The following is a 57326-nucleotide window of genomic DNA, read 5'->3' on the forward strand; positions in this document are numbered from 1 at the left end:
CTGCAATTGGCGCGCATCTCGATGGAGCCGGCCGAGCTGACCGAGATCGATCTGGTCACGCTGGCGCGTCGCGTCACGGCGGAGCACGTGCCGATGGCGCTGAAGGCCGGCCTGGAGATCGGCTTCGCCGGGCCCGACGCTCCGGTCTGGATCCAGGGCTCGGAGCCGGCCGTCGCCGCGGCAATCTCCAACCTGATCAGAAACGCCGTCACGCATGCCGCCGCGGGCGGACCGATTCTCGTCGACGTCGACGCAACGGCGCGCTTGAGCGTGATCGATTCCGGGCCGGGATTGCCGTCGGATCAGCCCGAACGCCTGCTGCAGCCGTTCGCGCGCGGATCCGCCCGCGGCGAAGGCATGGGACTCGGGCTTTCCATCGTGTCGCAGGTCATGCTGACGCACCATGGCCGCGTCGCGCTGCACGAGACGCCCGGTGGAGGCGCCACGGTGGAGCTGAGCTTCGCACGCGCCTCGACCCCGCGAGGCGGAGCATCGATCGCCGCCGACGAGGCCTCGCCGCCCCGGCGGCGCGCCGCAGGGAAGGCCGGGTTGCAGCCGCACTCGGGCTGAGCTTCACCTCTCGAAATCTCAGCGCGTCTCCTTGCTCCGCTGCCACTTCAGGAAATCGCTGTAGAGCCGCGCCGCCTCGTCCGAGGACATCCGCGCCTGCGCCTTGCGCTCGTCGAGGAATTTGCGGAATTCGGCGGGGTTGCCGTCCGTCGTTGGCGACTGCATCGCCCGCGCGCCCTCGAGCCATTCCTGCGCCGCCTTGAAGCGGATCAGACCCTGCACCGGCGCCGACAGCACGGTGTCGCGCCATTTCGGATGCCGCGGCGGCGACTGCAGCACCTGGATCTTGCCGAACAGCGCATCGACGAACCGCGCGGTGCGGCGATAGCGCTCGCTGTTCTCGGGCCAGTTGTACACCATCAGCACGGTGGAGGCCGCGACCGCGTCGATCCTGGCGCCCGGCGGCACCAGGTTCGGATATTCTTCCGACGAGAACGCGGTCGGCAGATAGATGTCCTGCAGCGCGCGGTCGTAGGGCACGGCGAGCAGGTGCAGCCGGCCGCCCTCGTTCTTGATGCCCTTGATGATCGGCGCGTCCTTCGATACCGACGCGATCCAGGCATCGCCCTGGCCGTCGATCAGCTTCTGCAGTCCGCCGGTCGGATCGGTCTGCGAGTCGATGTCGGCCTGGATGCCGAGCCGCCGGAAGATCGTGCGCGCGGCAGGCAGGCCAATCGAGCGTTCGGCAAACACGCGCTTGCCGTTGAGATCCTGCAACGAGCGGATCTCGCGCCGCGCGACGATGTGGACGTCGTTGTGAAACAGCTGCGCGATGTAGCGCACGCGCTGGGCGATGTCCGGGATGTTGTATTCCGTCTTCACGAACTCCATCGCGTCGGTGGCGACGAAGCCCATATCGATGTTCTTCAGCATGATGATGTCGACGAGGTTCTGCGCCGAGCCCTTGCCGAGGATCGGCAGCACGCGCAGGCTCTCGCCTTCGTCGAGCACCGCGGCCATGTCCGAGCCCATCACCGACATCGGTCCGCCGATCGGTGCGGTGATGACGGTGACCGTGCCCGAGTTCAGCGATTCACGATCCGGCAGGGTGCCGACATGGGCCGCGCCGACGTGGGCCGCGCCGGCCGGGGCGCGCTGCTGCTGCTGCGCCCGCGCGCTGCCGCCGGGCCCGCAGGCCGTTGCCAGGATGATCGCCGAAATGATTGCGCAAACATCGACACGCGCCACACCTGCCCCCAACGCTTCCTTGAAGTCATTCTAATTTGGCAGTGCACTTAGCAATTCGATCCGGGCCGAATTTTGTCCTCGTCGTGGTGGTGCGCAAGAAGCTGCAAAGTAGCCCAATCAATTCCATGCTGCGGCTGGAATCGCAGTGGGGCGGCCGCTTCCGTGCCCGGCTCACGGCGCGCCGTCGGCGCGATGCGTCAACTGGTCGCGCCGTGCTCCGGATGCGTACTAACAACTCAAGCGCTGGCCTGATCGAGCCGCGCAACCTGTTCGGGAGTCAGCGCGAGCTGCGTCGCCGCCACCAGCGTGTCGACATGCTCCGGCTTCGTGGCGCTGGCGATCGGCGCGGTGACGGACGGTTTGGCCAGCAGCCAGGCCAGCGCGATCGCGGCCGGCTGCGCGCCGGTCTCGCGGGCGACCGCGTCGAGGCCGGCGAGAATGCGCATGCCGCGCTCGTTCATGTATTTGGGAATCGCGCGCGTGCCGCGCGGGCTCTGGCCGAGATCGGCCTCCGAGCGGTATTTGCCGGTGAGGAAGCCGGCAGCGAGCGAGAAGAAGGTGATGACGCCGACGCCGTTGTCCTCGCAGACACGCTGCAGCGCGCCCTCATAGGAGGTGCGCTCCGCGAGGCTGTATTCCGGCTGCAGGCTCTCATAGCGCGGCAGGCCGTTCGCCTTGGAGATGTCGAGCGCGGCCTGCAGCCGCTCCGCCGAGAAGTTCGAGGCGCCGATGACGCGCACCTTGCCGGCCTTGATGAGCCTGTCATAGGCCGCAAGCGTCTCCTCCTGCGGCGTGGTCTCGTCGTCCTTGTGCGACTGGTACAGATCGATCACGTCGGTCTGCAGCCGGCGCAAGCTGTCCTCCACGGCGCGGGCGATGTAGTCGGCCTTCAGCCCGACCTTGCCGTCGCCCATGTCCATGCCGACCTTGGTGGCGAGGATGATCTTGTCGCGGTTGCCGCGCAGCTTCATCCATTTGCCGATGATGGTCTCGGACTCGCCGCCGCTGTGGCCCGGCACCCAGCGCGAATAGACGTCGGCGGTGTCGAGGAAGCTGATGCCGGACTCCAGCACCTTGTCGAGCAGGCGGAACGAGGCGGCTTCGTCGACCGTCCAGCCGAACACGTTGCAGCCGAAGCAGAGGGGCGGAACGTTGAGGCCGGAACGGCCGAGCGGACGGTGTTTCATGACGATCTCTCGATTCGAGGGGACTTATAAAATGTGTGGCTGGATGTGTGGCGAGCGCCTGCGACAGATTGCCTCCGTTCGTCGCGCATGACCAGCGCGGCAGCAGCATGGCGGGCCCGCGTGATGCATCCAAACCATGGCGCCGCTGCCCCGAAGAGGTTCCGACGACGTCAGACTTTCCACTTAGTTGCCGATGATGGTCCGCCCATTGCGACCGCCTTGCAGATGAGGATGCGAGGCGCTGGTTGAGGAGTCCGTCCAATGAACACGCTGACCTATGACCAGCTCGGATTGAGCTCCGACGCCCTGATGGTGCAGGACACGGCCGCGGCGAACAACACGACGACCACGACGGCTGCCGCCGCGACGCCCTTCGTGCTGCCGCCGGATGCGGTCTCGGATCCGGTCGTCCATGCCGACGGCTCGGAGACCGTGTCGGTTCACACCGGCGGCCTCACCTTCAACCTGACCTTCGACGCGGCGGGCGCTGCCGCTCCGGAAAGCTTCCGGGCCGGCGTCGAGCAGGCCGCCGCGATCCTGTCGTCGGCGATCACCGACGAGGCCACGATCAACCTGTCGATCGAATATGCCGGCACCGGCGGCGGCGCCGGCGCCAATGTCAGCGACGGCGTGTTCGCCAACTACGCGTCGTTGCGGACCGATCTGCAGGACCACGCGGCGGCAGGCGACACCGTGTTCGACAATCTGCCGAACACGCGGGCGGTGCAGGGCCACTCCCAGGTGTTTGTCGCCAATGCGCAGGCCAAGGTGCTCGGCCTGATCGATCCGAACGATACGACGACCGAGGACGGTTTCGCCATCTTCAACACCGACATCCCGACGCAGTCGCTGGTCGGCGTCGCGCTGCACGAGCTGTCGCATGCGCTCGGGCGGGTGCCCTCGCCGGGCAATCTCGACATCTTTGATCTGTTCGACTTCACCAAGCCCGGCCAGAACCTGATCAACAATAGCATCAGCTCGGCACCGCCGGCCTATTTCTCGCTCGACGGTGGCGTCACCAAGATTGCCGATTACGGCCAGAACTCCGATCCGGCCGACTTCCTCAACACCGGCATCCAGGGCGCCAACGATCCTTTGAACGAGTTCTACAATCCGACCACGTCGCAGACGCTGTCACCGATCGACCTCGTGGTGCTGGAGACGCTCGGCTACAACATCACGACGCCGGACACCGCGGCGCTGCTCGCCGAGCTGCCGCAGGCGCGCGGCGTCGCCGCTCCCCTGCAGACCGTGCAGCAGGCCGCGGCCATCAACTCCGCCGTCGCGGCCGAGACCGCCGCCAGCCTGATCAAGCTCGGCGACGCGGTCGGCGCCGCCCAGGTGCTCGCCAACGCCGAGGCCGATGCGGCCGCAGCCAATGGCACGACCGCGACCAACGCGAACGGCATGACGCACGAGGCGGCCCTCCACGACCCCTATGCCGGCAACGCCCACTACGATTCCATGATGGCCATGCACCTGCACAACATCACCGCGAACTGAGCTCGACGTCACCGGCACGGCGCCTGCCGGCAAGGCGCGCCGTGACGGAAACCCCAAGCCGCTTCGGATCGTCGAGCCGCGATGCGGCACGATGCGCGGGGCTTCCCGCGACGCCGCGCCCGCATCCGCCAGCCCGACCGCGCCATCCGTACGATGTGCGCGAGACATTATGGCCGCGCAACAATCTCAGTGTCGTCCCGGGCGGAGACCCGGGACCCATAACCACCGGCCGACATGTGAGGCACGCGAGCAGGCGGCGCATGCCCGCCGCTCGCGGAGCCCGGCAGCGCGAGCGGCAAGTCGATTGGTTTTCTGCACGCCACTGCTAATTCCTAGCGGCACTCGTCGATTGGATATTGCTGGGCGCTGCCGGGGCTGTCGAAGACGTCGACGAAGACCTTGATGCCGGTCTTGCAACGGGCGATGCAGGCGTTGGTCTCGGCGTTGCATCGGTTGATGTATGTGTCGAAATATCGCGCAGAAACCCTGGTCCTCGCCGAGGAGCGACATTCCTCGCCCTGCCGGGAGCACGACTTGGCATCAGCAGCGCGCGGCAGCATCGCCGCAGCGATCATGATGGCCGTCGTCAGGGCTGCGGACTTGAAGCGCCGCGACCCCGCCGACGTCAACCAGTTGGTAACAGATCTCACCCGTGAGCCCTCCGCCTGACGAGGGCACCATGAGAGCGAAAGATGTATTGAAATTTTATCAACCGTGGCGAGTGGCGATGCTCTGGACGGTGCTCGTCTCGCGATGTCCGCGCGCGCACACCGCAGCATTGCTCAAGTACATGGTTGGATTCGGAGCAACGCAATTGCCGGCGACGGTCTTCGCTTTATTACGGGCCCGGTACTCGATTTCGCCGTCATGCCCGACGGGCAATCTCCGCATCGCCCTCATGCACCAACTGCCCGTCGAGCCAGTTTGTCGCACGCTCGTCGCCTTGTGTCGTCGGGCAAATCAGATCGATGCTCTCGGCCATCCCGTTCGCGATGAAGAGGGACGTTTCGGCCGATCGTCACGGAGCATAGCGAGCGGGGAGCGGTGGACGTGTCGGGCTCGGGGCTTTCGCGCAAGCGGGCCGGCGTGCTGACGGGGCGACAGTCTGGCCGCAGCCTGGAGCAGATCATCGAGAAGCTGTCGCTGTACCTGAGGGATGGCGCGGCTACCTCGGGTTCTGCGAGACGCCGTCGGTGTTGCGCAAGCGGGATGAGTGGATCAGGCGCGGTTGCGCGCCGTCGTCCGGACCCGATGGAAGCGTGGTCCTAATCGCTTTGATGAGCTGCGACGCCGCGGCGTCGACCGGGAGACGGCGCTCAAAACCGCCGGCAACCCACGTGTTCCCTGGCGGCCCGCCAACAGCGCCGCGCTGGCCAGAGCTCTGCCAAAATCCTTCTTCGCCTCACGCGGCCTGCCTTACCTCGAGGTCCGCAGAACCGCTTAATCTGCCGAACCGCCGTATACGTGATCCGTACGTACGGTGGTGTGGGAGGGGGGAGTCGCGAGACCCCCCTATCCCGATTCAGCCGAGGCCCGGCCTTCCCTGCACCCTCCGTTCCGATGGAGGGGACGAGTTCCGCAACACTTGGACGCCGATGCGCCGCGAGACGGCGATGTCATGTGCGAAGCTTGTACGACATATTCCGCCGTCGACCCGGCGAACGCCGGGACCCATAACCACAGGACGTCGAATGAGGCACGTCTGCCGCGACATCCGCGGTCGCCAAACGCTCCTGTGGCTATGGATCCCGGGTCGCGCTTCGCTTGCCCGGGACGACGCGGGAGAGTGTAGTTGGCTGCTCAGCAAGCAAAGCTGAGCGGTCGGCAACCCGTCTCACCCCACCATCCGGCCGCGCCCTTCCCAATACCGCGCGCGCAGCACCTTCTTGTCGATCTTGCCGACGCCGGTCACCGGCAGCTCCGTGACGAACTCGATGCGCTTGGGCGCATGCGCCGAGCCCTTGCGTGCCTTCACCAGCTCGATCAGCTCCGTCGCATCCGGCTGCGCACCCGCGCGCGGCACCACGATCGCGGTGACGGCCTCGCCCCATTTGTCGTCGGGCACGCCGACCACGGCGCATATCGCGACATCGGCATGCTGGGTCAGCACATCCTCGATCTCGCGCGGGAAGATGTTGAAGCCGCCGGAGACGATCATGTCCTTCTTGCGGTCAAGGATGTACATGTAGCCGCGCTCGTCGCGCCGGGCGATGTCGCCGGTGTGCAGCCAGCCGTTCTTCAAGGTCTCGGCGGTGATATCGGGCCGCTTCCAGTATTCCGTCATCACATGCGGCGCGCGCACACAGATCTCGCCGGCCTCGCCCTGCGCCACCTCCTGATCATTGTCGTCGAGGATCTTGACCTCGCAGGCCGCGATCGGGAAGCCGCACGACAGGAACAGCTCCGGCTGTTTCGGATCGTGATCGGCCTTGCGCAGCACCGAGACCGGATAGCATTCGGTCTGGCCATAGAGCTGCGAGAACACCGGGCCGATGCGCTCGATGCCCTCGACCAGCCGCGTCGGCGACATCGCGGACGCGCCATACAATACGAGCTCGAGCGAGGACAGATCGGTCCGGCTCAGCGCCGGATGATCGAGCAGCACGTAGATCATGGTCGGCACGAACAGCGTGAAGTTGATGCGCTCCCGCTCGATCGTCTTCAGCATGGCGTCGGGGTCGAAGCCCTTGAGCATGTGCACGGTGCCGCCGCGCATCAGGGTCGGCAGCACCTTGGTGCCGGCGACGTGGCTGATCGGCGCCACCGTCAGATAGCGGGCACGGTCGGGGATCTCGAAATCGGCCAGGATCGCGGTGGCGAAGCCGCCATATTCGCGGTGGTGACGCAGCGCGCCCTTCGACTTGCCGGTCGTGCCGCCCGTGTAGTTCAAGGTCGCGACATCGTCGGGTGTCGCGAAATTGCGCGCAGTGGCATGGCCGGCCTGCTCGAGGGCGGCGAGCAGGTCTGCGCCGTACCCGGCTTGTCCGAGAGTGTACACGTGACGCAGGCCGTCGGCACGCGACGCCAGCTCGCCGCCGCGATCGCGGAACGCCGCGGCATCGATCACCAGCACCTGCGATTCCGAATCCGCCAGCTGGAACAGCTGATCCTCCAGCGATCCCAGCGGATGCAGCCAGGTGATCGCGAGCCGGGACAGCTGCGCCGCCATGCCGGCGCACCAGCTGTCGGCGCGGTTCGCGGTGAGGAACGCAACGCGCGTTCCGGCCGGCAGGTCGAGCCGCATGAACACGCTTTGCATGCGTCCGATCAGGTCGACGGCGCCCTGATACGTCAACGATCCGCCGGGCCAACTGAATGCCGTGCGCGTTGGATGGCGCGACAGTGTCAGCAGGGTCTGCTCACAAACGACCGGGAACGCGTGGAGCCGATGGGTCATGCGATGGTCCTCCCGACGTGTCCCGCTGGTTGTTGCGTCGCAGGGCTTGGCGACAGGGGCTTGGCGAGAAGGCTAACAGAATGTCGCTTGCGCTCAAGCCGCATCATGACGCCGGTCGGAACATCGCTGCGCGCGCCGCGTTGCCCGGCCGAACAATAGCGGAGCAAGGCCATGCGCACCTCGACAGCTTTTTTTGCAGGAGCCGGAACGGTCGCCATCGCCGTCGCGGCCGGCCTCGGCGGCGGGCTCATGATTGCCGAGGGCATGAATCCGAAATCGGCGCCGGTCGAGACGGCCAAGCTCGAGCGTTCCGCGCCGTCGCCCAGTCCGGCCGCGACCTCATACCTTGCCGCCACGCAGGCGGCTGCGACGACTCCGATCAAGGTGACGCCTGTCGCGACACAGGCCGCTGCGATGCCTGCGCAGGCCAATGCCTCGCCGCCGCCGCAAGCGGCTGCTGCAGATGCGACCGCGACGACGGTGGCTGCGTCGGCGGCCTCCGATCCACAGGCGGGCGCGTCGCAGGCTGGTACGCCGGACGACGCACAGGCGAAGCTCGTGGACAAGGGGCAGGACAAGGCCGCCGAGAAGGTGCAGGATCCCGATCCCAAGCCACGCGAGGCCGAGCGCAAGCGTGCCGCGGAGCAGCGCCGCGCCGAGCGGCATCGGCAATATGTCGAGCGTCGCCGGCAGCGCCGCGAGCAGGATCTGCGTGCCGTCGAACAGGCGGTGCGGGAGGATACGACGCCGCGGGCCTATGCCGCCCAGCCGGTCGACATGCAGGGCCCGCGCTACAGCTTCTTCGGCGACGATTGATCGCGCACGCCGGCGTCGCTATCCCTGAGTCAAGCAAAGGCTCTGGGAGGCGCGCGGTGCAAGGACGTCCAATGACCAGCCTGCGAGCGCGGCTGCGTCTGCCGCTGATCGCAGCACCGATGTTCCTGGTATCGGGAATCGATCTCGTCAGCGCAGCCTGTGCGAACGGCGTGATCGGTTCGTTTCCCACGGTGAATTGCCGCACGGCCGGCGAGCTCGAAGCTTGGCTGGGCGAGATCGCAACCAGGCTCGCTCGTGCCAGCGATGCGAGCGGTGAGGCCGCCGCGCCGGTGTGCCCGAACCTGATCGTGCACCGCTCCAATGTCCGGCTCCAGGACGATCTCGCCGTGCTGCTGCGGCACCGGCCGGAACTCGTGATCACCTCGGTCGGCTCCCCGGCACCGGTGATCGCGCCGTTGCATGATGCGGGGACGCTGGTGTTCGCCGATGTCGCCTCGATCCGTCACGCCGAGCGTGCCGCGGAGGCTGGTGCGGACGGGCTCGTGCTGCTCACGGCCGGTGCCGGTGGCCAGACCGGCTGGCTCAATCCGTTTGCCTTCGTGCGTGCCGTCAGGGCGTTCTTCGCCGGTCCGGTCGTGCTCGCCGGCGGCATCAGCGATGGCGTGGCGCTGCGCGCCGCCGAGGTGTTGGGCTGCGATCTCGCTTATATGGGCACCAGGTTCATCGCCACGCAGGAGAGCATGGCAGATGGCCGCTACAAGGCGATGCTGGTCGAAAGCTCCGCCGACGACGTGTTGCTGACTTCCGCCTTCACCGGCCTGCCGACCAGCATGCTCAGGCCATCGATCATCGCCGCCGGTCTCGACCCGGAGGCGCTGCCGGCACGCGGGGCGATCGAGATCGGCACGGACATAGATGTCGGTGCGCGCGAGAACAGGCCGAAGCGCTGGCGGGATATCTGGAGTGCAGGCCATGCCACGTCGGGCGTGTCGGACGTTCCGTCCGTCGCGGACTTGGTTGCGCGAACCGCCGATGAGTATGACCGCGCGGGTGCCGTGCGCGGTGCCTTGGTATGATGAGAGAAACACCGGGTGTGTCCTTAAGGCACCATTAACCATCCCGTCCCACAATCCGCCCGAGTTCGAACTTGGCGGAATTGCGCGATGGGCATCGAGTGGGGGCAGGGCAAGGAGCGCGCGACGCTCGAGGAGATCCGGATCCGGGTCGGACATGCCCTGCAGCGGCATCCGCTCTGCCGCAACGTCCAGTTCGACATCATGAGCGTGCCGCGCACCGCACGTGGTGGGAACTGGACCATCAGCCTGCATTCGGTGGAACCGGCAGCGCTATGGGAGGCCTCCGACATCGTCGCGGACATCCAGGCCGCCTACGACCTGCAGATACCTGCTGAGCTCTGTTCCGCGGCGTGAGAAAAAATTATCCGTCATGTTCACAGGGCGGAATGGTGGCCCACGTGTTTCTGTGGCATTGTAAAGCCTTAATTAACTCCCACTTTTCGGCAAAGTGCGGTGTTTCCGCCGGGATACGGAGATTTGCGTGACGAAGTCGATCGCTTTTGCCGCTTTGCTTGGCGTCTTGATCGCAGGTGCCGCCGTGACCAGCATCCTGATGCGGGACAGCGTGCCGTCGGCTGGTGCGATGATGCCGCCCGTTGTTGCAAAGAGCCCGACCTCCAATCGTGATGCCAAGGGTGACCGCCTTGCCATGGTCACACTTGCTGCTCCCGAGGTGCAGCAGCAGGGTTCCGCAACCAAGACGACGCTGCGCCAGGCCTATGCCTATGCGCCCTCCGAAGCGGAGATGGCCAAGGCGTCGGCCGCTGCGGTCGTTGCTGCCGAGCCGGCGGTGCCGAAGTCCAAGATCCTCGCCCGTAGCGAGCCCGCTCCGGCACCGTTGAAGCCTGAGGTGCAGAAGGCCTATTCGCTGCTCTCGGACACCCAGATCGCCGGCATCAAGGAGCGGCTGCGGCTGTCGTCGAGCCAGGAATATTACTGGCCGGCGGTCGAGAGCGCGCTGCGCGCCGTGGCCCGTAAGATTCATACGGCCCGCCAGGGCGCTGCCAAGCCCGGCGCGGTGACGATCGATCCGGATTCGGACGAAGTGCAGCAGCTGAAATCGGCTGCCATGCCGCTGCTCTGGCAGTTGCGCGACGACCAGAAGGACGAAGTCCGGCGGCTTGCCCGCACCATCGGCCTCGACAAGGTCGCAGCCGCGATCTGAACTGGGCGATCCGTATCAGCGAATAGTCCGCATCAGCGAATAGAGAGAAAAGGCCGCGCATTGCGCGGCCTTCGTGCTTTCCAGGGAGGCGCTCTTTATCGGGCTGGTGGATTGACCTCCGGATGGCCGCCGCTCTCGGGGCCGGCACCGGTGGGCGACGATGCCGGGGCGGATCGCAGGTCCGGACCGGGCCGCGCCGGCTGGGTCATGGTCGGCGCCTCCGGCGGAGTGATCGCCGCGCCTGCGCCCACCGTCGTACCGCGGTCGGTGTTGGTCGGCGCAGATGGCATCGGCGTCGGCTTGTCGCCACCAGCGAAGCGGGTGGCGCCGCCGCTCTGATAACCGGCCACCAGAAGGCCGCTGACGATCAAGGCGAGCACGAACAGGCCGCCGAGCTCCGGCAGCGCGCCGGAGGGCGCCATGGCTCGGCCGCGGCCATCGCCCTCGAGCGCGACCGCCGCGATCTCACGGTTGTGCCGCGAGCGCAGGAACGCCAGGAACGCGCCTGCGGCAATGATGATCGCCGCGGCGAGCGTGAAGAACATGAGCCAGCTGATGGGTTGATCGCCTTGCATGTCGAACATCCTTTGCGTGAGGGGTGCACGACGTGCAGTCGCGTCAAACCCGCATGACAATCTCTGTTCGTGGCAATCGCCGATGGTGCGAAAGGTTTCGTGGCGTCCTTCAAAATCTCAGCCGCTGCCGCCGTCGGAGCTCAGCGCCGCGCCCGTCATGTAGGTCAGTTCGGGAGAGGCCATGGCGACTGTGAATTCGGCGATCTCCTTGGGCGAGGCCATGCGCTTGAGGCCGGGCATCTTGGCGCGGGCCCATTCCGTCGCCGCGATCTGCCACATCGCATCGGGCATGCCTTCGGTGCCGGCGACGCGGCGGACCAGCGCGGTGTCGGTGGTCCCCGGCAGGATGGCGTTGATGCGGATATTGTCATCGGCGTAGTCGAGGGCCGCCGACCTGATCAGCCCGATCAATCCCGCTTTGGTCGCCGTATAGATGCTCCGGCGCGCAGCCGTGCGATGTGCGACCGAGGACGACATGACGAGGATCGTGCCGCCGCCGCGTGCCTGCATTTCCGCGATCTCGTGCTTCATCGCGAAGAACACGCCACGCAGGTTGGTGTCGACGATGTCGTTCCAGTCGGACGCGTCGTATTCGTGCAGCGGCTTCTCGATGGTGATTCCGGCATTGTTCAGCGCGATGTCGAGGCTGCCGAAGCTCGCGATTGTCTGCGCCACCAGGTCACGCATCTCGGCTTCGACGCGCACGTCGGCCCGGACATAGCGCGCGCGGCCGCCCTGGGCCGTGAGCTCGGCTTCGAGCTCGCGTCCCAGCGCCTCGCGCCGTCCGCAGAACACGACGGCCGCGCCCTGGCGCGCGAAGGCGACGGCAGCGGCGCGGCCGATGCCTGACGTGGCGCCTGTGATCAGCAGGGTCTTGCCGGCGAATCGCTTCGGAGCTGCGATGATGGTCGGCGCAGGACGTTGGCTTGCCTGTGCCACCGCGGCAGCGCCGGCGATCGCGCCCAGCGCGAGCCCGCCGGCGGCGCCGGCTAGGGCCCGCCGTCGTGAAGTCATGGGAGACGCCATGGGAGACGTCGTCGCTTCCGTCATGATGCAGGCTCCATAGCTTTGGTCTGGACAGGTCAGGCTTCGTCTGGATATGAGCAGTGTTAACATCATCAGGCTGAATATGATCACTGTCAACATTGATTTTCGATGACCGAGCCCCCTGCCGAAATCCCGCCTGCGAAGCCGCCGCGGCAGCCGCAGCGCCGGTCCTATCACCACGGCGATTTGAAGCGGGCGCTGATTGCGGCCGCGACCGACCTGCTCGAGCAGGAGGGAGCGGAGGCGCTCTCGTTCCGGGCGGTGGCGCGAGCGGCCGGGGTGTCGCAGTCTGCGCCCTACAATCATTTCGCCGGCAAGGAGGATCTGCTCGCCACCATCGCGGAGGCGGGCTTTGCTGCGCTGGCCGCGGCGCAGAACGAGGCGGCGGCACGCGGGCCGGCCGGCGAGGACCGGGTGACCGCTCTCGGCCTCGACTACATCCGTTTCGCCGTCACCCAGCCGCAGCTGTACCGGCTGATGTTCGGCGTCGGCGTGAACGATTGGCACGCCCATCCCGACGTCTCCGCAGCGAAGCAGGCGACCTTCGCGCCTCTGCGTCTGGCTCTCGGAGAGTTCCTTGGTGCCGATATCCCAGCCGCGACGCTCGAGCAGGCTGCGGTGGCGGCCTGGGGACTTGCGCATGGGCTCGCCATGCTCCGGATCGACGGCTCACTGACGGGGCGTGATCGCGCCGGCGAGGCCGGACCCGAGGAGGGCGCGTTGCGGCTATTCGGGCGCGGGCTGCGCGCGGCCTGCGGATCCGTCCCCTGAACCGGGGTCGCCGCTCAGCTCCGCCCTTCGCCCGCCGCCCACAGTGCGTCGAGCCCGGCACGATAGGTGGGGTAGGCGAACACGAGGCCGAGGTCCTGCTTGGCCCTGGTGTTTCGGATGCGCCGGTTGCTGGCGTAGAAGCTCTTCGCCATCGGCGACAGCTCCACACGATCGAACGGCTGCTCCGGCGGCGGAGCGATGCCCATCAGGCCGGCGGCATAGGCGACGACGTCCTGGGGCGGCGCCGGCTCGTCGTCGACGATGTTCCAGGCACCGCCGGCTTCGCGCCGGATCGCGCCCATGATGGCGCCGGCGATGTCGTCGACATGGATACGGTTGAACACCTGGCCCGGCTTGACGATGCGCCGGGCGCGGCCCGCGCGCAGCTCGACCAGCGCGTTGCGGCCGGGACCGTAGATGCCGCCGAGCCGGAGCACCGCCAGCCGGTCGCCGATCCGGCCCCGCCAGTCCTCTTCGACGCGGACACGCGCCTGCACCCGATCATGCTCCGGCGCCAGCGGCGTGTCCTCGTCGATCCAGGCGCCCTGGTGGTCGCCGTAGACGCCGACCGTGGAGAGATAGACCACGCGTCTTGCGCGACCATGGGTGACGGCATCACCGAACCGCGTCAACGCCGGATCGTCACCAGGCCCCGGCGGCGCCGAAATCAGCACGACATCCGCTTCGGCCGCCGCCGCCAGTGCCGCGACCGTGGGCGCCGTGCCGTCGAACAGGTCTAGCTCGTAGCGCGCGAGCTGCGCGCGTTTGTCGGCGCCGCGCACCGTACCGGTGACGCGGGCGAAGCCGCTGCCGTAGAGATCGACGAAGCGCTGGGCGGAGTAGCCGAAGCCGATGACCAACAGGTTCATGTGTTTGCTCGAATGGCGGAGCCCGACTTATCCGGCATCGGGCGGCCGGCGCAAATCAAATGCCTGGTGTCCGCAAGGTGGCCCAGCCTGCAGGATCGGTGGTACTGACCTGCCGCGCTTGTCATGGCTCCCGTCATGGAACATGTCGTATGGTGAGACGACAGGAGATGGACTGCCCCGATGAATTTCCATTCGATCTACCGCCATGGCTTTGCCCGCGTCGCCGCCTGCGTCACGGCCTCCAGCGTCGCCAATCCGACAGCCAATGCGGCGGCGATCCTGGCCGCGGCGCGCGCCTGTCACGACCAGAACGCCGCGGTCGCGGTGTTTCCGGAGCTGTGTTTGTCCGGGTACGCGATCGAGGACCTCGTCAAGCAGGATCCGCTGCTCGATGCCGTCCAGCGCGGGCTGCTCACCTTAGTCGAAGCCTCGCATGACCTGATGCCGGTGCTGATCGTCGGCGCGCCGCTGCGCTTCGGGCATCGCATCTACAATTGCGCCGTCGTGATCCATCGCGGCGAGGTGCTCGGCGTCATTCCGAAGAGCTATCTGCCGACCTATCGCGAGTTCTACGAAGGCCGCCACTTCGCCTCCGGTGCCGGCATCCGTGGCGAGATGATCGAAGTGGCCGAGACCATGGCGCCGTTCGGCACCGATCTGCTGTTCGCCGCCGCCGACGTCGCCGGTCTCGTGATCGGCGTCGAGATCTGCGAGGACATGTGGATCCCCGTCACGCCGGCCTCCGAGCTCGCGCTCGCCGGCGCCACCGTGCTCGCCAATCTCTCGGGCAGCCCGATCACCGTCGGCCGCGCGGAATCCCGTTCGCTGCTGTGCCGGTCGACCTCGGCGCGCTGCCTCGCCGCCTATGTCTACGCCGCCGCCGGTGTCGGCGAATCCACCACCGATCTGTCCTGGGACGGCCAGACCTCGATTTTCGAGAACGGCGTGCTGCTCGCCGAGAGCGAGCGCTTCCGCCAGACCGGCCAGACCATCTTCGCCGACGTTGATCTCGATCGGCTGCGCCAGGAGCGCGCGCTGATGGGCACGTTCGACGACAATGCGCGCGCGCAAGACACAGGCGTGCATTGGCGCCGCATCGGCTTCGAGCTGCAGCCGGCCGAGGGCGACATCGGCTTCATGCGCAGCATCGAGCGCTTCCCGTTCGTGCCGAGCGATCCTGCGCGGCTCGATCAGGACTGCTACGAGGCCTACAACATCCAGGTCGCCGGCCTGACGCAGCGGCTGCGCGCCACCGGCACCAAGCGCATCGTGATCGGTGTCTCCGGCGGGCTCGATTCGACGCATGCGCTGATCGTCGCCGCCAAGGCGATGGACCTGCTCGGCCTGCCCCGCACCAACATTCTCGCCTACACGATGCCCGGCTTTGCCACGGGCGCGCAGAGCAAGTCCTATGCGCATGCGCTGATGTCGTCGCTCGAGGTCAGCGCCGCCGAGCTCGACATCCGCCCCGCGGCCACGCAGATGCTGAAGGACATCGGCCATCCCTTCGGGCGCGGCGAGCAGGTCTACGACGTCACCTTCGAGAACGTGCAGGCCGGTCTGCGCACCGACTATCTGTTCCGCCTCGCCAACGATCGCGGCGGCCTCGTGCTCGGCACCGGCGATCTCTCGGAGCTGGCGCTCGGATGGTGCACCTATGGCGTCGGCGATCAGATGGCGCACTACAACGTCAACGCCGGCGTGCCGAAGACCTTGATCCAGCATCTCATCCGCTGGGTCATCGCCTCGCATCAGTTCTCGGCCGATGTCGATCGCACCCTCGAGGCGGTGCTGTCGGCGGAGATTTCGCCGGAGCTGGTGCCGGTAAAGGAGGGCGAGACGCCGCAGAGCACGCAGGCCGCGATCGGCCCCTATGAGCTGCAGGACTTCAATCTGTTCTACACGCTGCGCTACGGCATGCGCCCGGCGAAGATCGCCTTCATGGCGCATCACGCCTGGAAGGATGCCGGCGTCGGCGCCTGGCCGCCGCATTTCCCCGATGACAAGCGCAACGCCTACACGCTCGGTGAGATCAGGAAATGGCTGGAAGTCTTTCTCAAGCGCTTCTTCGCCTTCAGCCAGTTCAAGCGCTCGGCGATGCCCAACGGCCCCAAGGTGGTCGCCGGCGGCGCGCTCTCCCCCCGCGGCGACTGGCGCGCGCCCTCGGACGGCAATGCCGTGGCGTGGCTGGAGGATCTCGAGCACAACGTCCCGAAATGAGCGCAAGGAGCAGATTGATCCCGGCCTGTGCCAAGCGCGCGGTCGTTGCCAATCCGATCGGGCACGCCGTCACGGCTTGAAGTACACGTCCACCTTCATGCCGACCGCGAACGGGCCGGGCTCTGCGAGATCGACCAGCACCTCGACGACGTCGACATCGGTCATGTTGCGCTGGCTGAGCGCGGCGGCGCGGCTGCTTTCGACCAGCGGCGCGACCGCCGCGACCTTGCCAGCGACGTCGCGGCCGCGAAAGGCGTCGGAGCGGACCACGGCCTGCTGGCCGGGCTTGATCTTGTCGAGATCGCGCTGATCGAGCTCGGCGCGGACCCGCAGCGAGGACATGTCGCCGAGCAGCACCAGCGGCGGCGTCGATTGCGGCGAGGCGATCTCGCCGGCGCGCGCATTCACCTGCAGAACGGTGCCGTCGAGCGGCGCGCGGAGGGTGAGCTTCTCCAAGCCGGCGCGTGCCGCCTGCAGCTCGCTGCGCGCGACGTTGAGCTGGCCCTCGGCGCTGATCGGCAGCGGCGCATCGGCGGTGACCTTGCGCAGCTCCTCGGTCTGCTGATCCAGCTTGGCCTGCGCAGTCGTCAGCTGCGTGCGCGCGCTCTCGACCTCGGCATCGGCGCCGCGCCCGGCGCGCCGCTCGGCCACCGCCTTGTCGAGTGCAACGCGGGCATCGAACAAAGCTGCCTGCGCATCGGCCACGCCATCCTCGGCGCGGCGCCGCGGGCCGGCTCCCGACGGCGTCGTTTCCTTGTTGCGCACGCGCTTGCGCATCGCAGCCTGCGCCTCGGCGCTGGCGAGCTGCGCGCGCGCCTCGGCATCAGCGAGCCGCACCAGCGCCTGGCCGGCGAACACGGTATCACCGGGTTTCACCAGCACCTCCTGGATCGCGCCGACCACGGGGGCGCCGAGCTTGATCAGGCCGGAGGCCGGCTCGACGCGGCCGGGAGCGACCGCGAGCCAGCGTTCCTCCTGGGCGTTCGCGGCGCGCGCCTCCAGCGTGATCCAGCGCGGCGCGACCGCGAACGCCGTGGATGCCGCCAGCAGCAGCGCGACAGCCTGATGAGCTCGGCCGGGCTTGTTCATGCGTTCGAGACCTTCTTCATCGATTCTGTCACAGCCTCCTCGCTGATGATGCGGCCGTCCTCGATATGAACGACGCGGCTGGCGAAAGGCAGGATGCGCGGATCGTGCGTCACCACCAGCACCGCGCGCGATGGATCCTTGGCGATATCGGCGAGCAGCGTCATGATCGCCTGGCCGTTGGCGGTGTCGAGCGCGCCGGTGGGCTCGTCGGCGAGAATGACCTGGGTCTTGCCGACAATGGCGCGGGCGATCGCGACGCGCTGCTGCTCACCGCCGGACATCTCGCGCGGCAGCGATTTGCGCTTGTGGCCGAGACCGACGGTGGCCAGCACCTCGCGCGACGCCTGCTTCGCGACCCGCGCGCGCTCGCCGCGCACGTCGAGCGCGAGGCGGACATTGTCCTCGGCGTTGAGCGTCGGGAACAAATGATAGGACTGGAAGATGAAGCCGATGCGCTCGCGCCGGAGTTTTGCCAGCGCCTCCGCATCGAGCCCGGCGACGGCCTGGCCGCCGACATGCACCGTGCCGGCGTCCGGCGTCATCAGGCAGCCCAGGATCGACAGCAGCGTGGTCTTGCCGCTGCCGGACGGCCCCATCAGCAGCACCAGCTCGCCGCCCTTCAACGCCAGGCTCACGCCCTTCAGCGCCTGCACCCGGCCGGCGCCCTGGCCGAGGTGATGCACAAGATCGGTGGCCGCGAGCACGACGTCGGTCATCGCGAGAACACCATGGCCGGATCGATGCGCATCACCTTGACGATCGCAGCAATCGCCGAGCCGACGCACATCGTCACCGTCAGCAGGAACAGCGCCACGGTCAGCAACGGCGTCATGATTACCGGCAGGGCTGATTCCGCCGTCGCCGCCGCGACGATCTTGCCGATGCCGGCGGCCCCCGCGAAGCCGACGATGGCGCTGAGCAGCGCCTGCCAGATGATGACCGTGTAGATGTAGCGGCTCGACGAGCCGATCGCGCGCAGCGTAGCGAATTCGTTGATGTGGTCCTTGGTGCTGGAATAGAGCGTCTGCGCCACGATCACGGTGCCGACGATCACGCCTAACAGCGCGCCGGCGAACAACGCCGCGCCTGCGCCAGTGCCGAACAGCCAGAACGAACGGCTGCGGTTGCGAAACTCGGCTGCGGTCAACACCTCGACATTGCCGAGACTGTCGCGCAGCGCCTGCTGGGTCTTCCAGAGATCGGCATCGGGCGCCAGCCGCACCAGCAGATAGGACGCCTTGCTCGGCGTCGTGCCCGTGTAGCTGCGCGCGCGCTCGACATCGGTGAACACGTAAGGCGTGGTCGTGAACGAGCGGATGCCCTTGCTCACCGCCATCACCTGCACCTTGCGGTCGCGCAGCTCCGCGGTCTGCTCCACGCCGGAGATGCCGAGACGTTCGAAATAGGTCTGATCGACCGCGACCGCGCCGGGCACCGAGAGGTCGTCGAGCCGGCCCTCGACCACGTTCCAGGGATGCAGGCCGAGCCCGCGCAGCTCCGAGCCGACCACGAAGACGGGCGTCGTCGTGCCCTGCGGCAGCCGCCATTGTGCATAGCCGATGACCAGCGGCGTCGCCTCGGCGACGCCGGGAACCGCGAGCGCCCGGAACCGCTGCCGCTCGTCGAGCAGCGAGGGATCCTCGAAGCATTTGGTGCCGACCGGCATGATCCACAGCTGCGCCGGGGCATGGTCGATCATCGTCGTCACCATGCGGCGAAAGCCGACATAGAGGCCCATCTGCACGGTCACCAGCACGATCGAGAAGATGATGCCGATGACGGTCGCGACGAAGCGCAGCCTGTCATGGAACAGGTTTCGCGACGCAAGCCTGAACTGCAACGACATGAACCAAAACCACCCGGCGCCCCCGGGGCATTTCAGCCGGTTATAGCGGCGATGTCCACGCCGGATCGGGGGCGATCAGCTGTGGCGCTTTGTCATTCGAGGCGGTCGTGGCGCCGGGGACACGGGGGGCATTGCCGAACGGCAAGTAAGCCGACCAAGGTGCGTCACAACCGGTGTCGTCCCGGCGAACGCCGGGACCCATAACCACAGGGAGCAATGATGCACTCGGTATCCGCCACCGCGCGCTACCGATACATCACGCGGTATGGGTCCCGGCGTTCGCCGGGACGACGGTGGTGGGTGACGCGGGACTGTGGGCTACTTCGCGCCCACCGCCTTCTTGCGCCACGCCAGGTGAACCGCGCAGGTGCAGCCGACGGGATGGCTGGCCAGCTCGGCAGGGGCCGCATCGTTGGCGGGGGCGGGCGAGGCGACCGGGCGGGGCGTCTCGGTCGGCTGTCCACCTCGCGCCGGGATGTAGTTCAGGATCGGCGCCAGCCAGCGCTCGACCTCGGCCACCGTCATGCCCTTGCGTGCGGCGTAGTCCTCGACCTGGTCGCGCTCGATCTTGCCGACGCCGAAATAGAAGCTCTCCGGCGAGGCGAAGTAGAGGCCCGAGACCGACGAGCCCGGCCACATCGCAAAGCTCTCGGTGAGCCGGACGCCGGCGTTTGTCTCGGCATCCAGCAGCTCGAACAAGGTCGCCTTCTCGGTGTGATCGGGCTGTGCCGGATAGCCTGGCGCGGGGCGGATGCCCTGGTACTTCTCCAGGATCAGATCGTCGGGGGAGACCGTCTCGTCCGGGGCGTAGGCCCAGAACTCGCGGCGCACGCGGGCGTGCAGGCGTTCGGCAAAGGCTTCGGCGAGGCGGTCGGCCAGCGCCTTGACCAGGATCGAGGAATAGTCGTCATTGGCGTTCTTGAAGCGATCGGCGACCGCATCCTCGCCGAGCCCCGTCGTCACGACGAAGCCGCCGACATAGTCCGGCACGCCGGAGCCCGCGGGCGCGACGAAGTCGGACAGCGCGGTGTTGAAGCGGCCCTCGCGCTTTTCGAGCTGCTGGCGCAGCGTGTGCAGCGTCGCGATCGCCTTGCTGCGGTTGTCATCGGCATACAGCACGATGTCGTCGCCGACAGCGTTCGCCGGCCAGAAGCCGATCGCGGCGCGCGCCGAAAACCACTTCTCGTCGACGATCTGCTTCAGCATCTTCTGCGCGTCGTCGTACAGCGCCCGCGCGGCCTCGCCGACCTTGGCATCGTCGAGGATCGCCGGGAAGCGGCCGGCCAGCTCCCAGGTCTGGAAGAACGGCGTCCAGTCGATATAGGGCACGAGCTCGGCGAGGTCGTAGTCCACAAAAGTCTTGGTGCCGAGGAAGGTCGGCTTCACCGGCTTGGCCTTGGCGAAATCGATCTTCGGCGCGTTCGCGCGGGCGTCCTTGAGCGACAGCCGCTTCTTGTCGGCCTGGCCGCGCAGATGCGCTGCCGCGATCTTCTGATACTCGGTGCGGATCTCGGCCGCATAGGCGTCCTTGCGCTCCGCCGACAGCAGCGAGGAGGCCACGCCGACGGCGCGGCTGGCGTCGTTGACATGCACCACCGGGCCGCCCTGGTAGTTCGGGTCGATCTTCACGGCGGTATGGACGCGGCTGGTGGTGGCACCGCCGATCAGCAGCGGCACGTTCAGGCCCTGGCGCTCCATCTCCGACGCCAGATACGCCATCTCGTCGAGCGATGGCGTGATCAGGCCGGACAGGCCGATGATGTCGGCATTCTCTGCCTTCGCGGTCTCGATGATCTTGGCGGCCGGCACCATCACGCCGAGGTCGATGACCTCGAAATTGTTGCACTGGAGCACGATGCCGACGATGTTCTTGCCGATGTCGTGGACGTCGCCCTTCACGGTGGCGAGCACGATCTTGCCGGCATTGGAGCGTTCGTTGGCGCGGCCCTTGTTGGCGGCCTTCTCGGCCTCCATGAACGGCATCAGATAGGCGACCGCCTGCTTCATGACGCGCGCCGACTTCACGACCTGCGGCAGGAACATCTTGCCGTCGCCGAACAGATCGCCGACGACGTTCATGCCCGCCATCAGCGGGCCTTCGATGACGTCGAGCGGCCGGCTCGACTTGGCGCGCGCGTCTTCCGTATCCTTCTCGATGAACTCGGTGATCCCGTGCACCAGCGCGTGGGACAGCCGCTTGTCGACCGGCCATTCGCGCCAGGCGAGATCGGCCTCCTTGGTCTGCTTGCCCTGGCCGCGGAATTTCTCCGCCAGCGCCAGCAGCCGCTCGGACGCGCCGGGATCGCGATTGAGGACGACGTCCTCGCACACCTGGCGCAGCTCGGGATCGATGTCGTCATAGACGATCATCTGGCCGGCATTGACGATGCCCATGTCCATGCCCGCCTTGATGGCGTGATACAGGAACACCGAGTGCATCGCCTCGCGCACCGGCTCATTGCCGCGGAACGAGAACGACAGGTTGGAGACGCCGCCGGAAATATGAGCATGCGGCAGGTTCTGGCGGATCCAGCGCGTCGCCTCGATGAAGTCGACGCCGTAGTTGTTGTGCTCTTCCAGCCCGGTGGCGATCGCAAAGATGTTGGGATCGAAGATGATGTCTTCGGGCGGGAAGCCGATCGTCTCGACCAGGATCTTGTAGGCGCGGGCGCAGATCTCGGTCTTGCGCTGATAGGTGTCGGCCTGACCCGTTTCGTCGAACGCCATGACGACGACGGCCGCGCCATGGCGGCGCGCGATCTTCGCCTCGTGGATGAACTTCTCCTCGCCTTCCTTCAGCGAGATCGAGTTCACCACCGGCTTGCCTTGCACGCATTTCAAGCCGGCCTCGATGACGTGGAATTTCGAGGAGTCGACCATGACAGGGACGCGGGCGATATCCGGCTCGGCGGCGACGAGGTTGAGGAAGGTCCGCATCGCGGCTTCCGAATCGAGCAGGCCCTCGTCCATGTTGACGTCGATGACCTGGGCGCCGTTCTCGACCTGGTCGCGCGCGACCTGCAAAGCTGCGGTGTAGTCGCCCGCGGTGATCAGCTTGCGGAATTTGGCCGAGCCGGTGACGTTGGTGCGCTCGCCGACATTGACGAAGGGGATGGCGGGCGTCAGCTCGAACGGCTCCAGGCCCGACAGCCGCAGCCGCGGCGCGATGTCAGGGACGACGCGCGGCTTGTGCGGGGCGACGGCGGCGGTGATCGCGGCGATATGGTCCGGGGTGGTGCCGCAGCAGCCGCCGACGATGTTGACGAGGCCGGACGCAGCGAACTCGCCGATCAGCCGCGCCATGTAGGCCGGCGTCTCGTCATACTGGCCGAACTCGTTGGGCAGGCCGGCATTCGGATAGGCGCAGACCAGCGTGTCGGCGACGCGGCCGATGTCGGCGACATGGGCGCGCAGGTCTTCCGCTCCGAGCGCGCAGTTGAAGCCGATGGTCAGCGGCTTGGCGTGACGCACCGAATTCCAGAACGCCTCCGGCATCTGACCCGACAGCAGGCGGCCGGACTTGTCGGTGATGGTGCCGGAGATCATCACGGGCACGTCGATGCCGCGCTCCTCGCACAGCTCCGCGATGGCATACAGCGCCGCCTTGGCGTTGAGCGTGTCGAAGATGGTCTCGACCAGCAGGATGTCGGCGCCGCCGTCCAGCAGTCCGCGCGCCTGCTCGCCATAGGCGATGCGCAGATCGTCGAAGGTGACGGCGCGGTAGCCGGGGTTGGAGACGTCAGGCGAGATCGAGGCGGTGCGGTTGGTCGGGCCCATCGCGCCGGCGACGAAACGCTGTTTGCCGTCCTCGGCGGCGACACGGGTCGCGGCACTGCGCGCCAGACGGGCGCCCTCGCGGTTGAGCTCGTAGATGATGTCGGAGAGATCGTAATCGGCCTGCGCGATCGACGTCGCCGAGAAGGTATTGGTGGCGACGATGTCGGCGCCCGCGCGCAGATATTGCGCGTGAATGTCCTCGATCGCGTCGGGCTGCGTCAGGATCAGCAGGTCGTTGTTGCCGCGGAGGTCGCGGTGAAAATCCTTGAAGCGCTCGCTGCGAAACGCGGCCTCGTCGAACTGCAGCGCCTGGATCATCGTGCCCATGGCGCCGTCGAGAATCAGGATGCGCTGGCGTGCTGCAGCGAGGAAGGCGGTACGCGCGTTGGAAACAGGGGCGGACATCAGGCAGCAGCCTTGTTGGCGGACTTCGGACGGATGCCAAGCAGATGGCTGATCGCGAACACGAGGTCGGCGCGGTTCATGGTGTAGAAATGGAAGGTGTCGACGCCATGCTTGGCGAGCTTGTGCACCTGGCCGGCGGCGACGGTCGCCGCAATCAGCTTGCGGGTCTCCGGATCATCGTCGAGACCCTCGAACTTCTCGGCCAGCCACTCCGGCACGCTGGTGCCGTTGCGGGTCACGAAGCCGCGCGCCTGCTTGAAATTGTGCATCGGCATGATGCCGGGCACGATCGGAATGTCGATGCCGCGGGCGCGGACGCGGTCGAGGTAGCGGAAGTAGACGTCGTTGTCGAAGAACACCTGGGTGATCGCGCGGGTTGCGCCGGCATCGACCTTCGCTTTCAGCATATCGATGTCGGCGTCGAAGTCGCGGCTCTCCGGATGCTTCTCCGGATAGGCCGAGACCGAGACCTCGATATCCGGGTGGCGCTTCTTGATGCCGGCGACCAGATCGGGCGAGCTCTGATAACCCTCGGCATGGGCCTGGTAGGGCGTGCCGATGCCGCCGGGCGGATCGCCGCGCAGTGCGACGATGTGGCGGACGCCGACCTCGTGATAGCGGTCGACGACCTCGTCGATCTCCCCGCGGGAGGCCCCGACGCAGGTGAGATGCGCCGCCGGCAGCAACGCGGTCTCTTTCAGGATGCGCGCAATGGTGGCGTGGGTGCGCTCGCGCGTCGAGCCGCCAGCGCCATAGGTGACCGAGACGAAGCTGGGCTCCAGCGGCGCCAGGCGCTCGATCGAGGTCCACAGCGTCCGCTCCATCTCCTCGGTCTTCGGCGGGAAGAACTCGAACGAGATCTTGGGCCGGATGATCGCGGAATGTCCGTCAGTGATGGCGGTGGCGAGGTCGGTCATGGCGGCGCAGGTTCCCGATGGCGCGTAAATTTCAACTTGAGAGCGGATAGCCCGCTGGATGAGCCAAGATAAGGGAAGTGAGCAGCCAGCGACAGCCCACCAGAAATGGGATTTGGCCCACAATCGCTTGAGTGATGGTCGTTTTTGCGGGATTTGTGGATCGAGTGGTGGGCAGATAAAGTGGAGCAGAATCAGTCTTGAAAAGCTTGGATTGGCGGGTTGTCGCGACATCAGCGAGTGGGACATGGTCACTCGATGGCTGTATACAACTTGTTCGTCCCAACCCGGAGCGAGCCTTGATCCCTGCGTTTCCGGCAGGTCACCGACGCAGCTCGGCCATTGTGGGCCGGCGCGCAGCCACTAGGTTGAAGCCATGATCCCGATTTCAGTCCTCGACCTCTCCGTCACGACGACGGCCACGCCGGCCTCGGTGGCGTTGCGCAACAGCATCGACCTGGCGCGCCATGTCGACCAGCTCGGCTATGTCCGCTACTGGCTCGCCGAGCATCACAGCTTGGTGTCGGTGGCGAGCCCGTCGCCCGACATCATGATCGGGCAGATCGCGGCCGTCACCAAGCACATCCGCGTCGGCTCCGGCGGCGTGATGCTGCCCAATCACGCGCCCCTGGTGGTGGCCGAGCGCTTCAAGATGCTGGAAGCGCTGTTCCCAGGCCGCATCGATCTCGGTCTGGGCCGCGCGCCCGGCACCGACGGCACCACGGCCTATGCGTTGCGGAGCCGGCTCGACCGCCGCGAAGGCGACGATTTCCTCGAGCGGCTGCACGAGCTGACCCTATGGGAGACGCGCGAGTTTCCCGCCGGCCATCCCTACAACAACGTCATCGCGATGCCCGACGATGCGCCGCTGCCGCCGATCTGGCTGCTCGGCTCCAGCGACTATTCCAGCGAGCTCTCGGCGCAGATGGGCATGGGGTTCGGCTTCGCGCATCACTTCGCCAATCACGACGCGATCGACGCGATGACCAACTATCGCGCTCATTTCACCGCGTCGCGCTGGCGCTCGCAGCCACATGCGATCCTGGCGGTCGCCGTGGTGACGGCGGAAACCGATGCTGAAGCCGAGCGGTTGGCCTCGTCGATGGACCTCAACCGCCTCCGACGCGACCGCGGCCAATTCCTGCCGCTGCCGAGCCCGGAGGAAGCGGCAGCCTATCCGTACACAGACTCGGATCGTGCCTCGATCGCCCGCAACCGCTCGCGGCTGTTCGTCGGCTCGCCGGCCACGGTGCGCGCCAAGCTCGATCCGATGATCGCGGCGAGCCAGGCCGACGAGCTGATGGTGATCACCGCGATCTTCGACCACGAGGCCCGCAAGCGCTCCTACACCCTGCTCGCCGAAGCGTTCGGACTGGAGCGGCAGGCGGCGGCGTAACTACTCTTCCATCCCCTCGACGTCATTCCGGGTTCAAGGCCGCAGGCCTTGAACCCGGAATCCAGAGCTTGTCTTGCGGTTCTTCTTCATCATCTCGGGATTCCGAGTTCAATCGCCATGCGTGACCGCATGGACGATTGCCCCGGAATGACGGGATATTTGGTCTCACCATGTGATCAGCGGCGAGCGGCGCAGGAAAGTGTCGTCGCTCACCTGGTCCACGACGAAGCGCGCGACATCGGCGCGCGCGATCGTGCCGCCGTGGAAGCCTGCGAGATCCGTCAGCGCGCGCACTGCCCGACCACCCGGCTTGTCGTTGAGCATCGCGGGGCGCACGATCACCCAATCGAGCCCGCTGTCGCGGATGATCGCCTCCTGCCGGTCCTTGTCGGCGTAGACATTGCGAAGCAGCAGCGGCAGGATCAGGCGGTCGTAGACGAAGCCGCCATGTCCCTTGCTGTCGCCGGCGCCGATCCCGGTGATCGCGACCAGTCGCGCGACGCCCTCCGCCTTCATCGCTTCGACCAGCGCGCGCGTCGATGTCGAGAGCGTCGTGACCTCCTTGAACGGGCTGAGCGACGTGCCGAGCGAACTGATGACGGCATCCTGTCCCTTCAGCGCCTTGCGCAGCGTGGCTTCGTCGCGGGCGTCGCCCACGATCAGTTGCGCGCCTTGCAGATCACCGGCCTTTTCGGGCGAGCGCACCAGCGCGCTGACGTGATGGCCGCGCGCCAGCGCATCGCGGACGATCAGCCGTCCGGTGCCGCCGGTGGCGCCGAGCACGAGGATGTTGCGCCTGGTCTCGTTGTTGTCGTCGGTGGTCATAGTCGTCTCCTGTTCTGAATTGGACCCGCGTGGGCGGTCCGAAAGCTGAACTGGGAAATAGCGATCCACATTTGAGCCAACAGACGCTATTCTTGGACGGCTTGTCTCACTGGTGGAACGATGGATCTACTCGCGCTTGCCGATTTCACGCTCGTCGCCCGGCACGGCGGCTTCGGCCGGGCCGCGCGGGCCAGTGGGCGGCCGAAGGCGACGTTGTCGCGCCGGGTCGCCGAGCTCGAGGCAGCCCTGGACATCCGCCTGATTGAGCGCGGCGGACGCGCGCTGAAGCTGACCGAGGAGGGGCGGGCGCTGTACGAGCGCACCGGCGCGCTGCTGACCGAGCTCGACGAGACCGTCGGCGCGATCGCATCAGGCGGCCAGACGCCGCGCGGCCGCCTGCGCATCAGCGCACCGCTGCTGTTCTCGCAGATGGCGATGGGTAAGCTCGCCGCGACCTTTGCGCTGAGATACCCGGACGTGCGCCTAGACGTGACCACGGACGATCGGACTGTCGACATGGTCGAGGAGGGCTACGACCTGGTGATCCGGGTCAACCCCGCTCCCGACGACAGCCTGGTCGGGCGCATCTTCCTGCGCGACCGGATGGTCGTGGTCGCTCACCCCGCGCTTCCCCGGCCCGACGATGGAGCGCCCGTGCGCGCCATCGTTCGCAGCAGTGACCAGATCACGAGTTGGGTCGTGACGGGGCCGGCAGGACCGGCTCGGACCTCCGTCGAGCCGATCCTGCGGCTGACCTCGCTGATCATGGTGCGCGATGCCGTTCGCGCCGGTGTGGGCGCGGCGTGCCTGCCGTTGTCGCTCGCCAGCCACGATATCGCGGCCGGGCGTCTCGTGCATTGGGCCGATCTCGACGCGCCGCCGGTCGCGCTATGGACGCTGTATCCGTCGCGCCGGCTGTTGAGCGCCCGCGTGTCGGCGTTTCTCGATCACCTCAAGGATGCCTTCCCGACGGGAACGTCAGCCGAGCTCGCCGCCTATGTCGAAGGGTAGGAGGCCGAATTCGGCGTCATTCCGGGGCGAGGCCGCAGGCCTCGAGCCCGGAATCTCGAGGTGAAGTCCGAAGCTCGAGATTCCGGGTCTGGTCCTTCGGACCATCCCGGAATGACGGCCAAACAGCCTAGCCTTCAAGGCGCTCGCTGAACGTCGCCCGGAACGGATGGGCCGGATAGACGCCGACGATGCGCAGCTCGCGCGAGAAGAACTTCAGCTCCTCCAGCGCGAACGCGAGCCCCTTGTCCTCCGGATGGCCGTCGACATCGGCGTAGAATTGCGTGGCGAAGAAATTGCCGTCGACCATGTAGCTTTCGAGCTTGGTCATGTTGACGCCGTTGGTCGCGAAGCCGCCGAGCGCCTTATACAGCGCCGCCGGCAGGTTGCGGACGCGGAACACGAAGCTCGTCACCAGCGGCCCGGAGTTCTGCTCGGCCCATTGCGGCTCGCGCGCCAGCACGACGAAGCGGGTGGTGTTGTGGGCCTCGTCCTCGATGTCCTCGGCGAGGATGTCGAGGCCATAGATGTCAGCGGCAAGCCGTGAGGCGATCGCGGCAACGCTCTTGTCGCCCCGCTGCGACACGTCGCGCGCGCTACCGGCGGTGTCGCCGGCGACGATCGGGCGGACGCCGAGCTGGCGGATGATGCGGCGGCACTGGCCGAGCGCGTGGACGTGGCTCTCGACGGTCTTGATGTCGGCGAGCTTGGTGCCTTTGAGGGCCATCAGCTGGTGGCGGATCGGCAGGAACCACTCGCCGATGATGTACAGGCCGGAGCCCGGCAGCAGATGGTGGATGTCGGCGACGCGACCGGCCACCGAGTTCTCGATCGGGATCATGCCGAGATCGGCCTCGCCGGAGGAAATCGCGGCCAACGCGTCCTCGAAGGTCGGGCAGGGCATGGCCTCGGCGGTCGGATAGGCCTCGGAGATGGCGATGTGGGAATTGGCTCCCGGCTCGCCCTGGAATGCGATTTTCAAGATCTTGCTCATGAGGGGCCTTGTAGCAGCAGCTTAGGTCTGTGACAGCAGCCGGCGCGCGGTTTCGAGATCGGCCGGCGTGTCGACGCCGCGCGGGACGGCATCGACAACCATCACGTCGATGCGCATGCCGGCCTCCAGCGCGCGGAGCTGTTCCAGCTTCTCCTGCTGCTCCAGCGGCGACGGGGGCAGGCTGACGAAGCGCTCCAGCGCCGCGCGGCGGTAGGCGTAGAGGCCGATGTGATGGTAGCGCGGTCCGTCGCCATGCGGCGCCGTGGCCCGTGTGAAATACAGCGCGCGCATGCGACGCCCGGACAGCGGCGAGCCGACGGCCTTGACCACGTTGGGGTTCAGGCTCTCTTCCTCGGTGTGGATTTCGGCCGCCAAGGTGGCGATGTCGACGGCGGGGTCCGCAAGCGGCGGCAGCACGTCACTGATGCTCTGGGGATCGATGGTCGGAAAGTCGCCCTGCAGGTTGACCACGATCTCGGCCTCGCCGGCCGGGTCGAGCTTGCACATCGCCTCGTAGATGCGGTCGGATCCGGAGGGATGATCGGGCTTGGTCATGACCACCTCGCCGCCCGCAGCCGTCACGGCCGCGGCGATCTCCGGCGTATCGGTGGCCACGGCCACGCGGCCGATCGCCGCCTCCTGGGCACGGCGCAGCACCTGCACGATCATCGGCACGCCGGCGATGTCGAGCAGCGGCTTGCCGGGCAGGCGGGTCGAGGCCATGCGGGCCGGGATCAGCACGAGGATCTTGGAGCGGGTCATCCGGGGAACGATAGCTCGGAGCCGGTCGCAACAGCGCGTCCGGGACTTGATGGGGGACAGCAAAAACGGCCCGCTTATACGGGTTGCCAGAGCACGGGCAAACCGATATCTCACTTCTGCCGCAGGGGGAGGCGCGACGGCTCGATTCCGCTCGATGCCTTCACGAAATCCTGGGGCGATTCACGGCCGCGGCCCCGCGGCCTCCAAGCCATGAAATCCGCCCTCGGAGCCTGATTCCAAAATGGACTCCTTCGAACTGAACAAAATCCTCGGCGCCGTTCTGGCCGCCTGCCTGGTCGTGCTGGTGACGAGCTTTTCCGCCAGCGCGCTGTTCGCGCCGAAAATGCCGGAGAAGCCGGGCTTCGAGATCGCCGTGAAGGAAGCCGAGGGCGCGGCCAAGGGTGCCGCTGCGCCGGCTGCCGCCGAGCCGATCGAGAAGCTGTTGCAGACCGCGTCGGTCGAGAAGGGCGCTGCCGCCGCCAAGAAGTGCGCCGCCTGCCACACCTTCGACAAGGGCGGCAAGAATGGCGTCGGTCCCAACCTCTATGGCATCGTCGGCGACCACATCGGCGAAGGCCGCGGCTTCAATTTCTCCGCGGCGATCAAGGCCAAGGGCGGCACTTGGACGATCGATGCGCTGAACCAGTTCATCGCCAATCCCAAGGGCTACATCCCGGGCACCGCGATGGGCTTCGCCGGCATCCAGAAGGACTCGGAGCGTGCCGACGTGCTGGCCTATCTGAACTCGCTGGCCGACAGCCCGGCGCCGCTGCCGACCGCAGCCAAGTAACCCGCGACTTAATCTCGCATTGCACACGGCCGGGCTTTGCCCGGCCGTTTTGCTTATGGGGAAGCGAATTTCGCCGCATTTGGGACCTTTGGTCGCATGCCGGTCGTTCACAACCCGGTATCATGAGAAAAAGCAAGGTTATCCGTCGAAACCTTGCCGTATATTGGTCCCTGAATGGAACGGGTTCGTAAGGTCCGGAGCGCCCTGCTTCGGCCGGTGCAACCTGTCCCGTCCGGATTGGGTTACGATCAAACGTTGGATCAGGAAGCATCGATGGCCGGCGCCGGCCAGGCGCTTTCGAGCGGTCTTATTCAGAGGAAGTCTCATTTGACGATTACCCGACGACAGCTCCTGCAGAGCAGCGTCATCGCTGCGATGACCCCGGCGCTCGGCACCGCCGCCAGCCTCGCCCCTCTCGATGCCGCGCAGGCGCAGACCGGCGAGCAACTGGTCTGGCGCCACGGCCTGTCGCTGTTCGGCGAGTTGAAATATCCGGCCGACTTCAAGCGGTTCGACTACGTCAATCCGGACGCGCCGAAGGGCGGCACCGCCCGGATGATCTCGCTCGGGACCTTCGACAACTTCAACATCGTCGTGATGTATGTGAAGGGCAACATCGCCGCGGCCGCGATGACCGTCTACGAGTCGCTGATGTCGCGGGCTCAGGATGAGGTCTCGACCGAATATGGCCTGCTGGCCGAGGCGGCCGCCTATCCGGACGACTACTCCTGGGTGGTCTATCGCCTGCGCAAGGAGGCGCGCTGGCACGACGGCAAGCCGGTCACGCCCGAGGACGTCATCTTCTCGCTCGACGTGCTCAAGAAGAACAGCCCGTTCTACGGCTCCTACTACCGGCATGTCGTGAAGGCGGAGAAGATCGGCGACCAGGAGATCAAGTTCAGCTTCGACGGGCCGGGCAACCGCGAGCTGCCGCACATCGTCGGCGAATTGCTGGTGCTGCCGAAGCATTGGTGGGAGGGCACCGACGCGCAGGGCCGCAAGCGCGACGTCACGGCGACGAGCCTGGAGCCGCCGCTGGGATCGAGCCCCTATCGCATCAAGGAGTTCGTGCCCGGCCGCTCGATCAAGGTCGAGCGCGTCAAGGATTATTGGGGCGCCAACCTGCCGGTGCGGATCGGCCAGAACAATTTCGACGAGCTGCAGTTCGAGTATTTCCGCGACAATCTCGTCGCGCTCGAAGCCTTCAAGGCCGATCAGGCCGACTGGATCAACGAGAATTCGGCCAAGCAATGGGCGACGGCCTACGAGTTCCCGGCGATTGCCGACAAGCGGGTCATCAAGCACGAGTTTCCGATCCGCGATTCCGGCCGCATGCAGGCCTTTGTCTTCAACCTGCGCCGTCCGCAATTCCAGGACGCGCGGCTGCGGCGCGCCTTCAACTACGCCTTCGACTTCGAGGAGATGAACAAGCAGCTGTTCTTCGGCATCTACAAGCGGATCAACAGCTATTTCGAAGGCACCGAGCTCGCCAGCTCCGGCCTGCCGCAGGGCCTGGAGCTGCAGATCCTCGAAGGCATGCGCGACAAGGTTCCGCCGGAGGTGTTCACCTCGGTCTACCAGAACCCGGTCGGCGGCAACCCCGAGAACGTCCGCGCCAATCTGCGCGAGGCCACCAAGCTGTTGAAGGAGGCCGGCTACGAGATCAAGGACCGCAAGCTGGTCGACCCGGCCGGCAAGCCGGTCGCGATCGAGCTGATGGTCCAGGACCCGTCGTCCGAGCGCATCGTGCTGTTCTACAAGCCGTCGCTGGAGCGGCTCGGTGTCACCGTCACGGTGCGCCAGGTCGACAACGTCCAGTATGAGCAGCGGGTGCGCACCTTCGACTACGACATGATCACCGATGTCTGGGGACAGTCGCTGTCGCCCGGCAACGAGCAGCGCGATTTCTGGGGCTCCAAGGCCGCGGACGAGCAGGGCTCGAAGAACACGGCCGGCATCAAGAACCCGGCAATCGACGAGCTGATCGAGAAGATCATCTTCGCCAGGGATCGCGCCACCTTGGAAGCGGCTACGCACGCGCTCGACCGGGTGCTGCTGTGGAATTTCTACGTCGTGCCGCAGTTCACCTATCCGTTCGCGCGCAGCGCGCGCTGGGACCGGTTCAGCCATTTCGAGCCGTTCCCGAAATACGCCAGCACCGGCTGGCCGTCGCTGTGGTGGTACGACGCCGAGAAGGCTGCCAAGGTGAAGCGCTCTTGAGCACGTTCTTGCATCTGTCGCGCCGGGGCGTGCTCGGGCTCGGGCTCGGCGCGGCAAGCGCCGTCGCCCTGCGCCCGGCCATGGCTGCGGAGTTCGGCGCCGAATCCCACGGCATGTCGGCGTTCGGCGATCTCAAATACCCGGCCGACTTCCGGCAGTTCGACTACGTCAATCCGGACGCGCCGAAGGGCGGGCTGTTCTCGCTGATCCCATCGACCCGCGCCTACAACCAGTCCTACCAGACGTTCAACTCGTTCAATGCCTATGTCCTCAAGGGCGAGGGCGCGCAGGGCATGGACATGACGTTCGCATCGCTGATGGTGCGCGCGAGCGACGAGCCCGACGCAGTCTATGGCCTGGTCGCCAAGTCGGTCGCGATCTCCGCCGACAAGCTGACCTATCGCTTCACGCTACGGCCCGAAGCGCGCTTCCATGACGGCTCGAAGATCACCGCTCATGACGTTGCCTTCTCGCTCAATACGCTGAAGGAGAAGGGCCATCCGCTCATCATCGTGCAGCTGCGCGACTTCGTGAAGGCCGAGGCGCTCGATGACGCGACCGTCGTGGTGAGCTTCGTCGAGAAGCGCGCCCGCGACGTGCCGCTCTACGTCGTGACCCTGCCGATCTTCTCCAAGGCCTGGTATGCGAACCGCGCCTTCGACGAGGGCCCGCTCGACGTGCCGCTCGGCTCGGGCCCGTACAAGGTCGGAAAATACGAGATCAACCGCTACGTCGAGTTCGAGCGCGTCAAGGACTGGTGGGCGGCCGACCTGCCGGTCAGCCGCGGCCTCTACAATTTCGACATCGTCCGCTACGAGTTCTATCGTGACCGCGACGTCGCCTTCGAGGGCTTCACCGCCAAGAGCTATCTGTATCGCGAGGAGTTCACCTCGCGCATCTGGGCGACGCGCTACGACTTCCCCGCGATCAAGGACGGCCGCGTCAAGCGCGAGCTGTTGCCGGACGAGACGCCGTCGGGCGGGCAGGGCTGGTTCATCAACACCCGCCGCAACAAGTTCTCAGATCCGCGCGTCCGCCAGGCGCTGACCTACGCCTTCGACTTCGAGTGGACCAACAAGACCATCATGTACGGCGCCTATGCGCGCACGGTGTCTCCGTTCCAGAACTCGGACATGGTCGCGGTCGGTCCGCCGTCGCCGGAGGAGCTGAAGCTGCTCGAGCCGTTCCGCGGCCAGGTGCCCGACGACGTGTTCGGCGAACCCTTCGTGCCGCCGGCCTCGGACGGCTCGGGCCAGGATCGCGCGTTGCTGCGCAAGGCCACGCAATTGCTGCAGCAGGCGGGACTTCCGGTGAAGGACGGCAAGCGGCTGCTGCCGTCGGGCGAGGTCTTCGCGATCGAGTTCCTGATCGACGAGGTCTCGTTCAAGCCGCATCACGGCACCCTGATCAAGAACCTGCAGACGCTCGGCATCGATGCCGATCTGCGCATCGTCGATGCCGTGCAGTATCGTGCGCGGGTCGAGGAATTCGACTTCGACATCACGGTGCAGCGGCTGTCGATGTCGCCGACGCCGGGCGACGGCCTCAGGGCCTATTTCACCTCGGACACCGCCAAGACCAAGGGCTCGTACAATCTGGCCGGGATCAGCAATCCCGCCATCGACGCGCTGGTGGCCAAGGCGATCGCCGCGGAGACCCGCACCGATCTGACGCTCGCCTGCCGGGCGCTCGACCGCGTGTTCCGCGCCGGACATTACTGGATTCCCCAGTGGTATCGGCAGACCCATCCGATCGCCTATTGGGATCAGTTCAGCCACCCGCCGAAGCCGCCGAAATATGCCTCGGGCGTCGGCGCCCCGGACATCTGGTGGTACGATGCCGCCAAGGCCGCAAAGCTGGAGCAGGCGAAGTAGTTCATGGCTGCCTATATCCTCCGCCGCATGCTTCTGATGCTCCCGACCCTGCTCGGGATCCTCTTCATCTCCTTCGTCGTGGTGCAGTTCGCGCCGGGCGGGCCGGTCGAGCGCGTCATCGCGCAGCTGACCGGCGCGGACACCGGCGGCACCTCGCGCATCTCCGGCGGCAGCGGCTCCGATTTCGGCGCGCGGCCGCCGGGGCAGGTCGGTGCGGGCGGCGACACCAACTCCAAATATCGCGGCGCGCAGGGGCTCGATCCGGCCTTCGTCAAGCAGCTCGAGAAGCAGTTCGGCTTCGACAAGCCGGCGCCGGAGCGCTTCGCGCTGATGGTCTGGAACTTCGCGCGCTTCGACTTCGGCAAGAGCTATTTCCGCGACACCAGCGTGCTGCAGCTGATCAAGGAGAAGCTGCCGGTGTCGATATCGCTCGGTCTGTGGATGACCCTGCTGACCTATCTGATCTCGATTCCGCTCGGCATCCGCAAGGCCGTTCAGGACGGCTCGCGCTTCGACGTCTGGACTTCGGCCGTGATCATCGTCGGCTACGCCATTCCCGGCTTCCTGTTCGCGATCCTGCTCATCATCCTGTTCGCCGGAGGCTCGTTCCTCAACATCTTCCCGCTGCGCGGGCTGACCTCCGACGGCTGGTCCGACTTCCCGTGGTACTGGAAGGTCATCGACTATTTCTGGCACCTCACATTGCCGCTGCTGTCCATGGCGCTCGGCGCCTTCGCGACGATGACGCTGCTGACGAAGAATTCGTTCCTCGACGAGATCCGCAAGCAATACGTCATGACCGCGCGTGCCAAGGGCTGCAGCGAGCGCCAGGTGCTGTACGGCCACGTATTCCGTAACGCCATGCTGATCGTGATCGCGGGCTTTCCGGGCACCTTCATCCACGCCTTCTTCTCGGGATCGCTGCTGATCGAGACCATCTTCTCGCTCGACGGCCTGGGCCTGCTCTCGTTCGAGAGCATTCTCAATCGTGACTATCCCGTCGTGTTCGGCAATCTCTTCATCTTTTCGCTGCTGGGTCTCGTGGTCAATCTGATCTCCGACCTCACCTACATGTGGATCGATCCGCGGATCGATTTCGAGGCGCGGGAGGTCTGATGACGCTCACAGCCACTCCCCCGGTCGAGACCACCACGCAGGCGCCGCTCGGCGAGGCCGTGCCGCCGACCCGGCATCGCTTCCGGCCGTCGCCGCTCAATCAGCGCCGCTGGCAGAACTTCAAGGCCAACCGCCGCGGCTACTGGTCGCTGTGGATCTTTCTGTTTCTGTTCATCGTCTCCCTGTTCGCCGAGCTGATCGCCAACGACCGGCCGTTCCTGATCGAGTTCGACGGCCATCTGTATTGGCCGGCCTTCGTCTCCTATCCGGAGACGGCGTTCGGCGGCGACTTCGAGACCGCGGCCGACTATCGCGATCCGTACTTGCAGAAGCTGATCGCCGACAAGGGCGGCACCGTGATCTGGCCGCTGATCCGCTATTCCTATGCCACCCACAATCTCGATCTGCCGACGCCGGCGCCGTCGCCGCCGACCTGGATGCTCAAGGAATCGCAGTGCAAGGCGGTGGTCGAGAAGAAGGGGCTCAAGAGCTGCCGCGATCTCGAATACAACTGGCTCGGCACCGATGATCAGGGCCGCGACGTGGTGGCGCGTCTGATCTACGGCTTCCGCATCTCCGTGCTGTTCGGCCTGTCGCTGACGTTCTTCTCCTCCATCATCGGCATCGCCGCCGGCGGCGTGCAGGGCTATTTCGGCGGCTGGGTCGATCTTCTGTTCCAGCGCTTTATCGAGATCTGGAACGCGATCCCCTATCTCTATCTGCTGCTGATCCTGTCGGCGGTGCTGGTGCCCGGCTTCTTCACGCTGCTCGGCATCATGCTGCTGTTCTCCTGGGTCTCGCTGGTCGGGCTCGTCCGCGCCGAATTCCTGCGCGGCCGCAATTTCGAATATATCCAGGCGGCGCGTGCGCTCGGCGTCTCCAACGTCGTCATCATGTGGCGGCATCTGTTGCCCAACGCGATGGTCGCGACCATGACCTTCCTGCCCTTCATCGTGTCGAGTTCGGTGATGACGCTCACCGCGCTCGACTTCCTCGGCTTCGGCCTGCCGCCCGGCTCGCCCTCGCTGGGCGAGATGCTGTCGCAGGCCAAGTCCAACGTGCAGGCGCCGTGGCTCGGCCTCACCGGCTTCTTCTCGGTCGCGATCATGCTGTCGCTGCTGATCTTCATCGGCGAGGCCGTGCGCGACGCGTTCGATCCGCGCAAGACGTTCAGGTGAGCGACATGGATGCGATCAGCCAGCCGCTGCTCTCGGTCAGGGATCTCTCGGTGGCCTTCCACCAGCAGGGCCGCGTGGTGACCGCGGTCGACCGTGTCTCGTTCGACATCAAGCGCGGTGAATGCATTGCGCTGGTCGGCGAGTCCGGCTCCGGCAAGTCGGTCAGCGCGCTGTCGGTGCTGAAGCTGCTGCCTTATCCTGTCGCCTCGCATCCCTCGGGCAGCATCCGCTTCAAGGGCCGCGATCTCCTGCCGCTGTCGGAAGGCGAGATGCGCGAGATCCGCGGCAGCGACATCTCGATCATCTTTCAGGAGCCGATGACCTCGCTCAATCCGCTGCACACGATCGAGCGGCAGATCGGCGAGATCCTGCAACTGCATCAGTCGATCTCGAACAGCGCCGCGCGCGCGCGCACCCTCGAGCTGCTCACCCAGGTCGGCATCCCCGAGCCGGAGACGCGGCTCGGCAGCTATCCGCACCAGCTCTCCGGCGGCCAGCGTCAGCGCGTGATGATCGCGATGGCGCTCGCCAACGAGCCGGACCTCCTGATCGCCGACGAGCCGACCACCGCGCTCGACGTCACCGTCCAGGCGCAGATCCTGGCGCTGCTCGCCGACATCCGCGCGCGGCTCGGCATGAGCCTGCTGTTCATCACCCATGATCTCGGCATCGTCCGCCGCATCGCCGACCGCGTCTGCGTCATGAACGGCGGCAAGATCGTCGAGCAGGGCCCGGTGGAGCAGGTATTCACGTCGCCGTCCCATCCCTACACCAAGGCGCTGCTCGCGGCCGAGCCGAAGCCCGATCCGGCGCCGCCGCGGCCCGATGCGCCGGTGGTGATGCAGGCCAAGGATCTCAAGGTCTGGTTTCCGATCAAGCGCGGCCTGTTCCGCTCCACCGTCGGCCACATCAAGGCGGTCGACGGCGTCAGCATCGCCGTGCGCAAAGGCGAGACGCTCGGCGTCGTCGGTGAATCCGGCTCGGGCAAGACCACGCTCGGGCTGGCGCTGCTGCGGCTGATCTCCTCCGACGGTCCGATCGTGTTCCTCGGCAGCGAGATCCAGGGGCTGACCTTCAAGCAGGTCCGTCCGTTCCGCCGCGACATGCAGATCGTGTTTCAGGACCCGTTCGGCGCGCTCAGCCCGCGCATGTCGGTCGGCGACATCATCGCCGAAGGCTTGAGCGTGCATCAGCCTGATCTGTCGGAGGAGCAGTCCGAGGCGAAGGTCGTCAAGGCGCTCACCGATGTCGGCCTCGATCCGCAGACCCGCTTCCGCTATCCGCACGAATTTTCCGGCGGCCAGCGCCAGCGCATCTCGGTGGCGCGTGCGGTCGTGCTCGAGCCGAGCTTCGTCGTGCTCGACGAGCCGACCTCGGCGCTCGACATGCTGTTCCAGTCCCAGATGGTCGAGCTGCTGCGCGAGCTGCAGCGCAAGCGCGAACTGACCTATATGTTCATCTCGCACGATTTGCGCGTCGTCGCCGCCTTGGCCAGCCATCTCATCGTGATGCGCCACGGCAAGGTGGTGGAGGAGGGCCCCGCCGCGCAGCTGTTCAAGGCGCCGAAGACCGACTACACGCGGGCGCTGTTTGCGGCGGCGTTCCGCAACGAGACGGCGGGGAACGGGGCGGCGGCGAGCTAGACAGCGCTCGCCCGGAGCCGCTCTGCTGCGCTCTCATAAATGGCGCGCGTTGGTGCAGCAGCGATCACAGAGTTATGCGCGCAACGAGAAAGAGCCAGCGGCTCGAGCTAGAGCATGATGCGATGACGTGGAGACGCATCATGCTCTCATCGCCAACGTGCTGATAAGGACGACGGTAGGCACCGCGAATTCAGTCTCACCTTCCCCTGGAGGGCAGGCTATCGCATATGGCCACTCTGAGTGTGTCCCGAAACTGTCTCCACATCGTCATGCCCGGGCTTGTCCCGGGCATCCACGTCGTTCTCAGCATGCCGGACGTCGTGGATGGCCGGGACGAGCCCGGCCATGACGACGCGGAGGGAGATAGGCGCAAAACATCGATCGCCATATGCTCTCACCCTCCCCCTCCAAGGGAGGGTGAGAGCGGGGCTGACCTCGAAGCTGCGCGCTGCGGGATCGAAAAGGTGCGTCATGCGGCCATGATGCGATTCCGAAGAAGCACATCATCCTCTAGCGGCTGTGGGGAGCTCATCAAACAGCGGATCGCTTCGGTTGTGGCACGCCTGCGGCCACACCGCGATCAGTGCCGGCCGCCTCCACCCCCGCCTCTGCCGCCACCGCCGAACCCGCCTTGGCCGCCGAAGCCGCTGCCGCCACCGGGGGGAGGACCACCTGGTGCGCCGCCGAAGCCTGGCGGGCCTGAAGCGCCGCCTGAGCCGAAGCCGCCGGGTGAGCCCATGCCGCCCGGCGGGGACATGCCGCTGTCGCGGCCGAAACCGGGTGCGCCCGGAGATCCCGGTCCCCTCGAATTGTTCGGCGCACCGGGTCCGCCCGGTGGGTTGCCGCCACCAGGGCCGCCCGGACCACCCGGCCCCTGCATCGGCCCTTGGCCACGTGGCGCCTGCGGACCCTGCACGGATTCGCCGGGGAAGCGGGTCACTGCCTGCACCGATTCGGCGCGCAGTCCGCCGGCACCGTCCGGAACGGCGTTGATCACGACGCGGGTCTCCCCCGCAGGCTGGAAGCGCGAATTGTCGCGCGCGACGTAGCCGGAGCCGAACCGCAGGTCGTTGCCGACGCGCTGGACATAGCCTTCGATCAAGAGCCGGCTGGCCCGCGCGAATTCCTTCAGATCGTCCGGCCTGATCTGCGCGACCTGCATCACGCCCTGGACGACGCGGCCTTCGGCCTGCACGCGCCGGCCGACCTGCGCCTGGTCGACGCCGGCGAGCCGCAGGCCGCCGATCGACAGGCCGCTGCGGTCGCGCACGACCACGCCGCTGATCCGGCTCGGCGCGCTGCTGCGCGGGTCGACGAGGCTGGCGACGATCACGCCGTCGCTGCGCCGCAGGCCGAACACCGCAACCTGGCTGCCGACCTTGCGCCAGCTCTGCTGGCCCGGCGAGATCACGGTCTGGCCGAGCACGGTGAGCTCGCCCGGCCTGACCGCCTCGATAGGCCCGGTCACCTCGCTGACGACGTCGATACGCGCAGTGCTGAGCGTGCCGCCGGGGTCGCGCTGCGCCAGCACGCGGGCGAGCTGGCCGATCTTCAGCGCCTTCACGGACGCAGCTTCGCCATCGATCGCGACCGGCACGTTGGGCGCGTAGCTGACGCGCTCGCCATTGACGAAGATGCTGCCGAAGCGCTGGATCACGCCGACGATGCCGGTGCCGCCCATGCCCTGGTCCTGGCCGCCGGTGATCCCGGTGCCGCCGAGACCCTGGTCATTGCCCTTGCGGGGCTGTCCCCAGGCGAGCGCCGATGATCCGGCGAGCCAGAGGCCAGTGAGCACGGCCCTGCGCGAGAGCATCGGCGGCCGGCTCATGATTTGCCGTCCTCGCCGGTGGCGTCCTTCGGCTCCTCCAGATAGATGTAGACGCCGAAATTCCAGCGGGCGTCGCCGCCCTTGTCCTTGGCCAGCGCGCGGTTGGCCTCGCGGTTGGCGGTCTTCAGCGCCTCCATCGCCAGCTCGCGCGAGCGCGCTTCGAGGCGCCGCGCCAGCTTCGGTGACAGCCCGTCATAGTGGACGGCGCGCTCCATGAAGCGCGGCGTCGCCTCGGACACGTTGTCGGCCGCGGCTGCGATGTGATCATGCAGGTTGCGGCCGAGATAATACCATTTGCGGTCGTCGTCGCCGCGCGGCACGAAGCCGGTCTCCGCCAGCACGATGTTGTCGCCGGCATCGATGCTCACGAGCTTGCGGTCGAGCCATTCATCGAGCACCGCGCGTGGCCGCACGTCCTTGGTGATCGCGGCCACCAGCGCCTCGAAGGAGGGGGCATCGCCCTCGGCGGTGCGCGGCAGCGGCAGCGGCTCGCCCCTGGCGTCGGTGAACTCCGGCGCAGCGAGCCAGTGCGCGATGATGGCGCTGGTGCGCGACAAGGTCGCGGGCACCACATTCACCGGCGCGCCCGCGCCACGCAGCCGCGCCACCTCCTTGCGATGGATGCCGGTGAGCAGGCTGACGCGGCTGTCGGTCTGTGGCTTGCCGTCGAGCGCGAAGTCGTGCTCGGCGACGTTCACGAACAGCTCGCGCAGCAGCTGGGCCAGCGCCGGGAACGTCATCCCGCTGCGGATGCAGAGCCGCACGAGCGGACGCAGCAGCCGCGCCAGCGGCGCTTGCAACTGCGTCGCGGTCAGCGGCGACGGCGTCCGGGCGGTGGGATCCATGCCCAGATTTTAAGCGGAGCCACTGTGGGACACAATCCCACACATTTATTGACGTGTGAAAAATTCCCACGTAATGGAGGGGGCGTTCAACCCCCGGCTGGTGCCTCTGCCGTCATCGAAGGCGCGCTGCGGGGGCGGTCCGGTCAGCGCTGGTCGCAGCGGGAGTGCGGTATGCTCCAGGAGGCGTATGTCATGGACGTCGAGGGCGGCTCATCGCGTGTATCGGCGAGCGTCCGACCGTCGGATCCAGCTGCCGCTTCGTGGGTCGACTCTCCCGGCTATCTGCGACTGGCCGATACGCTGGTGGTGCTGACCGCGGTGGCGCTGCCGTGGTCGACGACGCTGACGGGGGCCCTGATGCTGGTCTGGCTTGCCGTGATCGTTCCGACCATCGATTGGGACGAGCTCATTCGCAGCCTGGCGCTGCCCGCCTGTGCCTTGCCGCTGGCGCTGTTCGTGCTGGCCGATGTCGGCGTGCTCTGGTCCGACGCCCCCTGGGAAGCCGGCTTGCAGGCGATCAATCCCGTATCGAAGCTGCTGCTGCTGCCGTTCCTGTTTCATCACTTCAGGCGCTCGGAGCGCGCGGCGTGGGTCTTCGTCGGCTTTCTCGCCTCGTCCGCCGTGCTCATGATGTCGTCGTGGACGATGGCCGATCTGTCCTCGACCAGGCTGCGCATCGGCTCTGCGGCCATTCTCGGCGAAACCACGCAAGGCCGAACGCTGCAATTCACGCTGTGCGCGCTGGGGCTTCTGGTGCCGGCGCTGCTCGCGCTGACGCAACGCCGGCGGCTGATGGCGGCAACTTGGTTTGGACTCGGCCTCGCCTTCCTGGCGCACGATCTGTTCATCGTGCCTGCGCGCACCCTATGCCTGTATCTGCCGATCCTCCTGCTGGTGCTCGCGGGGCGCCATTTCAGCCGGCGCCTTGCGTCCATTCTCGTGCTGTCGGCGGCGCTCACCGGCGGCGTCGCCTGGGCGGCCGCGCCGTTTCTCGGCAAGCCGATCGCCGAGCTTGCCGCTCGGCATCGCGTCTATGTGAGTGGCGGGCCGGCACAGGGACCCGGCGACTGGCCGCCTTCGGTCAGGGCGATCGGCGAGGCGCCGTTGTTCGGTCATGGCACGGGTTGGATCCGGAGGCCGTTCGAGCTCCAGCCCGACCGACAGGGGGCGCGCCAGACGGAGATCCGCCCGAGCGCCCCGGGCATGATGGTCGGCCTGCAATGGGGGCTTGCGGGACTGATCCTGCTTGCTGCGATGTGGATCAGCCATTTCAGGCTGTTTCGCAGCCCCGATTGGATGGCATGGGTCGGGCTGACGGTCGTCGTGCAGTCGGTCATCGGCTCGCTTCTGAGCATCAGCCTCCTCGACGTCAGCGAGGGATGGATCTACGTGCTCGGGGTCGGCGTTGCCGGCGGCGTCATGCTCGGCCGCGCCAATGCGCCGGATCGCGTCGATGGCCAACGATCCGGCGCCATTGACGGCGATCAGAGCGGTTGCCTCGATCCTCGATCGACCTGATCCCGCGCAGGCGTGCGCGCATCGTGCAGGATGAGCTGATTTGCCCGACGGGTTGAATTTCCGATAATCCGTCAAGTGGTTCAGAGAAAAAGAATTTACTTGCGCTGTCGGGCAAATCGGCCCCATTGATCGGGCGTCCCGTCCCACGAGAGGGGCGTACGCGTCGTCACGGATGTCGGGTGCGGGATGCGGTGGCCGTGAGGGTGGCGCTGGACGAGCGCCTGCTCCTGCGGACGACGAAGTCGTGTGGTCCTGGCGCCCCGATGCTGGCGTCAAGGTCGCTGGCCCGATGAGCTGCGCGGCCGACAGGGGCAAGAACGCCGGTCCCTGGGGAGATCACGTATAAGTCGTAAAGCCATCGCGCAGGGAAGGCCGGATGTTCGGCTCGTACCTGTGGTGACTACCGCGTGCTTTGTTGCACGCAACCACGGGTGCGGTCGGCACCCGGCCTTCCCTGCGCCCTCTCATTTTTGAGGGCGATGATGTCGCAGAGCTCGGGCCGATGAGGTCGCGAGAGTGCGAACGCTCGTCCTCCATGCTGTTTGAGATGAGAATCGGACCCAACGCTCGCATCGGCGGGCAACGCGCCATTTCACGCGTAGTTTTAGCAATACTGGTGCTCTCGGCACGCTGCCCGTGACTGCGCCCTCGCCCCTTGTGGGAGAGGGCATGTTCGGCGGATCTACGTACTCGGTTGGGTGAGGGGTTTCTCTCCGCAATCTCGCTCGTAGATGCAGACCCCTCACCCAACCGAGCTTGCAGCTCTGTCCTACATGCCCTCTCCCACAAGGGGCGAGGGCGCAGTCGCTAGCTGCGCGACTCGCGGTGCGACTTGGATGTCGACGTGATGAGTATCGCCATCGTCGTGCGAACAGAATAGTCGGCAGTAGGGTGGGCAAGGCGCTCGCTCGATGGCTGCTCCGGCCTCGCCTGTCGCGCGCTGTGCCCACCGTGACGGCCGCGCGCGCATCTGCGATGGTGGGCACGTCACGATCGCCTCGCGATCGTGCCTTTGCCCACCCTACGATCTGAGCCGCTTGATTGCCAGCACCTCGCTCCCGCTCGCCTTGATGCGCGCGATGGCTTCCGCGATCGGCTCGAACTGAGTGGCCATGTGGAACGCGTTGGCGTGCACAAGCGTGTCGGCAGCGCTGATGATGGCGACGTGGCCCTTCCAGAAGATCAAGTCGCCGCGAGCTGACTTCTCATCATCAGCTAGCGCGCGCCCCAGTGCTGCCAACTGCATGTCGCTGTCGCGCGGGCATTCAAGCCCCGCAGCATTCAACGCCACCTGCACCAGCCCCGAGCAGTCGATGCCGAGGCTGCTCTTGCCGCCCCACAGATAGGGCGTGCCGACGAAGCGCTCGGCGACGGCGACATAGTCGGGCTCGACATGGTCGAGGCCAGCGACATGCTGCTTCGGCACGAACCAGCCTTCGGCCGCGACCACGAAGCTTGCATCCTCGTGTGTCACCGCGAGCGTGGACCCCATCAGCAACGTCTCGAGCGGCGGCAGTTTGATCGATGGTCCGGGGAAAGCGAAGGTCCGCAGCGCGATGATCCTGTGCGTCGGAGCGGCAGCGGACGCTGCCAGCGCAGCCTCCGGCAGCCAGCCGACATAGCCGTCGGCCGCGAGCTGGCCCCAAGCCCAGCCCTTGCCATTGCGGTCGTAGATCGTGACACGCTCGCCCTTCAGCGCCTGTGTCGCAAGCTCGGCGCTCGAAAACGGCTGCTGGCGCAGCGGCGCGATCGGATCGGTGACGACCAGCGTCTCGCCCTCGACGAAGCGCTCAGCGGTCACCTGTCCCTGGAGATGCCTGGCCGCGATGTCGCCGCGGGCAGGTGTGAGGCGGGGATCAGCCATAGCGCTCGCTCAGGAGCTTGTAGAGCGCGCGTGCCGCCTGGCACTCGCCGCCCTCGGGGCGGCCCGGCTTGGCCGAGGGCGTCCAGGCGAAGATGTCGAGATGCAGCCATCTCGTGGTCGGCTCGACGAAACGCTGCAGGAACAGCGCGCAGGTGATCGAGCCGGCGAAGCCGCCCGAGGGCGCGTTGTTGATGGTCGCGACCTTGGAGTCGAGCCATGAATCATAGGGCGCCCAGAGCGGCATCCGCCACAGCGGGTCGTTCTCGACCGCGGCACAGCGCGCGACGTCGGCGGCGAGCGTCTCGTCAGTGGTGTAGAACGGCGGCAGATCGGGGCCGAGCGCGACACGCGCCGCGCCGGTCAGTGTGCCCATGTCGATCAGCAGATCGGGCGTATCCTCGTCGGCCAGCGCCAGTGCGTCGGCGAGGATCAGCCGGCCCTCGGCGTCGGTGTTGCCGATCTCGACGGTGAGGCCCTTGCGCGAGGGAAACACGTCCATCGGACGGAAGGCATTGCCGGCGACGGCGTTCTCGACCGCGGGGATCAGCACGCGCAGCTGCAGCTTGAGCTTGGCATCCATCACCATCTGCGCAAGCGCCAGCACGTTGGCGGCGCCGCCCATGTCCTTCTTCATCAGCAGCATGCTGCTGGACGGCTTGAGGTCGAGCCCGCCGGTGTCGAAGCAGACGCCCTTGCCGACCAGCGTCACCTTGGGGTGCGATGGATCGCCCCACCGAAGCTCGATCAGCCGCGGCGCCCGCGTCGAGGCGCGGCCGACGGCGTGAATGAGCGGATGGTTCTGGGCCAGCAGGTCGTCGCCGACGATGCTGCTGAAGCGGGCGCCGAAGCGGTCGGCGACCTGCTTCGCGGCGCTCTCCAGCTCCTCCGGTCCCATGTCGTTGGACGGCGTGTTGACGAGATCGCGCGCCAGCGCCGCCGCGTCGGCCAGACGGTTCAGCTCGGCGCCGTCGACGCCGTCGGGCGGAACGAGGCGGACCTCCGGCGTCTCGGCCTTGCGGTAGCGGCCGAAGCGGTAGCTGCCGAGTGCAAAGGCGAGCGCGGCGAGCCTGATATCATGCGGCGCGTTGGCGAAACGGTAGGTGCCCGCCGGCAGCTGGCCGGGCAGGACGCCCGGGCGGAACAGGTCGCGGTGCTTGGCGTCGTCGTCCTCGAGGCCGAACAGCACCTGCGCGATGCGCCCCTCCGCATCGGGGAGGATCAGGCAGCTGCCGGGCTTGGCGCTGTAGCCATTGGCCTCGGCAAAGTTGCGCGCTTGCGCCGACAGGCCCTCCCGGATCCCCGGCCAGCTCGACTTCGTCACGAAGGTGATCGGGATGGCGGATGTCGCTGGGGCGGTCTCGTAGATCGACGGCATGCCTAATGGTTCCTTGACGGGCGCGCTGGCAGGCAGACTTCGCAGAGTTCGGCCGCCCCCGCAATCGCGCCGGCCGCATGGCCCGCAAGCCGACGCAGTGGCGAGGGCGGCTGCCTTGCGCCATTAACCGGCTGTTAGCGTTAACAGTTTATTGCTGGCGCGTTCAATCCGCTCGTCCTTTCGAGTCCAGTGATCATGCGTCGACAGCCTCCCATCACCCGGCTCCTCGCCTCGGCGGCGCTCGCCGCGCTCCTTGCTGCCGCTCTCGGCGGGTGCCAGACCGTGTCCGACGTCACGGGCTCGCTGGGCCGCCCTACCGCCGAGGCGCCGCCGGCGACGCCGCAGCGTGCGGCCGAGGTCTATGGCGAGCGCTATCGCGCCAACCCCAAGGATGCCGTCGCCGCGGTGGCCTATGGCCAGGCGCTGCGCAACAACGGCCAGCGCGAGCAGGCGGTCGCCGTGCTGGAGCAGGCGACGCTCGCCAACCCCGGCAACAAGGTGGTGCTCGCGGCGTACGGACGCGCGCTCGCCGACAACGGCAATTTCAAGCTGGCCTTCGACGTGCTGTCGCGCGCGCATTCGCCCGACAATCCCGACTGGAAGCTGCTGTCGGTGCAGGGCACCGCGCTCGACCAGATGGGCCGCCACGACGAGGCGCGGCGCTATTACGACAGCGCGTTGAAGATCGTTCCGGGCGAGCCCTCGGTGCTGTCCAATCTCGGCCTGTCCTACATGCTGACGCGGGAGCTGCCCAAGGCGGAGCAGGCTCTGCGCCAGGCCTACGGTTCGCAGCGCGCGGACGCGCGGGTGCGTCAGAACCTCGCGCTCGTCGTCGGCCTGCAGGGACGTTTCGCGGAAGCGGAGCAGATCGCGCGCGCCGATCTGCCGCCCGACGAGGCCGCGGCCAACGTCGCCTATCTGAAGCAGATGATCCAGGGCCAGAGCCAGGCGAAGGGCAAGGCGCGCAATGCCGCGCCGATGGCCGCCCTCAACCAGCCGGACTGATGGCTCTTCTCATCGTGCCGCACCTGCCAGCAGGCGGCGGCAGGTGTCGACGAAGACGTCGGCGCCGGTGACGATGTCGGCGTCGGAGGTGTTCTCCGTCCAGTGATGGCTGATGCCGCCGATCGACGGCACGAACAGCATCCCCGCAGGCATGATCGTCGCCAGCACCTGCGCGTCATGCCCAGCGCCGCTCGGCATCCGCAGCGATCTGCCGCCGGCGAGTGCGCTGCTCGCAGCCTCGATCGCATCCTGGAATGCGCCGTCCATCATCGCCGGCGCGCCGGTGCGGATGCGTTCGACGGCGACCTGGCAGGGACCCGCCGCGGAGGCTTGCGCCGCCAACTCGCGCAGCAACCCCTCGAGCCGGTCGATCACGGCGGGATTGTCGTCGCGGATCTGGAACAGCATCTCGGCCTGCCCCGGGATGATGCTCGGTGCGCCCGGATCGAGCGTGATCCGTCCGGTGGTCCATACCGTGCGCGGGCCGCAGGCGGCCGGAAAGCGCGCGTCGATCGCAACGCAGAATTTGGCGAGTGCGAGCCCGGCATCCTTGCGCACCGCCATCCGCGTCGTGCCGGCGTGGTTCTGTTCGCCGGTGAAGATGATGCGGTACTGCCAGATGCCGACGATCGAGGTGACGACGCCGACCTTGAGGTCGCTCTGCTCGAGCGTGTCGCCTTGCTCGATATGAGCCTCGAGATAGCCGATGTGCCGGCCCCGCTCGGCCTGCAGGCGTGGTCGCCCCGCGAGGCCCATCTCGGCGAGCGCCTCGCGCATCGCGCGCGGGCTGCTGCGGTCGCGGGCGGCATCGATGTCGGCCTCGCTGACGTCGCCGACATAGGAGCGGCTGCCGAGGAAGGCGCCGAAATGGCCCTCCTCGTCGCACCAGGAGGCGACCTCGACGGCGCCTGCGATGGAGGGATCGGGATTTAGCACGCGGGCGGCTTCGAGCGCGTAGACCACGCCGAGCGGACCATCGAGCCAGCCAGCGTAGTTCTGGCTCTCCAGATGCGAGCCGGCCAGCAGCTTTGGACCCGGCTTGGTGCTGGTGCCGAGCACATTGCCGATGCCGTCGATCTCGGCCGTGAGCTGCGCGTCGGGGAGACGCGCGGCGAGCCAATCCAGTGACTGCCGGTGCGCCTCGGAAAAGGTCGGGCGGTGGACGCCGGTCTTGTAGGTGCCGAAGGCGCGCAGCGCGTTCAGGTCGGCGAGGACGCGGGCGCCATCGGCGCGGCGGAGAGTGTCGGACATCAGGCGGAGACCTCGATCATGCTCCGCCTAGCTTTCAAAGTGACGCCGCCTCCGCAAGCGATATTTCGCCGTGCGGGCCGTCGGCTACTGCATGGCCGCGACCTTGATGCCGGTCGGTCCCAGAATGACCACGAACAGCACCGGCAGGAAGAACAGGATCATCGGCACCGTCAGCTTCGGCGGCAGTGCGGCGGCCTTCTTCTCGGCCTCGTTCATGCGCATGTCGCGGTTCTCCTGCGCCATCACGCGCAGCGATTGCCCGAGCGGAGTGCCGTACCGCTCCGATTGCTGAAGCGCGAGACAGACCGACTTGACACCTTCCAGGCCGGTGCGGCGGGCGAGGTTCTCATAGGCCACCTTGCGATCCTGAAGGTAGGAGAGCTCCGCCGTGGTCAATGTGAACTCCTCCGACAGCGCGATCGACTGGCTGGAGATTTCGATCGCGACCCGGCGGAACGCGGCCTCGATCGACATGCCGGACTCGATGCAGATCAGCAGTAAATCGAGCGCGTCGGGAAACGCGCGCTTGATCGACAGCTGGCGCTTGGAGATCGCGTTGCTGAGGAACAGCATCGGCGCCTGCAGCCCGAGATAGGCCATGCCGACGCAGATGCCGATCTTGACCGGCATCGACTTCTCGAGATGTGCGATCACGAAGACGTAGAGCACCGAGCCGACGAACAGGACGAGCGGCGTCACCAGGCGTGCGAACAGGAAGGTGATGTAGGGCGCCTGGCCGCGGTAGCCGGCCATGATGAGCTTCTCGCGGGCCGCCTCCTGGGCCAGCCATTTGGTGAGGTTGAAATCCTCCACCACGCGGGAGACGAGCTGCTTCGGTGTCTGTCGCAGCGAGACCTTTTCACCGGCATTCAGCCGCTCGCGCTCACGCTGCTTGATCCGTTCGCGCTCGCTGGCGACCGCCTTCATGCGCTTGTTCAGGTTCTCGCCCGCGAACAGCGGCATGATCAGCGTGTAGACGGTGGCCGACGCCGCGATGGCGGCGAAGAACATCGTCATGAAGTGCGGATCATGAAGCTTGGTGATCAGAAAGTCGACCATGGGACTACCTTAGAAATCGAAGTTGATCATCTTCTTCATGACCATGATGCCCATCGACATCCAGATCACGCAGCCGACCAGCATCAGCTGGCCGGTCGGATGGGTCCAGAGCAGCGAGATGTAGTCGGGTGTGCTGAGATAGACCAGCAGCATGACGATCGGCGGCAACGAGCCGATGATGCCGGCGGAGGCCTTGGCTTCCATCGACATCGCCTGGATCTTCTCGGCCATCTTCTTGCGGTCGCGCAGCACCTTTGAAAGGTTGCCGAGCGCTTCCGACAGGTTGCCGCCGGACTTCTGCTGAATCGCGATGACGATGCCGAAGAAATTGGCCTCGGGCAGCGGCATCCGCTCATACAGTCGCGCGCAGGCCTCGCCCAGCGGCATGCCGATCGCCTGGGTCTCGATGATGGCCAGGAACTCGCCGCGTAGCGGCTCGGGCGCATCGGCGGCAACGACCTTGATGGATTCGAACAGCGGCAGGCCGGCCTTGATGCCACGCACGATCACGTCGACCGCGTCGGGCAGCGCGGCCAGGAATTTCTTCTCCCGCCGCTTCTTGAGGAAGCCGAGGATCCAGCGCGGCAGGCCGAGACCCGCCGCAAAGCCGAGGCCGAGCGCGCCGAGCGGGCCGCCGCCGGCGAAGAAGGCGATCGCGCAGACGGCAAAGCCGAGGACGCCGGAAATGATCCAGAACTTCTGAACGGTCCAGTCGAGCCCGGCCTGCGAGATCCGCATGTTCAGCGGAACCTTGCTCTGCTTCTGCGCCTTGGCCTCGAGATCCTTGAGCGAGGATTCGACCTGCTCGCGGCGCGAGCGCTGGCTGCGTTCGGCCTGACGGACCACAGGCTCCGATTTGGCGACGGTGCTGCGCCGCTGCTCCGCCTTCCGCTCGCCCGAGAGCAGAGGATAGAGGAACACCCAGGCGATGCCGCCGATGGCGGTCGCTGCGAGGAAGGCGAGTGCGAGAGCCTGAAACTTCATGGGGTCTCTCCGTTACTCCTTGCTCGCGACTTCGGCCGCATCGAGCGCAGCCGCAAGCCGCTTCTCCTCGCCGTAGTAGCGGGCGCGCTCCCAGAACCGTGGCCGGCCGATGCCGGTGGAGCGATGGCGGCCGATGATCTTGCCGTTCGCATCCTCGCCGACGATGTCATAGAGGAAGATATCCTGGGTGATGATCGTATCGCCTTCCATGCCCATCACCTCGGTGATGTGCGTGATGCGGCGCGAGCCGTCGCGCAGGCGCGCGGCCTGGACGATGACGTCGATCGAGGCGCAGATCATCTCGCGGATGGTCCGTGACGGCAGCGAAAAGCCGCCCATCGTGATCATGGATTCACAACGTGACAGCGCTTCGCGCGGGTTGTTGGCGTGCAGGGTGCCCATCGAGCCGTCGTGACCGGTGTTCATCGCCTGCAGCAGGTCGAACGCTTCGGGTCCGCGGACCTCGCCGACGATGATGCGCTCGGGACGCATACGCAGGCAGTTTCTCACCAGCTCGCGCATCGTGACCTGGCCCTCGCCCTCGATGTTGGGCGGGCGGGTTTCCAGGCGGACCACATGAGGTTGCTGCAGCTGGAGCTCGGCTGCGTCCTCGCAGGTGATGACGCGCTCGTCATGATCGATGTAGTTGGTCAGACAGTTGAGCAGCGTGGTCTTGCCCGAGCCGGTGCCGCCGGAGATGAGAATGTTGCAGCGGACGCGCCCGATGATCTGCAGGATCTCCGCGCCTTCGGGCGAGATCGCGCCGAACTTGACCAGCTGATCGAGCGTCAGCTTGTCCTTCTTGAACTTTCGAATGGTGAGCGCGGGGCCATCGATCGCCAGCGGCGGCACGATGGCGTTGACGCGGGAGCCGTCGGCGAGACGGGCGTCGCAGATCGGCGAGGATTCGTCGACGCGGCGGCCGACCTGGCTGACGATGCGCTGACAGATGTTCAGGAGCTGCTGGTTGTCGCGGAAGCGGATGCCGGTGCGCTGGATTTTGCCGGCGACCTCGATGAAGACCGTGCCCGCGCCATTGACCATGATGTCGGCGATGTCGTCGCGCGACAGCAGCGGCTCAAGCGGGCCATAGCCGAGCACGTCGTTGCAGATGTCGTCGAGCAGCTCCTCCTGCTCGGCGATCGACATCACGATGTTCTTGATCGCGATGATCTCGTTGACGATGTCCCGGATTTCCTCGCGCGCGGACTCGCCGTCGAGCTTGGCCAGCTGGGCGAGATCGATCGCTTCGATCAGCGCGCCGAAGATGGTCGCCTTGACTTGGTAGTAATTGTCCGAGCGCCGGGCCTCCACGACGGGGGGCGGCGGCGGAGGCGCTTGCCGGGTTGGGGCCAGAGGAGGTGCCGACACGGCCGGAGAAGCCGGGCGCGGCGCTGCCGCGGCCGGCTCGGGCGCCGGCGCGGCCGGCCTGAGGGTCCTGGTATCGCTGTCTAATCCGCTACGCTTACCAAACACGACTTAGAACTCCACGCGGGCTTATTTCGCCCTCAGCTTGTCAAGCAGAGGCGACAGGAAGGAGCCTTTCGGCTTCTTGGTCTCGCTGCGGCCGGTGAGCCGCTGCGCGACCTGAAGAAACATCTCGGTCGTCCGATGATTGGGTGACATCTCCGCAATCATCTGACCGTTGTTGGCCGCCGCGCCGAAGATCTGCGGTTCGAACGGGATCGTCACGATCGGCGGGCTTTCGATCGCCTTGGCGAACTCGCTGGCATTGATCTCCGGCCGCTTGGGCACGCCGACCTGGTTCAGGCAATACAGCGGCGTGCGGTCATTGGGTCGCGCGGCCTTGAGAAGGTCGAACATGTTCTTGGTGTTGCGCAGCGAGGCGAGATCCGGCGCCGCGACGATCAGAATGTCGTCGGCGCTGATCAGCGCCCGCTTGGTCCAGCCGGACCATTGGTGCGGCACGTCGAGCACGATGCAGGGCATCGAGGCCCGCAGCGTATCGAACACCGAATCGAACGCCTCGGCGCCGAAATCGTAGACGCGGTCGAGCGTCGCCGGTGCGGCCAGCAGGCTCAGATGATCGGTGCATTTCGACAGCAGCCGGTCCATGAACGCGATGTCGATCCGATCAGGCGAGAATACGGCGTCCGCGATGCCCTGGGCGGGATCCTGATTGTAGTCGAGGCCGGCGGTGCCGAAGGCCAGATCGAGATCGGCGACGACCGAGTCCATCGCGAGATCGCGGGCGATCGCCCAGGCGATGTTGTGCGCGACGGTCGATGCGCCGACGCCGCCCTTGGCGCCGACGACGGCAATGATGCGTCCGACGGCCTTGGCCTCGGGAGCCGAGAACAAATTGCAGATCGAGCGGACGACGTCGATCGGCGTGACCGGGGACAGCACATAGTCGCTGACGCCGCGGCGCACGAGCTCGCGATACAGCGTCACGTCGTTGACGCGGCCGATCACGACGACGCGGGTGCCGGGATCGCAGACCGTCGCAAGGTGATCGAGGCCCGCAAGGATGTCGGTGCGGGCATCCGTCTCCAGGATGATCACGTTGGGCGTCGGCGCCGACCGGTAGGCCTCGATCGCAGCCGCCATGCCGCCCATCTGGATCTTCAGATGCGCCTTGCCGAGCCGCCGGTCCTCACCGGCGGCCTGCACGGTGGCGGCCGTTTCCACGGTCTCGCAGAACGCCTGCACCGAGACACGCGGCGCCGGCGCGATATGATCGTCGGCCGGCGGCGGCACGACGTCAGGCTGCTCCTCTTGGGTCTGTCGGGCGTAGCTGATCATTTGCCTGTGTCGCTGAGTTTGGCCTTGTCGGCTTCGGGATACGTGATCGCGGTTGACGCTCCCTTGCGGTATTTCTCGAACAACGCGGTGCGCCGGGTGGTGTAGGAGGGGGTCTCGGGTCGCGGCTGCACGAGATCGGACGGGTTGTCGACCATGGCGGCCATGTTGCGCTGATAGGCGCAGCCGAAGTTCCAATCAGGCTTGTTGTCGAACCAGTTCTTGTTCTTGATCGAGGGTCCGAGATCGTCCGGCCAGACGCCGCAGGGGCCCGCGGTGGCCGAAAGCTTCGGATAGCTCAGCCGGATCGCGGCCATCTGGCGCGGATCCTTCGGTTGATAGTTGCGGACGGTGATGCCGTGCGGAGGCACGCCCGCAGCCGCGAACAGGGACTGAATCTCGCGCATCGAGTCGGCGGCGGCGCGGGCATTCGGGGTGCCGCTCGGGACGTCGGCGCTGATCGCGCCCGTGCCTTGGCGCATCCAGCTCTGCGCCAGCCCCATGACATCGGCGCGCTGCTCGGCGGTCAAGCCGCCGCGGCCCTGGCCGACGAAGACGACCAGGGAATCCGGGGCTTCCTGCACCGCGATCGGGTGGCGCAGCCGATAGTCGTCAGGGATGCTGGCCGTGACGGCCGGATCTCTGCGGAAGTTACAGGCGCCGAGCAGGACCGCCGTGCCGGCCAGGGCGACGGCAAGCCGCAGTCGGCGGTGTCGAGCGGGGCTGGATTTCATGATCATCGGTGCAAGTCCTTGTCCCAGCTCAGTCCGTGATGAAGCCATAGGTGCCGCGATAGTTGCGTCCGGGCTCGGTCCGGCCGGGCACGCCGTAGATGCGGTTGATGCTGCCCAGCAGGTCGGCCTGCGGGTCCGAAGCCGCCGCGAAGCCGTCATCCGGGCGGGACAGATCCTTCTGCGAAACGGCGCGCACGACGAACGGCGTCACCAGCACCATCAGCTCGGTCTGGTTGTTGACATAGTCCCGGCTGCGGAACAGCGCGCCCAGCACCGGAAGCTGCATCAGGCCCGGCATGCCGCTGATCGCCATCTTGGTCTGCTGCTGGATCAGGCCGGCCATGGCCATCGCTCCGCCCGAGGGGATTTCGAGCGTCGTCTCGGCGCGACGGGTCTTGATCGAGGGCACGGTCAGCGAGTTCGTGGTGGTCGAGCTCACCGCCTGGGACAGCGTGATCGCATTCTCGTTCGAGAGCTCCGAAACCTCGGTCATCACCCGCATCGAGATCCGCCCCTCACTCAGCACGACCGGCGTGAAGTTGAGCGAGATGCCGAACTTCTTGAAGCTGATCTGCGTGGTACAGACGTGGGTCGTGGGATCGCAGGAGTAGCCGGCCGGAACCGGAAACTCGCCGCCGGCGATGAAGGTCGCGGACTCGCCCGAGATCGCTGTCAGGTTGGGCTCGGCCAGCGTGCGGATCACGCCCGCGTTCTCCATGGCCCGGAGTGTGGCCTGAACCGATGGCGTCGCTCCCCCCAGCGCCGCGCTCACGGCATTGTTCGAGACAAGGTTGCTGCCATAGGCGGTGAATGGATTGGAGTTGGCGAATCTGACCACGGCCGTGCCGTAATTGAGCTGGCCCGAAAGATCGATGCCGAGCTGCTTGACGACCGAGCGCTGCACCTCGGCGACGGTCACCTTCAGCATCACCTGGTCGCGGCCGCGCACCGTGATCGAATTGACCACCTTGTCGGCGCCGCCGGCAAGGCGAGCGGCCAGCTCGCCGGCCTGCTGAGCCTCGATCTGGCTCGACGCCGAACCGGTGAGCACGATGCCGTCGCCGATGCCTTCAATCTGGATTTCGGCGTTGGGCAGCAGCTGCTTCAGCGCGGCACGCGCGCCGTTCAGATCGCGCTTCACCGCGATGTCGTAAGCCGCGATCTGCTGGCCCTGGGCATCGAAGAAGACGATGTTGGTCTGGCCGACCGCGGCGCCGATGATGTAGGCGCGCTGCGACGAGCGGACCACGGCGTTCGCGATCTTCGGATCGGCGACGAGGACGTCCTTGATGTCCCGCGGCAGATCGATGACCACGGACTTGCCGATCCCGAGAGCGAGGAAGCGTGCGTTGATCTGGCCGTCGGCAGCCGCGGCTGCGGCCGCCGGGCGGTAGTCCGCGGCGATCACCGGTGCAAGCGCCGGATTGAATGTCAGCGCAGCGGCGGCCGAAAACGACAGCGCGCGGACCATCAGGGTCCGCAGTTTCCGCTGATTTTCGCTGCAAATCATCTTGGTAGTCCTCTCGGTCACTTCTGCGTCGTCATCGTGCTGGGAATGCCGAAGCGAACCACGGCCACGCTGTCGCTGCGCCTGCGGCTGTTCTCGTCCGGACGTTTCTCGGCCATGTTGATATCGGCAATGCTGCGGAGCGCCAGCGACAGCGTTCCGGTCTGCCGCGCACGGGCGAGCGTCTCGGCCTGCTCCGGCTTCAGCTCCAGCGTGACGGTCTTGCCGACCACCGTCGTCTGGCCGTCCTTCTCCTTCGGAGCCTGATCGATCGCCAGCACGCGGATGTTCGACAGAATGATATCGGAGCTGACGACGTCACCCGCGTTGGGCTGATCCGGATTTCGCTCGCGCTTGGACAGGATGACGTCGACGCGATCATTCGGCAGAATGAAGCCGCCGGCGCCGGTTTCCGGCGAGATCTCGGTGGAGACGGCCCGCATGCCCGCCGGCAGGATCGCCGCCATGAAGCCGGAGCCGTCGGACTTGACCAGCTTCTGCTCGCGAATGGGTTCGCCGGCAATGAACGGCGCCCGCGCGATCGTGCCCGTGACTTCGTTCTGACCTTCGGGCCGCTCATTGCGCCTGATAAAGCTGGAACTCGCCGTCGCCGCCGGCCAGCTCTGCCATTGCAGGTGCTCGGGCTTGAGCGACTGGCCGAGGCCGATATCGGCTTTGGCGACGAGAACGTCGACGGTCGGCACCTGTGGCGCTGGCGCGGCAACCTGAGCCGGCCGATCGTCGGACCCGCTCGCCAGATATGCGGCCACGCCGCCAGCGCCCACAGCGATGGTCAGAACCACAATGCGTGCGGTATTCATACGCTTCACTTTCCACATTACGCCGCGACGCTTCCGCCGCCGTGATGGGAGTTGAGCAGTTATTCGTCAAAGCATGGTTAATGAGGCGTATCTAAATCGCCTTAACACCGCGTTCACACGGTGTTGTCAGAGCAGCGCCAGACGCGCCGCATCGATCGCCTTCACCCATTCCGTCTCCGGATAGACCATCAAGGCGCCCAGTGCGAGCGCTATGCCATAGGGAACGCCGCTGTCCTTGGCGTGGAGGCGCGCAAGCCAGGGTTGCCCGGCGAGCATGTAGGGCAGGGGCCATTGCCGGAATTGCATGAGAGCGAGCGTGAGGACGCCGCCGAAGATCGAGGCGTACAACAAATAGTTCATCAGATGGGCGAAGCCGAACCACAGAGCGGCGGCCGAAGCGACCTTGGCGTCACCGCCGCCGATCCAGCCAAACGCAAAGCATGCGAAGGCGATCACCAGCAGCACCGCGCCAGCGCCGAAATGCATCAGCATGTCGTTCATGCTCATTCCGCTCAGCGGCGCCAGTACCAGGAAGCCCGCGACCAGCGCCAGCGAGACCCGGTTGGAAATGGTCATCGTGAACAGGTCGCTCGTCGCCGCGAAGGCCATCAGAGCCGGAAACAGCAGCAGGCGCGCGAGATCGAGGGTCATGGGCTCTCAACGGCATAGAACCGGCGCAGGATGCGCTGGCTCGCCAATCTAGCGGCAACAGATAAACGATCGGGAAACGATCCGCCCTCCCGCCGTTTTCGCCTCACCAGACGCTGGCGATGCGGGCCGCCAGAACCAGGATGGACAGAGCGAGCGCGCTGCAGATCAAACGCAGTGCCGCATCGGCCTGCCGGAGCGGGCGCCGGGCTGCGACTGCGGAGACGACATGGTTACGCATCACTGAACGCCGCGGAGCTGGACGTGGAAATGATAAAGGCCCCGGAAGTCCGGGGCCTTCTTTGCTCGGTCGTGATGACCGCTTACTTCAGCGACGAGTTGATCGAGCCGAACTTGGAGCTCAGGCTGGAGCCGAGACCGTTCACGGCCGCGATGATCGCGAGCGAGATGCCGGCGGCGATCAGGCCGTACTCGATGGCGGTCGCGCCGGATTCATCCTTCACGAAGCGAGCAAGAAGATTCTTCATAGGGTAACTCCATGTACACGTGGCTGGTCGAACAAATTCTGGTCGTTGCGGCGTTCTCAGCACCGTGACCATATGGGCACCCTAGGGGGCAGGAATTTCGGCGTAGTTAATTCAACCGATGAAACATCACGACGGATGGCCGTTCTTGCGCAGAGTAAATTTCGGATGAACCGCGCGGGAAAAAACTGAAACAAACCGCTCGCGCATTCGAGGTTCGTCCACGGCATAGGAAATAGAGGCGCGGCACGTCGGGGTCCGCGGGTCCTAGGATTCCTTGTACATTCTTCCTTCGGTGCGCAGGCTTGACCCAGCCGTGCTCGCGCCCGGATGCGCCGTGAGGTTCACGGCTCCTTAAGCGCCGGAGAGTACCTCTCGGGAAAGTTCACGTGATGAGGAATGTTATGTCCGGTCTGCCATGGGAAGTCGTGCTGATGCTCGGCCAGACCATCGAGAA

48 protein-coding genes (2 of these 48 cut by a window edge) are annotated in these 57326 nt (G+C 66.6%); 20 read left to right on the forward strand and 28 right to left on the reverse strand.

All coding sequences use genetic code 11. The annotated features are described in order from the left end of the window. A protein-coding gene (locus QXZ94_RS29295) for a HAMP domain-containing sensor histidine kinase (RefSeq protein WP_315724278.1) crosses the window boundary here: on the forward strand, window positions 1-570 show its final stretch. 882 nt of this gene lie to the left of the window's left edge; 570 of the gene's 1452 nt are visible here — the last part of the coding sequence; its start codon lies off the left edge, out of view; it ends in the stop codon at window positions 568-570. A gap of 18 nt (window positions 571-588) precedes the next feature. Here QXZ94_RS29295 and QXZ94_RS29300 read toward each other — a convergent pair whose 3' ends face one another. Both QXZ94_RS29300 and QXZ94_RS29305 read right to left on the reverse strand, forming a co-directional pair. Further along, the gene (locus tag QXZ94_RS29300; RefSeq protein ID WP_409998554.1) at window positions 589-1719 is read right to left on the reverse strand and encodes a hypothetical protein; all 1131 of its coding nucleotides are present in this window, start codon (window positions 1717-1719) and stop codon (window positions 589-591) included. 275 nt (window positions 1720-1994) lie between these two features. Further along, window positions 1995-2945 carry an aldo/keto reductase gene (locus tag QXZ94_RS29305; protein ID WP_315724282.1) on the reverse strand — a complete coding sequence of 317 codons (951 nt, stop codon included), beginning with the start codon at window positions 2943-2945 and terminating at the stop codon, window positions 1995-1997. Between the two features lie 261 nt (window positions 2946-3206). On the opposite strand from QXZ94_RS29305, the gene QXZ94_RS29310 reads away from it, so the two are divergent. Continuing rightward, complete coding sequence (locus QXZ94_RS29310) at window positions 3207-4448, forward strand: NF038122 family metalloprotease (protein WP_315724284.1); 1242 nt, start codon at window positions 3207-3209, stop codon at window positions 4446-4448. Between the two features lie 423 nt (window positions 4449-4871). After that, the gene (locus QXZ94_RS29315; RefSeq protein ID WP_315724286.1) at window positions 4872-5117 is read left to right on the forward strand and encodes a hypothetical protein; all 246 of its coding nucleotides are present in this window, start codon (window positions 4872-4874) and stop codon (window positions 5115-5117) included. A 1165-nt stretch (window positions 5118-6282) separates the two neighbouring features. Here QXZ94_RS29315 and QXZ94_RS29320 read toward each other — a convergent pair. Beyond that, window positions 6283-7845: an AMP-binding protein gene (locus QXZ94_RS29320; RefSeq protein WP_315724288.1), complete on the reverse strand. Its 1563-nt coding sequence runs from the start codon at window positions 7843-7845 to the stop codon at window positions 6283-6285. 171 nt (window positions 7846-8016) lie between these two features. On the opposite strand from QXZ94_RS29320, the gene QXZ94_RS29325 reads away from it, so the two are divergent. The 4 genes from QXZ94_RS29325 to QXZ94_RS29340 all read left to right on the forward strand — a co-directional run bounded on the left by QXZ94_RS29325 (window position 8017) and on the right by QXZ94_RS29340 (window position 10863). Beyond that, complete coding sequence (locus tag QXZ94_RS29325; protein ID WP_315724290.1) at window positions 8017-8661, forward strand: hypothetical protein; 645 nt, start codon at window positions 8017-8019, stop codon at window positions 8659-8661. 71 nt (window positions 8662-8732) lie between these two features. Next, window positions 8733-9698: a nitronate monooxygenase gene (locus QXZ94_RS29330; RefSeq protein ID WP_315724292.1), complete on the forward strand. Its 966-nt coding sequence runs from the start codon at window positions 8733-8735 to the stop codon at window positions 9696-9698. A gap of 87 nt (window positions 9699-9785) precedes the next feature. Beyond that, entirely contained in the window at window positions 9786-10052 is a 267-nt protein-coding gene (locus QXZ94_RS29335) for a hypothetical protein (protein ID WP_315724294.1), read from the forward strand. A gap of 184 nt (window positions 10053-10236) precedes the next feature. After that, window positions 10237-10863 carry a hypothetical protein gene (locus QXZ94_RS29340; protein WP_315726603.1) on the forward strand — a complete coding sequence of 209 codons (627 nt, stop codon included), beginning with the start codon at window positions 10237-10239 and terminating at the stop codon, window positions 10861-10863. A gap of 95 nt (window positions 10864-10958) precedes the next feature. Here the strand turns inward: QXZ94_RS29340 and QXZ94_RS29345 are convergent, their stop codons facing one another. Continuing rightward, a complete protein-coding gene (locus QXZ94_RS29345) occupies window positions 10959-11438 on the reverse strand; it encodes a hypothetical protein (protein ID WP_315724296.1) in 480 nt (159 codons plus the stop codon). 117 nt (window positions 11439-11555) lie between these two features. Next, window positions 11556-12452, reverse strand: a complete 897-nt coding sequence (locus tag QXZ94_RS29350) for an SDR family NAD(P)-dependent oxidoreductase (RefSeq protein WP_315724299.1) — start codon at window positions 12450-12452, stop codon at window positions 11556-11558. Window positions 12453-12593: 141 nt separating this feature from the next. Here QXZ94_RS29350 and QXZ94_RS29355 point away from each other — a divergent pair, with 141 nt between their 5' ends. After that, a complete protein-coding gene (locus QXZ94_RS29355) occupies window positions 12594-13256 on the forward strand; it encodes a TetR/AcrR family transcriptional regulator (protein ID WP_315724301.1) in 663 nt (220 codons plus the stop codon). A 14-nt stretch (window positions 13257-13270) separates the two neighbouring features. Here QXZ94_RS29355 and QXZ94_RS29360 read toward each other — a convergent pair whose 3' ends face one another. Next, entirely contained in the window at window positions 13271-14125 is an 855-nt protein-coding gene (locus QXZ94_RS29360; protein ID WP_315724303.1) for an NAD-dependent epimerase/dehydratase family protein, read from the reverse strand. 180 nt (window positions 14126-14305) lie between these two features. Between QXZ94_RS29360 and QXZ94_RS29365 the strand changes: the two genes are divergently transcribed. Then, on the forward strand, window positions 14306-16345 hold the full coding sequence (locus QXZ94_RS29365) for an NAD(+) synthase (protein ID WP_315724305.1): 2040 nt from the start codon (window positions 14306-14308) through the stop codon (window positions 16343-16345). A 69-nt stretch (window positions 16346-16414) separates the two neighbouring features. Here the strand turns inward: QXZ94_RS29365 and QXZ94_RS29370 are convergent, their stop codons facing one another. From QXZ94_RS29370 to metF, 5 genes are all read right to left on the reverse strand, one after another. Then, a complete protein-coding gene (locus tag QXZ94_RS29370) occupies window positions 16415-17434 on the reverse strand; it encodes an HlyD family secretion protein (RefSeq protein ID WP_315724307.1) in 1020 nt (339 codons plus the stop codon). After that, on the reverse strand, window positions 17431-18150 hold the full coding sequence (locus tag QXZ94_RS29375; protein WP_315724309.1) for an ABC transporter ATP-binding protein: 720 nt from the start codon (window positions 18148-18150) through the stop codon (window positions 17431-17433). The genes QXZ94_RS29370 and QXZ94_RS29375 overlap by 4 nt, the downstream gene beginning before the upstream one ends. After that, window positions 18147-19280, reverse strand: coding sequence for an ABC transporter permease (locus QXZ94_RS29380; RefSeq protein WP_315724311.1), 1134 nt, complete (start codon window positions 19278-19280; stop codon window positions 18147-18149). The genes QXZ94_RS29375 and QXZ94_RS29380 overlap by 4 nt, the downstream gene beginning before the upstream one ends. Window positions 19281-19598: 318 nt before the next feature. Further along, window positions 19599-23462, reverse strand: a complete 3864-nt coding sequence (gene metH / locus QXZ94_RS29385; protein WP_315724313.1) for a methionine synthase — start codon at window positions 23460-23462, stop codon at window positions 19599-19601. Next, window positions 23462-24379, reverse strand: coding sequence for a methylenetetrahydrofolate reductase [NAD(P)H] (gene metF / locus QXZ94_RS29390; protein ID WP_315724315.1), 918 nt, complete (start codon window positions 24377-24379; stop codon window positions 23462-23464). Before metF ends, metH begins: the two co-directional genes overlap by 1 nt. A gap of 373 nt (window positions 24380-24752) precedes the next feature. On the opposite strand from metF, the gene QXZ94_RS29395 reads away from it, so the two are divergent. Continuing rightward, the gene (locus tag QXZ94_RS29395) at window positions 24753-25772 is read left to right on the forward strand and encodes an LLM class flavin-dependent oxidoreductase (protein ID WP_315724317.1); all 1020 of its coding nucleotides are present in this window, start codon (window positions 24753-24755) and stop codon (window positions 25770-25772) included. A 165-nt stretch (window positions 25773-25937) separates the two neighbouring features. Here the strand turns inward: QXZ94_RS29395 and QXZ94_RS29400 are convergent, their stop codons facing one another. Then, a complete protein-coding gene (locus tag QXZ94_RS29400) occupies window positions 25938-26597 on the reverse strand; it encodes an SDR family oxidoreductase (protein WP_315724319.1) in 660 nt (219 codons plus the stop codon). Between the two features lie 120 nt (window positions 26598-26717). Between QXZ94_RS29400 and QXZ94_RS29405 the strand changes: the two genes are divergently transcribed. Then, window positions 26718-27608 carry a LysR family transcriptional regulator gene (locus tag QXZ94_RS29405; RefSeq protein WP_315724322.1) on the forward strand — a complete coding sequence of 297 codons (891 nt, stop codon included), beginning with the start codon at window positions 26718-26720 and terminating at the stop codon, window positions 27606-27608. 127 nt (window positions 27609-27735) lie between these two features. On the opposite strand, the gene QXZ94_RS29410 is transcribed toward QXZ94_RS29405, so the two are convergent. Together QXZ94_RS29410 and QXZ94_RS29415 are read right to left on the reverse strand one after the other, a co-directional pair. Beyond that, entirely contained in the window at window positions 27736-28599 is an 864-nt protein-coding gene (locus QXZ94_RS29410; protein WP_315724324.1) for a prephenate dehydratase, read from the reverse strand. A gap of 21 nt (window positions 28600-28620) precedes the next feature. Continuing rightward, window positions 28621-29361 carry a 3-deoxy-manno-octulosonate cytidylyltransferase gene (locus QXZ94_RS29415; RefSeq protein ID WP_172110105.1) on the reverse strand — a complete coding sequence of 247 codons (741 nt, stop codon included), beginning with the start codon at window positions 29359-29361 and terminating at the stop codon, window positions 28621-28623. A gap of 241 nt (window positions 29362-29602) precedes the next feature. On the opposite strand from QXZ94_RS29415, the gene QXZ94_RS29420 reads away from it, so the two are divergent. From QXZ94_RS29420 to QXZ94_RS29445, 6 genes are all read left to right on the forward strand, one after another. Then, window positions 29603-30151, forward strand: a complete 549-nt coding sequence (locus QXZ94_RS29420) for a c-type cytochrome (RefSeq protein ID WP_172110104.1) — start codon at window positions 29603-29605, stop codon at window positions 30149-30151. A gap of 375 nt (window positions 30152-30526) precedes the next feature. Beyond that, window positions 30527-32371 (forward strand): extracellular solute-binding protein, encoded by a 1845-nt coding sequence (locus tag QXZ94_RS29425; RefSeq protein WP_315726605.1) that lies wholly within the window; start codon window positions 30527-30529, stop codon window positions 32369-32371. Beyond that, the gene (locus tag QXZ94_RS29430; protein WP_315724327.1) at window positions 32368-34245 is read left to right on the forward strand and encodes an extracellular solute-binding protein; all 1878 of its coding nucleotides are present in this window, start codon (window positions 32368-32370) and stop codon (window positions 34243-34245) included. The genes QXZ94_RS29425 and QXZ94_RS29430 overlap by 4 nt, the downstream gene beginning before the upstream one ends. 3 nt (window positions 34246-34248) lie before the next feature. Next, complete coding sequence (locus tag QXZ94_RS29435; RefSeq protein WP_315724329.1) at window positions 34249-35361, forward strand: microcin C ABC transporter permease YejB; 1113 nt, start codon at window positions 34249-34251, stop codon at window positions 35359-35361. Then, complete coding sequence (locus tag QXZ94_RS29440; RefSeq protein ID WP_315724332.1) at window positions 35361-36539, forward strand: ABC transporter permease; 1179 nt, start codon at window positions 35361-35363, stop codon at window positions 36537-36539. Before QXZ94_RS29435 ends, QXZ94_RS29440 begins: the two co-directional genes overlap by 1 nt. Before the next feature lie 5 nt (window positions 36540-36544). After that, window positions 36545-38182 carry an ABC transporter ATP-binding protein gene (locus QXZ94_RS29445; protein ID WP_172133736.1) on the forward strand — a complete coding sequence of 546 codons (1638 nt, stop codon included), beginning with the start codon at window positions 36545-36547 and terminating at the stop codon, window positions 38180-38182. A 580-nt stretch (window positions 38183-38762) separates the two neighbouring features. Here the strand turns inward: QXZ94_RS29445 and QXZ94_RS29450 are convergent. After that, window positions 38763-40010 carry a DUF5666 domain-containing protein gene (locus tag QXZ94_RS29450; RefSeq protein ID WP_315724335.1) on the reverse strand — a complete coding sequence of 416 codons (1248 nt, stop codon included), beginning with the start codon at window positions 40008-40010 and terminating at the stop codon, window positions 38763-38765. Beyond that, window positions 40007-40855 carry a DUF6502 family protein gene (locus QXZ94_RS29455; RefSeq protein ID WP_315724337.1) on the reverse strand — a complete coding sequence of 283 codons (849 nt, stop codon included), beginning with the start codon at window positions 40853-40855 and terminating at the stop codon, window positions 40007-40009. Before QXZ94_RS29455 ends, QXZ94_RS29450 begins: the two co-directional genes overlap by 4 nt. Before the next feature lie 171 nt (window positions 40856-41026). Here QXZ94_RS29455 and QXZ94_RS29460 point away from each other — a divergent pair, with 171 nt between their 5' ends. After that, entirely contained in the window at window positions 41027-42373 is a 1347-nt protein-coding gene (locus QXZ94_RS29460) for an O-antigen ligase domain-containing protein (RefSeq protein WP_315724339.1), read from the forward strand. Window positions 42374-43394: 1021 nt separating this feature from the next. Here QXZ94_RS29460 and QXZ94_RS29465 read toward each other — a convergent pair. Together QXZ94_RS29465 and QXZ94_RS29470 are read right to left on the reverse strand one after the other, a co-directional pair. After that, a complete protein-coding gene (locus QXZ94_RS29465) occupies window positions 43395-44237 on the reverse strand; it encodes an NlpC/P60 family protein (RefSeq protein WP_315724341.1) in 843 nt (280 codons plus the stop codon). Beyond that, entirely contained in the window at window positions 44230-45612 is a 1383-nt protein-coding gene (locus QXZ94_RS29470; protein ID WP_315724343.1) for a leucyl aminopeptidase family protein, read from the reverse strand. The genes QXZ94_RS29465 and QXZ94_RS29470 overlap by 8 nt, the downstream gene beginning before the upstream one ends. 195 nt (window positions 45613-45807) lie before the next feature. On the opposite strand from QXZ94_RS29470, the gene QXZ94_RS29475 reads away from it, so the two are divergent. Next, window positions 45808-46617 carry a tetratricopeptide repeat protein gene (locus QXZ94_RS29475; protein ID WP_315724345.1) on the forward strand — a complete coding sequence of 270 codons (810 nt, stop codon included), beginning with the start codon at window positions 45808-45810 and terminating at the stop codon, window positions 46615-46617. Window positions 46618-46626: 9 nt separating this feature from the next. On the opposite strand, the gene QXZ94_RS29480 is transcribed toward QXZ94_RS29475, so the two are convergent. The 10 genes from QXZ94_RS29480 to QXZ94_RS29525 form a co-directional block, all read right to left on the reverse strand. Then, window positions 46627-47868, reverse strand: a complete 1242-nt coding sequence (locus QXZ94_RS29480; protein ID WP_315724347.1) for a Zn-dependent hydrolase — start codon at window positions 47866-47868, stop codon at window positions 46627-46629. Window positions 47869-47952: 84 nt separating this feature from the next. Next, window positions 47953-48927 (reverse strand): type II secretion system F family protein, encoded by a 975-nt coding sequence (locus tag QXZ94_RS29485; RefSeq protein WP_172110093.1) that lies wholly within the window; start codon window positions 48925-48927, stop codon window positions 47953-47955. Between the two features lie 9 nt (window positions 48928-48936). Then, window positions 48937-49911, reverse strand: a complete 975-nt coding sequence (locus QXZ94_RS29490) for a type II secretion system F family protein (protein ID WP_172110092.1) — start codon at window positions 49909-49911, stop codon at window positions 48937-48939. 12 nt (window positions 49912-49923) lie between these two features. After that, entirely contained in the window at window positions 49924-51387 is a 1464-nt protein-coding gene (locus tag QXZ94_RS29495) for a CpaF family protein (protein WP_315724353.1), read from the reverse strand. A 21-nt stretch (window positions 51388-51408) separates the two neighbouring features. Continuing rightward, window positions 51409-52677 (reverse strand): CpaE family protein, encoded by a 1269-nt coding sequence (locus tag QXZ94_RS29500; RefSeq protein ID WP_315724355.1) that lies wholly within the window; start codon window positions 52675-52677, stop codon window positions 51409-51411. Next, window positions 52674-53414, reverse strand: a complete 741-nt coding sequence (locus tag QXZ94_RS29505; protein WP_315724357.1) for a CpaD family pilus assembly protein — start codon at window positions 53412-53414, stop codon at window positions 52674-52676. Before QXZ94_RS29505 ends, QXZ94_RS29500 begins: the two co-directional genes overlap by 4 nt. Before the next feature lie 22 nt (window positions 53415-53436). Further along, window positions 53437-54918 (reverse strand): type II and III secretion system protein family protein, encoded by a 1482-nt coding sequence (locus QXZ94_RS29510; RefSeq protein ID WP_315724359.1) that lies wholly within the window; start codon window positions 54916-54918, stop codon window positions 53437-53439. Between the two features lie 17 nt (window positions 54919-54935). Continuing rightward, window positions 54936-55736: a Flp pilus assembly protein CpaB gene (cpaB, locus tag QXZ94_RS29515; protein ID WP_172110087.1), complete on the reverse strand. Its 801-nt coding sequence runs from the start codon at window positions 55734-55736 to the stop codon at window positions 54936-54938. Window positions 55737-55862: 126 nt separating this feature from the next. Beyond that, a complete protein-coding gene (locus tag QXZ94_RS29520; RefSeq protein ID WP_315724361.1) occupies window positions 55863-56387 on the reverse strand; it encodes a prepilin peptidase in 525 nt (174 codons plus the stop codon). 320 nt (window positions 56388-56707) lie between these two features. Next, window positions 56708-56872 (reverse strand): Flp family type IVb pilin, encoded by a 165-nt coding sequence (locus QXZ94_RS29525; RefSeq protein ID WP_008964729.1) that lies wholly within the window; start codon window positions 56870-56872, stop codon window positions 56708-56710. 401 nt (window positions 56873-57273) lie between these two features. On the opposite strand from QXZ94_RS29525, the gene QXZ94_RS29530 reads away from it, so the two are divergent. Further along, window positions 57274-57326 carry the start of a sterol desaturase family protein gene (locus tag QXZ94_RS29530; protein ID WP_172110085.1) on the forward strand. Its footprint extends 775 nt past the window's final position, so the window shows 53 of its 828 coding nt (coding positions 1-53); its start codon is at window positions 57274-57276; its stop codon lies beyond the right edge, outside the window.

The organism is Bradyrhizobium sp. SZCCHNS2022, from assembly GCF_032377575.1.
GTDB classification, from domain to species: Bacteria; Pseudomonadota; Alphaproteobacteria; order Rhizobiales; family Xanthobacteraceae; genus Bradyrhizobium; species Bradyrhizobium aeschynomenes.

Bases quoted from the DNA above. Each gene is read 5' to 3' on its own strand.
- QXZ94_RS29305 (WP_315724282.1), bottom strand. From the start codon at position 2,945: ATGAAACACCGTCCGCTCGGCCGTTCCGGCCTCAACGTTCCGCCCCTC.
- QXZ94_RS29310 (WP_315724284.1), top strand. From the start codon at position 3,207: ATGAACACGCTGACCTATGACCAGCTCGGATTGAGCTCCGACGCCCTG.
- QXZ94_RS29315 (WP_315724286.1), top strand. From the start codon at position 4,872: ATGCAGGCGTTGGTCTCGGCGTTGCATCGGTTGATGTATGTGTCGAAA.
- QXZ94_RS29320 (WP_315724288.1), bottom strand. From the start codon at position 7,845: ATGACCCATCGGCTCCACGCGTTCCCGGTCGTTTGTGAGCAGACCCTG.
- QXZ94_RS29325 (WP_315724290.1), top strand. From the start codon at position 8,017: ATGCGCACCTCGACAGCTTTTTTTGCAGGAGCCGGAACGGTCGCCATC.
- QXZ94_RS29330 (WP_315724292.1), top strand. From the start codon at position 8,733: ATGACCAGCCTGCGAGCGCGGCTGCGTCTGCCGCTGATCGCAGCACCG.
- QXZ94_RS29335 (WP_315724294.1), top strand. From the start codon at position 9,786: ATGGGCATCGAGTGGGGGCAGGGCAAGGAGCGCGCGACGCTCGAGGAG.
- QXZ94_RS29345 (WP_315724296.1), bottom strand. From the start codon at position 11,438: ATGCAAGGCGATCAACCCATCAGCTGGCTCATGTTCTTCACGCTCGCC.
- QXZ94_RS29350 (WP_315724299.1), bottom strand. From the start codon at position 12,452: ATGACTTCACGACGGCGGGCCCTAGCCGGCGCCGCCGGCGGGCTCGCG.
- QXZ94_RS29355 (WP_315724301.1), top strand. From the start codon at position 12,594: ATGACCGAGCCCCCTGCCGAAATCCCGCCTGCGAAGCCGCCGCGGCAG.
- QXZ94_RS29360 (WP_315724303.1), bottom strand. From the start codon at position 14,125: ATGAACCTGTTGGTCATCGGCTTCGGCTACTCCGCCCAGCGCTTCGTC.
- QXZ94_RS29365 (WP_315724305.1), top strand. From the start codon at position 14,306: ATGAATTTCCATTCGATCTACCGCCATGGCTTTGCCCGCGTCGCCGCC.
- QXZ94_RS29370 (WP_315724307.1), bottom strand. From the start codon at position 17,434: ATGAACAAGCCCGGCCGAGCTCATCAGGCTGTCGCGCTGCTGCTGGCG.
- QXZ94_RS29375 (WP_315724309.1), bottom strand. From the start codon at position 18,150: ATGACCGACGTCGTGCTCGCGGCCACCGATCTTGTGCATCACCTCGGC.
- QXZ94_RS29380 (WP_315724311.1), bottom strand. From the start codon at position 19,280: ATGTCGTTGCAGTTCAGGCTTGCGTCGCGAAACCTGTTCCATGACAGG.
- metH (WP_315724313.1), bottom strand. From the start codon at position 23,462: ATGTCCGCCCCTGTTTCCAACGCGCGTACCGCCTTCCTCGCTGCAGCA.
- metF (WP_315724315.1), bottom strand. From the start codon at position 24,379: ATGACCGACCTCGCCACCGCCATCACTGACGGACATTCCGCGATCATC.
- QXZ94_RS29395 (WP_315724317.1), top strand. From the start codon at position 24,753: ATGATCCCGATTTCAGTCCTCGACCTCTCCGTCACGACGACGGCCACG.
- QXZ94_RS29400 (WP_315724319.1), bottom strand. From the start codon at position 26,597: ATGACCACCGACGACAACAACGAGACCAGGCGCAACATCCTCGTGCTC.
- QXZ94_RS29405 (WP_315724322.1), top strand. From the start codon at position 26,718: ATGGATCTACTCGCGCTTGCCGATTTCACGCTCGTCGCCCGGCACGGC.
- QXZ94_RS29410 (WP_315724324.1), bottom strand. From the start codon at position 28,599: ATGAGCAAGATCTTGAAAATCGCATTCCAGGGCGAGCCGGGAGCCAAT.
- QXZ94_RS29415 (WP_172110105.1), bottom strand. From the start codon at position 29,361: ATGACCCGCTCCAAGATCCTCGTGCTGATCCCGGCCCGCATGGCCTCG.
- QXZ94_RS29420 (WP_172110104.1), top strand. From the start codon at position 29,603: ATGGACTCCTTCGAACTGAACAAAATCCTCGGCGCCGTTCTGGCCGCC.
- QXZ94_RS29425 (WP_315726605.1), top strand. From the start codon at position 30,527: ATGACCCCGGCGCTCGGCACCGCCGCCAGCCTCGCCCCTCTCGATGCC.
- QXZ94_RS29435 (WP_315724329.1), top strand. From the start codon at position 34,249: ATGGCTGCCTATATCCTCCGCCGCATGCTTCTGATGCTCCCGACCCTG.
- QXZ94_RS29440 (WP_315724332.1), top strand. From the start codon at position 35,361: ATGACGCTCACAGCCACTCCCCCGGTCGAGACCACCACGCAGGCGCCG.
- QXZ94_RS29445 (WP_172133736.1), top strand. From the start codon at position 36,545: ATGGATGCGATCAGCCAGCCGCTGCTCTCGGTCAGGGATCTCTCGGTG.
- QXZ94_RS29450 (WP_315724335.1), bottom strand. From the start codon at position 40,010: ATGAGCCGGCCGCCGATGCTCTCGCGCAGGGCCGTGCTCACTGGCCTC.
- QXZ94_RS29455 (WP_315724337.1), bottom strand. From the start codon at position 40,855: ATGGATCCCACCGCCCGGACGCCGTCGCCGCTGACCGCGACGCAGTTG.
- QXZ94_RS29460 (WP_315724339.1), top strand. From the start codon at position 41,027: ATGCTCCAGGAGGCGTATGTCATGGACGTCGAGGGCGGCTCATCGCGT.
- QXZ94_RS29465 (WP_315724341.1), bottom strand. From the start codon at position 44,237: ATGGCTGATCCCCGCCTCACACCTGCCCGCGGCGACATCGCGGCCAGG.
- QXZ94_RS29470 (WP_315724343.1), bottom strand. From the start codon at position 45,612: ATGCCGTCGATCTACGAGACCGCCCCAGCGACATCCGCCATCCCGATC.
- QXZ94_RS29475 (WP_315724345.1), top strand. From the start codon at position 45,808: ATGCGTCGACAGCCTCCCATCACCCGGCTCCTCGCCTCGGCGGCGCTC.
- QXZ94_RS29480 (WP_315724347.1), bottom strand. From the start codon at position 47,868: ATGTCCGACACTCTCCGCCGCGCCGATGGCGCCCGCGTCCTCGCCGAC.
- QXZ94_RS29485 (WP_172110093.1), bottom strand. From the start codon at position 48,927: ATGGTCGACTTTCTGATCACCAAGCTTCATGATCCGCACTTCATGACG.
- QXZ94_RS29490 (WP_172110092.1), bottom strand. From the start codon at position 49,911: ATGAAGTTTCAGGCTCTCGCACTCGCCTTCCTCGCAGCGACCGCCATC.
- QXZ94_RS29500 (WP_315724355.1), bottom strand. From the start codon at position 52,677: ATGATCAGCTACGCCCGACAGACCCAAGAGGAGCAGCCTGACGTCGTG.
- QXZ94_RS29505 (WP_315724357.1), bottom strand. From the start codon at position 53,414: ATGATCATGAAATCCAGCCCCGCTCGACACCGCCGACTGCGGCTTGCC.
- QXZ94_RS29510 (WP_315724359.1), bottom strand. From the start codon at position 54,918: ATGATTTGCAGCGAAAATCAGCGGAAACTGCGGACCCTGATGGTCCGC.
- cpaB (WP_172110087.1), bottom strand. From the start codon at position 55,736: ATGAATACCGCACGCATTGTGGTTCTGACCATCGCTGTGGGCGCTGGC.
- QXZ94_RS29520 (WP_315724361.1), bottom strand. From the start codon at position 56,387: ATGACCCTCGATCTCGCGCGCCTGCTGCTGTTTCCGGCTCTGATGGCC.
- QXZ94_RS29525 (WP_008964729.1), bottom strand. From the start codon at position 56,872: ATGAAGAATCTTCTTGCTCGCTTCGTGAAGGATGAATCCGGCGCGACC.